Annotated in this window: 52 protein-coding genes (1 of these 52 running past the window's edge); 15 read left to right on the top strand and 37 right to left on the bottom strand. The window is 34.8% G+C overall.

What is annotated here, in order from left to right:
* Positions 1–143, bottom strand: partial view of a YozF family protein gene (locus ACWATA_RS25735; RefSeq protein WP_473050344.1) — the beginning only. 310 nt of this gene lie to the left of the window's left edge; the window shows 143 of its 453 coding nt (coding positions 1–143); the start codon lies at positions 141–143; its stop codon lies off the left edge, out of view.
* 164 nt (positions 144–307) lie between these two features.
* The gene (locus ACWATA_RS25730) at positions 308–625 is read right to left on the bottom strand and encodes a DUF3888 domain-containing protein (protein WP_473050343.1); all 318 of its coding nucleotides are present in this window, start codon (positions 623–625) and stop codon (positions 308–310) included.
* A gap of 205 nt (positions 626–830) precedes the next feature.
* Here ACWATA_RS25730 and ACWATA_RS25725 point away from each other — a divergent pair, with 205 nt between their 5' ends.
* Positions 831–1,349, top strand: coding sequence for a GrpB family protein (locus ACWATA_RS25725; protein WP_473050342.1), 519 nt, complete (start codon positions 831–833; stop codon positions 1,347–1,349).
* Between the two features lie 251 nt (positions 1,350–1,600).
* On the opposite strand, the gene ACWATA_RS25720 is transcribed toward ACWATA_RS25725, so the two are convergent.
* From ACWATA_RS25720 to acnA, 3 genes are all read right to left on the bottom strand, one after another.
* Positions 1,601–2,911 (bottom strand): CitMHS family transporter, encoded by a 1,311-nt coding sequence (locus ACWATA_RS25720; protein ID WP_473050341.1) that lies wholly within the window; start codon positions 2,909–2,911, stop codon positions 1,601–1,603.
* 160 nt (positions 2,912–3,071) lie between these two features.
* Positions 3,072–4,187, bottom strand: coding sequence for a lactonase family protein (locus ACWATA_RS25715; protein ID WP_473050340.1), 1,116 nt, complete (start codon positions 4,185–4,187; stop codon positions 3,072–3,074).
* Positions 4,188–4,302: 115 nt separating this feature from the next.
* Positions 4,303–7,017 carry an aconitate hydratase AcnA gene (acnA, locus tag ACWATA_RS25710; protein WP_473050361.1) on the bottom strand — a complete coding sequence of 905 codons (2,715 nt, stop codon included), beginning with the start codon at positions 7,015–7,017 and terminating at the stop codon, positions 4,303–4,305.
* A 344-nt stretch (positions 7,018–7,361) separates the two neighbouring features.
* Between acnA and ACWATA_RS25705 the strand changes: the two genes are divergently transcribed.
* The gene (locus ACWATA_RS25705; RefSeq protein WP_473050339.1) at positions 7,362–8,231 is read left to right on the top strand and encodes a LysR family transcriptional regulator; all 870 of its coding nucleotides are present in this window, start codon (positions 7,362–7,364) and stop codon (positions 8,229–8,231) included.
* Positions 8,232–8,300: 69 nt separating this feature from the next.
* On the opposite strand, the gene ACWATA_RS25700 is transcribed toward ACWATA_RS25705, so the two are convergent.
* From ACWATA_RS25700 to istA, 4 genes are all read right to left on the bottom strand, one after another.
* Positions 8,301–8,924, bottom strand: coding sequence for an RraA family protein (locus ACWATA_RS25700; protein WP_473050338.1), 624 nt, complete (start codon positions 8,922–8,924; stop codon positions 8,301–8,303).
* 57 nt (positions 8,925–8,981) lie between these two features.
* Complete coding sequence (locus ACWATA_RS25695) at positions 8,982–10,322, bottom strand: MFS transporter (protein WP_473050337.1); 1,341 nt, start codon at positions 10,320–10,322, stop codon at positions 8,982–8,984.
* A 498-nt stretch (positions 10,323–10,820) separates the two neighbouring features.
* Positions 10,821–11,585, bottom strand: coding sequence for an IS21-like element helper ATPase IstB (istB, locus tag ACWATA_RS25690; RefSeq protein WP_047932902.1), 765 nt, complete (start codon positions 11,583–11,585; stop codon positions 10,821–10,823).
* Positions 11,582–12,844, bottom strand: a complete 1,263-nt coding sequence (gene istA, locus ACWATA_RS25685; RefSeq protein WP_080967575.1) for an IS21 family transposase — start codon at positions 12,842–12,844, stop codon at positions 11,582–11,584. Before istA ends, istB begins: the two co-directional genes overlap by 4 nt.
* Before the next feature lie 627 nt (positions 12,845–13,471).
* Here istA and ACWATA_RS25680 point away from each other — a divergent pair.
* Positions 13,472–14,563, top strand: coding sequence for an isocitrate/isopropylmalate dehydrogenase family protein (locus ACWATA_RS25680; RefSeq protein WP_473050336.1), 1,092 nt, complete (start codon positions 13,472–13,474; stop codon positions 14,561–14,563).
* Positions 14,564–14,713: 150 nt separating this feature from the next.
* On the opposite strand, the gene ACWATA_RS25675 is transcribed toward ACWATA_RS25680, so the two are convergent.
* From ACWATA_RS25675 to ACWATA_RS25660, 4 genes are all read right to left on the bottom strand, one after another.
* A complete protein-coding gene (locus ACWATA_RS25675) occupies positions 14,714–16,021 on the bottom strand; it encodes a CitMHS family transporter (protein WP_473050335.1) in 1,308 nt (435 codons plus the stop codon).
* A gap of 240 nt (positions 16,022–16,261) precedes the next feature.
* Positions 16,262–17,083 carry a sugar phosphate isomerase/epimerase family protein gene (locus ACWATA_RS25670; RefSeq protein WP_473050334.1) on the bottom strand — a complete coding sequence of 274 codons (822 nt, stop codon included), beginning with the start codon at positions 17,081–17,083 and terminating at the stop codon, positions 16,262–16,264.
* A gap of 134 nt (positions 17,084–17,217) precedes the next feature.
* The gene (locus tag ACWATA_RS25665; RefSeq protein WP_473050333.1) at positions 17,218–18,297 is read right to left on the bottom strand and encodes an Ldh family oxidoreductase; all 1,080 of its coding nucleotides are present in this window, start codon (positions 18,295–18,297) and stop codon (positions 17,218–17,220) included.
* Positions 18,298–18,662: 365 nt separating this feature from the next.
* Positions 18,663–19,676, bottom strand: a complete 1,014-nt coding sequence (locus ACWATA_RS25660) for a LacI family DNA-binding transcriptional regulator (RefSeq protein ID WP_473050331.1) — start codon at positions 19,674–19,676, stop codon at positions 18,663–18,665.
* Positions 19,677–20,020: 344 nt separating this feature from the next.
* On the opposite strand from ACWATA_RS25660, the gene ACWATA_RS25655 reads away from it, so the two are divergent.
* A complete protein-coding gene (locus ACWATA_RS25655; RefSeq protein WP_473050330.1) occupies positions 20,021–20,269 on the top strand; it encodes an HPr family phosphocarrier protein in 249 nt (82 codons plus the stop codon).
* Between the two features lie 174 nt (positions 20,270–20,443).
* Here ACWATA_RS25655 and ACWATA_RS25650 read toward each other — a convergent pair whose 3' ends face one another.
* The 8 genes from ACWATA_RS25650 to ACWATA_RS25615 form a co-directional block, all read right to left on the bottom strand.
* The gene (locus tag ACWATA_RS25650) at positions 20,444–21,448 is read right to left on the bottom strand and encodes a quinone oxidoreductase family protein (protein ID WP_473050329.1); all 1,005 of its coding nucleotides are present in this window, start codon (positions 21,446–21,448) and stop codon (positions 20,444–20,446) included.
* Between the two features lie 160 nt (positions 21,449–21,608).
* On the bottom strand, positions 21,609–22,373 hold the full coding sequence (locus ACWATA_RS25645; protein ID WP_473050328.1) for an SDR family NAD(P)-dependent oxidoreductase: 765 nt from the start codon (positions 22,371–22,373) through the stop codon (positions 21,609–21,611).
* Positions 22,374–22,423: 50 nt separating this feature from the next.
* Positions 22,424–23,611: an iron-containing alcohol dehydrogenase gene (locus ACWATA_RS25640; protein ID WP_473050327.1), complete on the bottom strand. Its 1,188-nt coding sequence runs from the start codon at positions 23,609–23,611 to the stop codon at positions 22,424–22,426.
* A gap of 18 nt (positions 23,612–23,629) precedes the next feature.
* Positions 23,630–25,114 carry an aldehyde dehydrogenase family protein gene (locus ACWATA_RS25635; RefSeq protein WP_473050326.1) on the bottom strand — a complete coding sequence of 495 codons (1,485 nt, stop codon included), beginning with the start codon at positions 25,112–25,114 and terminating at the stop codon, positions 23,630–23,632.
* 68 nt (positions 25,115–25,182) lie between these two features.
* Positions 25,183–25,863, bottom strand: a complete 681-nt coding sequence (locus ACWATA_RS25630) for an aspartate/glutamate racemase family protein (protein WP_473050325.1) — start codon at positions 25,861–25,863, stop codon at positions 25,183–25,185.
* Positions 25,864–26,114: 251 nt separating this feature from the next.
* Entirely contained in the window at positions 26,115–26,984 is an 870-nt protein-coding gene (locus tag ACWATA_RS25625) for a LysR family transcriptional regulator (protein WP_473050324.1), read from the bottom strand.
* A gap of 459 nt (positions 26,985–27,443) precedes the next feature.
* Entirely contained in the window at positions 27,444–28,583 is a 1,140-nt protein-coding gene (locus ACWATA_RS25620) for a lactonase family protein (protein ID WP_473050323.1), read from the bottom strand.
* Between the two features lie 28 nt (positions 28,584–28,611).
* Positions 28,612–29,937: an MFS transporter gene (locus tag ACWATA_RS25615; RefSeq protein WP_473050322.1), complete on the bottom strand. Its 1,326-nt coding sequence runs from the start codon at positions 29,935–29,937 to the stop codon at positions 28,612–28,614.
* 325 nt (positions 29,938–30,262) lie between these two features.
* Here ACWATA_RS25615 and ACWATA_RS25610 point away from each other — a divergent pair.
* A protein-coding gene (locus tag ACWATA_RS25610; protein ID WP_473050321.1) for an IS3 family transposase occupies positions 30,263–31,419 on the top strand; the annotation gives its coding sequence in 2 pieces (ribosomal slippage) (positions 30,263–30,536 and positions 30,536–31,419; 1,158 coding nt in all).
* A 92-nt stretch (positions 31,420–31,511) separates the two neighbouring features.
* On the opposite strand, the gene ACWATA_RS25605 is transcribed toward ACWATA_RS25610, so the two are convergent.
* Complete coding sequence (locus ACWATA_RS25605; RefSeq protein WP_473050320.1) at positions 31,512–31,709, bottom strand: IDEAL domain-containing protein; 198 nt, start codon at positions 31,707–31,709, stop codon at positions 31,512–31,514.
* An 860-nt stretch (positions 31,710–32,569) separates the two neighbouring features.
* Here ACWATA_RS25605 and ACWATA_RS25600 point away from each other — a divergent pair.
* On the top strand, positions 32,570–32,788 hold the full coding sequence (locus tag ACWATA_RS25600) for a hypothetical protein (RefSeq protein ID WP_205664378.1): 219 nt from the start codon (positions 32,570–32,572) through the stop codon (positions 32,786–32,788).
* A gap of 305 nt (positions 32,789–33,093) precedes the next feature.
* Entirely contained in the window at positions 33,094–33,366 is a 273-nt protein-coding gene (locus ACWATA_RS25595) for an HU family DNA-binding protein (RefSeq protein WP_050690234.1), read from the top strand.
* A 178-nt stretch (positions 33,367–33,544) separates the two neighbouring features.
* Here ACWATA_RS25595 and ACWATA_RS25590 read toward each other — a convergent pair whose 3' ends face one another.
* The 8 genes from ACWATA_RS25590 to ACWATA_RS25555 form a co-directional block, all read right to left on the bottom strand.
* Entirely contained in the window at positions 33,545–34,966 is a 1,422-nt protein-coding gene (locus ACWATA_RS25590; RefSeq protein WP_205664377.1) for a DHA2 family efflux MFS transporter permease subunit, read from the bottom strand.
* Positions 34,967–35,953: 987 nt separating this feature from the next.
* Positions 35,954–37,093 (bottom strand): ABC transporter ATP-binding protein, encoded by a 1,140-nt coding sequence (locus ACWATA_RS25585; protein WP_050690236.1) that lies wholly within the window; start codon positions 37,091–37,093, stop codon positions 35,954–35,956.
* 209 nt (positions 37,094–37,302) lie between these two features.
* On the bottom strand, positions 37,303–38,355 hold the full coding sequence (locus ACWATA_RS25580) for a Gfo/Idh/MocA family protein (protein ID WP_047932916.1): 1,053 nt from the start codon (positions 38,353–38,355) through the stop codon (positions 37,303–37,305).
* A 23-nt stretch (positions 38,356–38,378) separates the two neighbouring features.
* On the bottom strand, positions 38,379–39,104 hold the full coding sequence (locus ACWATA_RS25575; RefSeq protein WP_047932917.1) for a ThuA domain-containing protein: 726 nt from the start codon (positions 39,102–39,104) through the stop codon (positions 38,379–38,381).
* A 54-nt stretch (positions 39,105–39,158) separates the two neighbouring features.
* Positions 39,159–40,454, bottom strand: a complete 1,296-nt coding sequence (locus ACWATA_RS25570) for an ABC transporter substrate-binding protein (protein WP_047932918.1) — start codon at positions 40,452–40,454, stop codon at positions 39,159–39,161.
* A gap of 88 nt (positions 40,455–40,542) precedes the next feature.
* Entirely contained in the window at positions 40,543–41,370 is an 828-nt protein-coding gene (locus ACWATA_RS25565; RefSeq protein ID WP_047932919.1) for a carbohydrate ABC transporter permease, read from the bottom strand.
* Positions 41,370–42,338 (bottom strand): carbohydrate ABC transporter permease, encoded by a 969-nt coding sequence (locus ACWATA_RS25560; RefSeq protein ID WP_310876622.1) that lies wholly within the window; start codon positions 42,336–42,338, stop codon positions 41,370–41,372. The genes ACWATA_RS25565 and ACWATA_RS25560 overlap by 1 nt, the downstream gene beginning before the upstream one ends.
* A 457-nt stretch (positions 42,339–42,795) precedes the next feature.
* Positions 42,796–44,154, bottom strand: coding sequence for an SLC45 family MFS transporter (locus ACWATA_RS25555; RefSeq protein WP_047932920.1), 1,359 nt, complete (start codon positions 44,152–44,154; stop codon positions 42,796–42,798).
* Between the two features lie 1,177 nt (positions 44,155–45,331).
* On the opposite strand from ACWATA_RS25555, the gene ACWATA_RS25550 reads away from it, so the two are divergent.
* From ACWATA_RS25550 to ACWATA_RS25525, 6 genes are all read left to right on the top strand, one after another.
* The gene (locus ACWATA_RS25550; protein WP_047932923.1) at positions 45,332–45,748 is read left to right on the top strand and encodes a hypothetical protein; all 417 of its coding nucleotides are present in this window, start codon (positions 45,332–45,334) and stop codon (positions 45,746–45,748) included.
* 107 nt (positions 45,749–45,855) lie between these two features.
* Complete coding sequence (locus ACWATA_RS25545; protein WP_459989984.1) at positions 45,856–46,122, top strand: hypothetical protein; 267 nt, start codon at positions 45,856–45,858, stop codon at positions 46,120–46,122.
* A gap of 564 nt (positions 46,123–46,686) precedes the next feature.
* The gene (locus ACWATA_RS25540; RefSeq protein ID WP_047932928.1) at positions 46,687–46,938 is read left to right on the top strand and encodes a hypothetical protein; all 252 of its coding nucleotides are present in this window, start codon (positions 46,687–46,689) and stop codon (positions 46,936–46,938) included.
* Between the two features lie 550 nt (positions 46,939–47,488).
* Positions 47,489–48,040, top strand: a complete 552-nt coding sequence (locus ACWATA_RS25535; RefSeq protein ID WP_473050319.1) for a recombinase family protein — start codon at positions 47,489–47,491, stop codon at positions 48,038–48,040.
* 22 nt (positions 48,041–48,062) lie between these two features.
* Positions 48,063–49,511, top strand: a complete 1,449-nt coding sequence (locus ACWATA_RS25530; protein ID WP_473050360.1) for a TnsB C-terminal domain-containing protein — start codon at positions 48,063–48,065, stop codon at positions 49,509–49,511.
* The gene (locus ACWATA_RS25525; RefSeq protein ID WP_473050318.1) at positions 49,504–50,313 is read left to right on the top strand and encodes an AAA family ATPase; all 810 of its coding nucleotides are present in this window, start codon (positions 49,504–49,506) and stop codon (positions 50,311–50,313) included. Before ACWATA_RS25530 ends, ACWATA_RS25525 begins: the two co-directional genes overlap by 8 nt.
* 262 nt (positions 50,314–50,575) lie before the next feature.
* On the opposite strand, the gene ACWATA_RS25520 is transcribed toward ACWATA_RS25525, so the two are convergent.
* The 5 genes from ACWATA_RS25520 to spxA all read right to left on the bottom strand — a co-directional run bounded on the left by ACWATA_RS25520 (position 50,576) and on the right by spxA (position 53,591).
* Entirely contained in the window at positions 50,576–51,187 is a 612-nt protein-coding gene (locus ACWATA_RS25520) for a hypothetical protein (RefSeq protein ID WP_394555992.1), read from the bottom strand.
* A 22-nt stretch (positions 51,188–51,209) separates the two neighbouring features.
* A complete protein-coding gene (locus ACWATA_RS25515) occupies positions 51,210–51,524 on the bottom strand; it encodes a hypothetical protein (protein ID WP_394555991.1) in 315 nt (104 codons plus the stop codon).
* A gap of 55 nt (positions 51,525–51,579) precedes the next feature.
* Positions 51,580–51,798, bottom strand: coding sequence for a hypothetical protein (locus ACWATA_RS25510; RefSeq protein WP_394555989.1), 219 nt, complete (start codon positions 51,796–51,798; stop codon positions 51,580–51,582).
* A 139-nt stretch (positions 51,799–51,937) separates the two neighbouring features.
* The gene (locus ACWATA_RS25505) at positions 51,938–52,897 is read right to left on the bottom strand and encodes a DUF6602 domain-containing protein (protein WP_473050359.1); all 960 of its coding nucleotides are present in this window, start codon (positions 52,895–52,897) and stop codon (positions 51,938–51,940) included.
* A gap of 304 nt (positions 52,898–53,201) precedes the next feature.
* Positions 53,202–53,591 carry a transcriptional regulator SpxA gene (gene spxA / locus ACWATA_RS25500; protein ID WP_016766082.1) on the bottom strand — a complete coding sequence of 130 codons (390 nt, stop codon included), beginning with the start codon at positions 53,589–53,591 and terminating at the stop codon, positions 53,202–53,204.
* Between the two features lie 989 nt (positions 53,592–54,580).
* On the opposite strand from spxA, the gene ACWATA_RS25495 reads away from it, so the two are divergent.
* On the top strand, positions 54,581–54,853 hold the full coding sequence (locus ACWATA_RS25495) for an HU family DNA-binding protein (RefSeq protein WP_016766083.1): 273 nt from the start codon (positions 54,581–54,583) through the stop codon (positions 54,851–54,853).
* A gap of 96 nt (positions 54,854–54,949) precedes the next feature.
* Here ACWATA_RS25495 and ACWATA_RS25490 read toward each other — a convergent pair whose 3' ends face one another.
* The gene (locus ACWATA_RS25490; protein ID WP_016766084.1) at positions 54,950–55,096 is read right to left on the bottom strand and encodes a hypothetical protein; all 147 of its coding nucleotides are present in this window, start codon (positions 55,094–55,096) and stop codon (positions 54,950–54,952) included.
* Positions 55,097–55,777: 681 nt separating this feature from the next.
* Positions 55,778–56,992 (bottom strand): NO-inducible flavohemoprotein, encoded by a 1,215-nt coding sequence (hmpA, locus tag ACWATA_RS25485; RefSeq protein ID WP_473050317.1) that lies wholly within the window; start codon positions 56,990–56,992, stop codon positions 55,778–55,780.
* 175 nt (positions 56,993–57,167) lie between these two features.
* Here hmpA and ACWATA_RS25480 point away from each other — a divergent pair, with 175 nt between their 5' ends.
* The gene (locus ACWATA_RS25480; protein WP_473050316.1) at positions 57,168–57,602 is read left to right on the top strand and encodes an Rrf2 family transcriptional regulator; all 435 of its coding nucleotides are present in this window, start codon (positions 57,168–57,170) and stop codon (positions 57,600–57,602) included.
* Positions 57,603–57,671 lie beyond the last annotated feature (69 nt).

Below are 57,671 nucleotides of genomic sequence, written 5' to 3'. Positions count from 1 at the left end.
TTTACTTTGTCTATTTCGACAGTCCACTGGTCAGATTTTTGAGTATTAGGAAGTTGATTAAAAGTTAAAGCATTAGCTTTTATATTGCTATTGAAAACAAAAAACATAATAGCTAATGAAAATAATAATAAATACTTTTTCATATTTGTACGCCTCCAGTTAAATTTAGTTCACCTTATCGTCCCCTTGATTAACCTAAATATTAGGAGAAATATTCAAATTCCTCTATTTTTTTATCACATACAAAGAGAAACATTTCCAGAGAATAAAAATCCTTAAAATTGATTCTAGAGCTTTCGTTTACTCATTATCCTTTCACATTAAGAACCTTGACATTATTTGTTACGGAAAAGGTAATCACCACAGGGCCTTCAGGTGGATTATGCGGACCTGTAAACGTATTGTATTTCACCTTCACCACGAAATCATAGTTCGAAAACCCACCCGATATACGCTTCACACTCAAAATCTCCGCATTCCACAAACTATAACTACGATCTGGGTATTTCATTCGGATAGCTTTCTCTGCATAAGGATTTAATAACATCAAAAAGGCATCATAGAAATCCGTATGCTTCTCCTTAATAGAGGATTGCAGAGCAGCCTCTGTATAGGCGATATCCATGCCTCCTCCTGTTAAACATATGGCAAAAGACGTGGCGACTGGAATTGTCTCATATGTTATCCTCCTCGCACTTGTTTCAGCTAGTTTCCCCATAAGGACAAGGAAGATACGAATCGCCTAAAAGAAGGGTTTATGTAAACTAGAAATGAATATCCTCTATACAGAGTCGATGTTGAAAATAGGAGTAATGAAGGGAGAGACTGTAATGTTAGGAGTAGAACGTGGCTTAGTAAAATTAGACCCTTTTAATGATAAATGGAGTAAGTTATTTCATAAGGAGAGAGAATTATTATCTTCTCAATTAAAGAATCTCATTGTTGAAATTGAACATGTGGGAAGTACATCTATTGAGGGTCTTTTTGCTAAACCAATTATTGATATTGCAATTGGAGTTAGCTCTTTGGATGTAATTATAAAATTAAAAGAAAAAGTAAAGGAACTTGGGTATATAGAAGTACCTGTAAGTTTAGATGGCAAGCATGTTTTTGCAAAGTATAAAGAAAAGAAAATCACTCATTTTTTACATGTAATGATATATAACCACAATCTATGGGTAGATCAAATTTCCTTTAGAGATTATTTACGATCAGCTCCTGACGCAAAGATAGAGTATATAAAACTAAAAGAAGAACTTGCAAATAAATATCCGAATGATGTTATTTCATATACGAACGAAAAAAAGAAGTTTGTTGATGACATACTAAAAAGGGCAAAGAAATTGTAATAGTGATGAATATAAATAAAACTTTAGGAATCTGTGAATTTCTAAGGCTCTGTTTATTCTGAGCCGAGAATATTGATTATGGTAACTACAAACGTATACTTTTACGGACAGGGAGTTTGATTTTGTTTCAAAATATGAAAGGAATAAAGCAGGTTACATTTAAAAATCCTTTGCTACTTACAGCGAAGGATTTTTTTACTTTAAGAAAACTACGTTGTAAATTTGTTTATTTATATTACGTAGGATGCCCTCTACAGCGAAATTACCCCCACTATTATTGATATAATAAGCATCACTATAGCTGTTGCAATTGCCCACTTTAAAGTAAATCGTTGGTGTTGGCCAAAATCAACTTTAGCCATTCCTACGAGCAAATAAGTTGAAGGTACTAGTGGACTTAGTAAGTGCACAGGCTGGCCAATTAAAGAAGCCCGACCAATTTCCACTGGATCAATTCCATAGTTAGTAGCTGCTTCAGCAATAATAGGAAGCACTCCAAAATAATAAGCATCATTTGACATAAAAAATGTAAATGGCATACTAGTTAGTGCAGTAATAACGGGTAGATGAGGTCCTAATGCATCTGGAACTAAAGAAACTAAACTATTAGCCATCGCATCGACCATTTTAGTACCAGATAAAATTCCTGTAAAAATTCCTGCAGCAAAAACTAAAGAAACAACAGCTAATACATTACTTGCATGGGAGGAAATACGTTCTTTTTGTGCTTCAAGGTTTGGATAATTTATCATAATAGCAATCGAAAATGCTATCATAAATAAAGCTGGCAGAGGCATTACGTCCATAATAAGTAAAACTAAAAGGGTAATAGTTAAAAGAAAGTTAATCCACAACAACCTAGGACGCTTATAGCCTACTGATTCTACAGTGGCTGCCTGTTCGGCAAATGCAACTTCTTGTTCTTTAGAAAGATATTTAAAGTCGATTACACCTAACCTTTTACGTTCCTTTCTTCCAAGGAGGTACGCTACAAAAATAACAAAAGCTATGCCACCTATCATAGCAGGGATAAGAGGAACAAAAATTTGAGATGCATCAAGATTCAAAGCACTCATTGCCCTTGCTGTGGGTCCTCCCCAAGGTGTAATATTCATGACTCCACCGCCTAACATAGTTATCCCAGTTAATATAAGTGGATTCATTTTGAGTTTTGTGTAAAGAGGTAACATTGCTGAAATGGTAATCATATATGTTGTTGTTCCATCCCCATCTAAGGAGACAATTATAACTAGAATAGCAGTTCCTATAACGATCTTTAATGGATCTCCTTTTACCACTTTTAAAATCTTATTTACAACAGGATCGAATAATCCAGCATCAATCATAATTCCAAAATACAAGATGGCAAATAACAACATAATCCCCGTAGGGGCTAATTCCTTCACCCCTTCTAAAATCATATCGCCAATTTCAGAACCAAAGCCAGATAATATAGCAAACAATGAAGGTATTAACATCAGGGCTATTAATGCGGACATGCGCCTGGTCATAATTAAAAACATGAATACGAATACCATAGAAAAACCTAAAATTGCTAGCATTATACTCCTCCTCATATTGAATGCGCTTTCAATAAATTGCAAAAGAAAGTGCCAACCTTAGTATGAGGGTAGCTTTGTATAGAGCATTTACTGAATGTCTCCTTCAAAACTACCCGTTTTAGTTTATAAATACCTCAAGAATCTAAGCTATTTCATTCAATTAACTTAGGTGGGGCGAAAAAACGATACATACTGGGCTCTCTGTATTTATTACCTGTCCCGTTGGAGTAAGCTTTCCAGTTTCTTTATTAACCTTAAAAGTAATAATTGTATCGCTGTCTTCATTTGCTACATACAAAAATTCACCAGCAGAGTCTAATGCAAAAAATCGTGGTGTCTTGCCCTGAGTGGATACCCAATCTACTAATGTCAGTTTCCCTGTACTCTCTTCAATTCGAAAAGTTACTATACTGTCATGACCACGGTTTGATGCATAAACAAAACGCCCTGAAGGTGCCACAGCAATCCCTGCACCGGTATTACTATCAATATTATGAGGTAAAGTAGGTTGTATTTGCATCAACTCTAGCCTACCTTCCTGATCATCAAAATGATATGTACACACAGTCGGATCAAGTTCATTAACTCCATAGGCATACGGCAAAGTCGGATGAAAGTCTATATGACGTGGACCTGAACCTTTAGGAGCTATCCCAAAAGGTGGTTGATTTGCTATTAACCTACCTGTAGTCGTATCAAGAGTAAACATATAAATTTTATTAAGACCTAAATCGGGAACAACTAAGAAACGTCCATTTTTATTAAACGGAATATGATGTGGATGTGAAACACCTTGCTTTGCATACAAATCAACTTCATTTATCTTATGGTCTAACGTGCCAGATGATCGAATTAAGTCACTAAAAGGTTCTAATGATCCGTCTGGGTTGATAGGAAGGACAGACAAGGTACCGGAAATATAATTTGCTACAATAAGAAATTGATCAGTGGGGTCTACAACTAAGTGGACCGGATTTTTTCCTCCCGTAGATTGTTGATTGATAAATTCTAATCTACCTGTATCCTTATTTACTCGAAACGAACTAACTTCACTGGAGTCTCCATGAACACAATACATAAAAGTTCTATTGTGATTGAAAGTTAGAAAAGAGGGATTGATGATGTTTTCTAAGAGCTGTATATGTTCCCAATTTCCTGATTCATTGTCTACACGAAATACATTAATACCTTTACCACGAGCATTTCGTTCTCTAGTTGTACGACATCCAACATAGGCAAATGTAGAAACTTGTTTGGGGTAACTACTTAAGGACATGTACCTTCCTCCTCCTTTCTAAACCAACTCTACATGAAGAATAATAGAAGAATTGGTTTAGAATTCTGATGTTCCTTTTCATTTTATATAAATGAACATATTGTAAATGTTTCTATTAATTTATTAGTTCTCGAACTACGGTTGGCATAATACCACCATTTTGATAATATTCCACATCAACAACGTTATCGAGACGTAGAATAACTTTAAAGTCAAAAGTGCTGCCATCTTTTCGCTTAGCCCGAACTGTTAATTTTTGATGAGGTGTAATATTTTGGTTTAATCCAAACGTTTCAAAAACTTCGTCGCCTTTAATGCCCAGAGAAGCAGCATTTTGACCATTTTCAAATTGTAAAGGAAGAACACCCATGCCTACTAAATTACTTCGATGAATTCGTTCAAAACTCTCGGCGATAACAGCCTTAACCCCAAGCAAAAAAGTTCCCTTAGCTGCCCAATCACGCGAACTTCCCGTGCCATACTCTTTACCTGCGATTAAAATAAGAGGAGTATCGTCCTTTTTGTATTTTAAAGAAGCCTCGTATATCGACATTACTTCACCTGTGGGTAAATATTTTGTCATGCCTCCTTCATATTTGGGAACCATTTGATTACGTACTCGAACATTAGCTAATGCACCGCGAATCATGACCTCATGGTTACCACGTCGTGAGGGATAAGAGTTAAAGTCTTTAATCTTCACTCCTTTCTCCTGTAAATACAAGCCTGCGGGACTATCAGGTTTAATTGCTCCTGAAGGAGAAAGGTGATCAGTTGTAATCGAGTCACCAAGTAATGCGAGAGGTAACGCATTTTTAATATCTTGAACTTCATTCGTTTTTTGGGAAAGATCTTTAAGAAACGGCGGCTCTTGAACATAAGTAGAAGAATCATCCCATTCGTACAGCTCCCCCGTACCTACATCAATTTGATTCCATTGTTCATTGGCATTGTAGACTTCTTTATAGCGATTATTAAATAAGTCAGGACGAACGTTATGATCTAAATAGCTTTGTATTTCTTGGGAGGTTGGCCAAATATCTTTTAAGTAAATAGGCTGTTGGTTGTTATCATAGCCAATTGGCTCCTTTGAAAAGTCAATATCGATAGTACCTGTTAAAGCATAGGCCACTACAAGTGGAGGCGAAGCCAAATAGTTAGCTTTTATTTGCGTATGAACACGTCCCTCAAAATTACGGTTTCCAGATAGAACACTAGCTACGGTCAAGTCATTCTCTATAATAGCTGTACTTACTTCTTCTGGAAGTGGTCCTGAATTTCCAATACATGTGGCACATCCGTACCCTGCAAGGTGAAAACCCAGTTCTTCTAAATAGCCCATTAATCCTGCCTCTCTTAAGTAATCAGTGACTACACGTGATCCAGGTGTAAAAGAGCTCTTTACATAAGCAGGCTTTTTTAATCCTTTTTTTACTGCTTTTTTAGCAACAAGTGCTGCCATAATTAAAATATTTGGGTTAGAGGTGTTTGTACAACTCGTAATAGCTGCAAGAACGACTGATCCATTACGTAGAACTGTTTGTTCACCATTTTTATGTGTAATTACAATCTTTTTCTGTAAATTTTCTTCAGATAGGCCATATCCCCCTTGACCCTCTGGTGTCCGAACGATTTGGTTATAACTCTCCTTCATGGATTTCAAATCAATACGGTCCTGTGGACGCTTTGGGCCAGCTAGAGAGGAAACGACTGTGGAGAGATCCAATTCAATAACCTCTGAGTAAATAGCATCAGGGCTACTGCTATCCATAAACATCCCTTGCTCTTTATAATAAGTTTCTACAAGAGCGATTTGTTCTTCACTACGCCCTATCAATCTCAAATAATTTAATGTCTGCTGATCTACAGGAAACAATCCCATTGTGGCTCCGTATTCAGGTGCCATATTCGCAATTGTTGCACGATCAGCTACAGTCATATTTCCGACTCCAGATCCGAAAAACTCTACAAACTTGCCCACTACTCCTTTTTTTCGCAGGAGATTTGTTACAGTTAGTGCTAAATCAGTAGCTGTTGTCCCTTCTGGAAGAGAGCCTGTTAATTTAAACCCTACTACCTCAGGGATTACAAAATATAGAGGTTTCCCTAACATGGCTGCTTCTGCTTCGATCCCACCCACACCCCATGCAACAACGCCAAGCCCATTAATCATTGTAGTATGAGAATCGGTACCTACAAGGGAATCAGGATAGACAATTGTAGAACCGTCTACATCTTTTTTAGCTGCCACGGATGATAAATATTCCATATTGATTTGATGCATGATACCAGTTGCCGGTGGGACTACACGAAGATTATGAAAGGTATTCTGAGCCCATCTTAAAAACTTAAAACGCTCGATGTTACGCTCAAAGTTTATTCTTTCATTTAACTCTAGAGCATCAGGTCTACCAAAATAATCTACTGTGACAGAATGGTCTACCACTAAATCTACAGGAATAAGTGGGTTTATTTTAGAGACCTCTCCTCCAATACGATGTACGGATTCTCGCATCGCTGCTAAATCAACAATTGCGGGGAGTCCTGTAGTATCGTGAAGAAGAATACGTGCAGGTTTAAATGGAACCTCTTGGTTTGGGTTACGCTCATCAATCCATGATGTAAACTTATTAATGTGTTCTCTGGTAATCGAATCCCCATCGAAATTACGAATGGCAGACTCTAGGAGTACTTTAATAGAATAAGGAAGCCTTGAAATGTTATCATTTCCTTTGTCCTCCAAGTGTTTAATTCGAAAATATTTGTACTCCTTTCCATTTACATAAAAAGATGAAAGCGTATTTAAAGAACCTTTTTCTCTGTTTATCATATAATTCATATTTTCGTCCCCTTAAACTTGTGTCATCGTTTTCACATCATACTGGTTATTCATAAAACATTTCCTAGTAAGAATGGATTTCTAACTTTTTATACCAAGTAGATATTTATGAGTTAATTTGCTGTTCGTTTCAGTTAAATCTATTTTATTAGAAAATCGGGCATACAAAAAATAGCTTTATTTCATGGAGAGACATGCAAGATTTTCATGACTCACCTTGAGCTTATTTTTTAAAAGATTATGTTGTATCATAAAATGTAAGTAAAACAATTCGTTGGTTCAAAGTTAACTGTAATCAATGAAATTTAAATATTGTTATACAAGGGGTTTAAAAAATGGATGAACGTGATTGGCTTATTTTAAGTACTTTGCATAAGGAAAAAAGCATCACAAAAGCAGGTCAAAGCTTATTTATAGCTCAACCTACTTTAACAAAACGTCTGAAACAAATTGAAAACGAATTTGAAGTACAAATTGTTAATCGTACAATAAAAGGAGTCCAATTTACTCCAGAAGGAGAGTATCTAGCAAGACGTGCTGAAGAAGTATTAAAAGTTTTTCAAGAAATAAAAGAAGATATAAAGAATTTTGATTATCAGGTAGCTGGTACTTTAAGGTTAGGAGTTTCAAACTTCATTAGTAAATATAAGCTCCCCGCGTTATTAAAATCTTTTAAAGATCAATATCCTCAGGCCAGCTTTGAAGTTAAAACTGGTTACAGCAAAGATATTTTTAACCTGGCCTATAATCAAGACGTACATATTAGTTTTATTCGAGGCAATTATAACTGGCCTGGTCAAAGGCACTTGCTATTCGAAGAGAAACTATGTATTGCATCTAGAAACAAAATTAATCTTGAAGAACTTCCCAGCTTGCCTAGAATTGATTATCGAACTGATTCTCTTTATAAGCAGCTGATTGAGAATTGGTGGACGGAACATTATTCTGATCCTCCAACTATTGCTATGGTGGTTGACCAAGGAGATACTTGTAAAGAAATGGTGATGAATGGATTAGGTTATGCTATTATGCCATCTCTTTTTTTAGAAAATATAAAAGATATTCACAAAATCTACTTAACAGACAAAAATGAAAAACTAATTACTCAAAAGACATCGATGATTTATCACGAGGAATCATTAAAATTAAATATTGTACAGGCATTCGTTAATTTAGTAGAAGGATTAGACATATACGAGCTATAAATCACTATTGAGAATTTTAATTCATACTAATTATAAAAGGACAGGAGAAATCCCCTGTCCTTATCTTACCTATCTATTATTCAAAAGAAAATTATCCAAGTACTTTATTACTTCTTCGCGTTGACCAGATACCTTCTCCGCACGTTTTATGTCTTTGTTTAATTTGTCTAATGACCGTTCCATTGCTTCTTCTTCGAAGTACTGGGGAATTACTACTACCCCATCTGCATCTCCCACAATAATATCTCCAGGGTGAATAGTTTGCCCTCCACAGGAAATAGGAATATTAATTTCACCCATACCTGCTTTTGAACTTGCAGCTATTGTTGTCCCTTTACAAAAAACGGGGTAGTTCAATTGTTTAGTTCCTTCTATATCTCTAATAACGCCATCAACTACAATTCCTTTAATCCCTAAAGTTTGAGCCATCCCAACAATGAAATCGCCTGCAATGGCACGATAGGTATCTCCTTTTGCATCAATGACTAATACATCTCCTGGCTTTGCTTCACGAATCGCTTTTAAGACCACTAAATTATCTCCAACAGGCATTTTTACTGTAAAAGCTCTACCTGCAACTTTATAAGACTCTTTTAATGGCTTAATAGTTGGATCTAAGTTATTAAGTCCTTCCATTGTATCTGATATACAGGTAGTAGGAATTTCTTCAAATTGATTAGTAATAGTATTCATTGTATTTTCCCCTTCAATTCGTTATTTTAGTTGGTATAAAAGCAATAGTCTAATAGCCTATTTATTAATCGTCTCTAACTCTGATTTAAAGTCATGATCTTGAACTTCATTTATTTGTTTTCCTCTTTTTTCAATCCTCATAAATAACACCATAAAAAAGGTTATTAAAAGCAATACACTTAGAAAAATTAACCCTGCTTTTGTACTCCCCGTCATATTTTTCAGTGCGCCTATAGCGTAAGGACCTACAAATCCCCCCAGATTCCCGATTGAATTGATTGCTGCGATGGCTACAGCAGCTGTTGATTGAGTGAGAAATAAAGAGGGTAAAGCCCAAAATGGAGCTTTAAAACTATACATTCCCGTTAATGAAACAGTTATCGAAATTATAGCTAGATATGGATTATGAGTTATACCTGCACTAATCAATCCTATAGACGCAATAAGGAGAGGGATAGCAGAGTGAAGGCGCCTTTCCCCTTTACGATCGGAACGTCTAGACCATATAACCATTCCAATTGTAGCCCCTATGTACGGAATCATTGCAATTAAGCCAATTTGTGTATTGGTCAATATCCCTGAGAAATTTTTAATAATTTGTGGCATCCAATATCCAACGCCTAGGCTTCCTGTTTGATAAACAAAATAAATAAAAGAAAGGAATAATACCTTAGGATTTGCCATTGCCTTTAATGTACTAAGATGTTGTACATCTTTCTTTGATTCCTTATCCTTTTTCAATTCCCTTATTAGCCATTCTTTCTCTTCAATAGAAAGCCACTTTGCTTTTTCTGGGCTTTCTGTTAAGTAAAAAAAAGTCACAATACCGAGGATAAAAGCAGGTATACCTTCTAGAATGAGCATCCATCTCCATCCCTGTAATCCTATCCAGGTGATATTATCCATAATCCATGTGCTCAATGGAGCGCCAATAATATAAGAAACAGGTATTGCTGAAGTAAATAATGCAATCGTTGTTGCCTGCTCTTTAGAACGGAACCAAAACGTTAGATATAAAATAATCCCCGGAAAAAACCCTGCCTCTGCCACACCAAGTAAAAACCTTAAAATATATAAATGTGTTGCACTTTGTACGAATCCAGTCAGGGTAGAAATGATCCCCCATGTAACGAGAATTCGTGCAATCCAAACTCTCGCCCCATAACGTTTCATCATCACATTGCTGGGTACTTCAAAAAGAAAATACCCTATAAAAAAGATACCCGATACGAATCCAAATGCTTGGCTAGTAAGTGCTAGATCTTTATTCATTTCTAAAGATGCATAACCAATGTTTGCTCTGTCTAAATAAGAAATAATGTACAATAAAAAAGTAAATGGAATAATTCGCATAGTAACTTTTCGGATAGTTCTTTTTTCTAAAGAATTATTATTCAATAAGTTCCCTCCCCACCTTAACCAACAGCAAACGCTTTCAATTAGATGTTAGTGTAGAATTTTTAAATCTTTTATATAGAGATTTCTTCTCCTTCCTTTTTTAAAAAAATTATTCGTTAATTAAAGGGTAATACAAATACAATAGTTAGAAAAATAGCTATATTTCATGGCTATCTATTCCTATTTTGAATATAAGTTTTAATCCTTGCTCTGTATTATACGGGAGAATGAATACTTTTTATAAATTAGTTTACTTTTAATTCTTTTCTAACCTTATTTTAATACTTCTTTATATTTTTGGATTATAATGGAATTACTAATAAGATCATCTTTTTTAACTTACTTTTCACCTAAAGTAAGGCTTTGTGTTTATTGATCCGAAACTCAATAAAGTTATCCAATATATTTTATTAATAATCACATTAAATCCTACACAATTGTCAACAACGTTTTAAATTTACCCAATATCAGCGAAAACAAATTCCCCGTTATAAACGGTTAAGTAGTCAACTTGGCAGGATAAATTCCTGCCTTTTTCTTTTCGCGTAGACGATATGAATCTCCCTTTATATTAAATGTAATCGCATGATGAAGAAGCCGATCTAATACAGCTGTTGCCAACACTTCATCTCCAAAGACGTTTCCCCAATCAAGATAGGATTTATTTGATGTTAAAACCATTGCTCCTTTCTCATACCGTTTAGATACAACTTGAAAGAAAACATTTGCTGTGAGTTCGTCAAATGGAAAATATCCTACTTCATCTATAATTAAAATATCTGGCCGGCTCCATCGATTGACAAGCCGATGGAGGGTACCTTTCTCATTTGCCTTTCGGCATTGTTCTACTAAGTCATCTGAGGTTAAGAAGAGAGCTGTATATCCTTTGGTAATGGCCTCTACCGCGAAAGAAATAGCTAAATGCGTTTTCCCTACACCAGGTGGACCAAGTAAAATTCGATTTTCTCCATTCGAGATAAATCGGCACGTAAGTGTCTCTTTTACTTGTTTCTCACTAAGACTTGGTTGAAATGTAAAATCAAAGTCGTGAATCGTTTTGTTATAAGGGAGTTTTGCCTGTTTCATTCGTTTTTCCAATTGTCCCGACTCTTGCTTCTCTATTTCCTGTAAAACGATGGTGTGAAGAAATTCAGAATATGATACATTATCTTTAGATACGTCTTCTAATACACTATCTAGTTGGTTAGCTGTATGGTGCCAACCAAGCTTCCTTAGCCGGTCAATTAAGAGCTCATTCATCATACATGTTCACCTTCTTCTAATGCTGCGTAAGCAGCGAGAGGACGTTTCTCTACTTTAGGGGATGGGTCTTGTGATTGAGAAACATCGGTCGCCAAACCTTCAATGTGTTTCTCTTTCTGACCCATCTCTGTCTTCTGTAAACCTTGATAATGTTCCATCCGGATATGTGTCGTTGCGTTTCCAGTAAGAATAGGATGTTTTGCTATACATTCATGTTCATCGTATATTTCTATATGATGATTTAATGTTTCCTTTACTTTAACGGTCTGTCCAACATAACGATAAGGAACGGAGTATTGTTTTCCCCCGTATGATATAAAACAATCTCGACTAACCTCTCTATGCTCCCAATGGGAAGTAGGAAATAAAGGTTTTTCCCCCCAGGCCTTCAGGAACTTCTGTTCCTGCTCAAACCTCTTAAAGGGTGCTTCATTTGTTGTCTGATTTTCCTTTTTATTAGCCACCTGATTTAACCATTCTTTTATATCCTCGTTTAACGCATTCAGTGTTGGTTCATGTTTTCTTTGAAAAAAGTTATCTTTTAAATACTTTACCGTTCTTTCTACTTTCCCTTTTGTTTGAGGCCTCCTTGGACGGCAGGCCTTTGGCACAATTCCATAGTAAGCCAAGAAATCTTCGAATTTCCGATTAAAACGAACTTCCACTGGGCTGTGCTTGATCACCACTGTTTTCATGTTATCGTAAAGGATTTGGTCTGGTATCCCATTAAAATAAGAGAAAGCATTCATATGGCATTTCATTAAAGTTTCTAGGTTCATATTCGTTGTGAATTCTACATATTTCATCCGGGAATAACCCAAAATCATGATAAATCCATATACATCTTGCAGCACATCATTTACTAAGTACTTCCCGACATACGCCCAGTCCATTTGAGCTTGCTTTCCAGGTGGCGTTTCAAACCGTAAGGTTGCCTGTTTCTTTGGTTGTTGGCGAAGAGGACGAACAAAATCTCTTAAGATTGTGAGCTGACCTTCATAACCCATTGCTTGTATTTCTTCTAATAAGACTACGCAATTAGTGGTACCCTCTTTAAGCCGTCCAAGTATGTACGGTTTGTAAGGGGTTAATTTGCTTTCTTTTTTCTGTTTACTTCCTTTACGCTTAGGTAACTGGTTATCTTTTAGGTATTTACTGACTGTTTTGCGATCGAAACCCGTTGCTTCTGCAATAGCTGTTTTCGTCCAACCTTTTTGAAACAATTCTCTAATCATAAAAAACTCCCCAATCTTCAGCACCGTTTCTCCACTCCATCCATGATGTTGTCTTGAAACGATTATCTGTTATTATTGGGGAATTTGGAATCGCTGTTATTGAGTATTTTACAGTCGCTGATTACACAATATTAAATAGCTGGAATAAAAGAAAGAACAATCCTGGTTAAGTAATCCTCCTAGAGACATAATTTTCTCCCTAAATGAAAAATCCACTATTTTCAGGGAGAAAAACATCAAATATGTGTATTCAATATGCAGGGAAACGATCTTTGATAAAATTAACTTTTGTTTTATCGGTACTGATCACCCGATGCAAATTTCAACGACTTAACAACGTTACACTTTAAACCAAAGTCTCCTTACATAAATAAAAGACACTGTCTCTTAATCAGTGCCTTTTACTCATACTCTTATTTAAACCTAAATAATTTTCACTTTCTCCTTTTAAATAAGAGTGCTACATTAAATTGCCTTATATAGATGTTAATTTAATTCATTCTAGAAAGTTGCAGATTAGAATTTAATATAAAAAAAATTTATTGAATTACATAGAATTTTAATATTTTATCAATTTCTAAAAACGTTATAACCTTAGGATATAAAGTAAGCAATAAAATTTTTATAGAACAATAGAAAGGATGAGGAGAGATGACTACGTATCAGATTGGCGTCCTAAATGGTGATGGGATTGGTCCTGAAATTGTAGGTGCTACAATAGAAATTTTTAAAACAGCAGTAAGGAAGTTTGAGATGGGTGTCGAGTGGATTGAGTTGCCTATGGGATGGGATGGGATAAAAAAATATAATGATCCTTTACCTGATATCACAAAGAAAGCATTAGCTTCTTGCGATGGATGGATTTTGGGGCCTCATGATTCAGCAGCCTACCCCGAAAAATACAAAAGTAAACGAAACCCTAGTGGGGAGCTTCGTCATACTTTAGATCTTTATGCTAACATTCGTCCTTCTAAAACTATGCCCGGTATTAAAAGCTTAGTAGGCGAAGTTGACCTAGTTATTTATCGAGAAAATACTGAAGGATTCTATGCGGATCGAAATATGTATGTGGGAACTGGTGAATGGAAGGTAACACCTGAAGTTGTCCTTTCTACAGGAGTTTTTACTAAAAAAGCAGCAATGAGAATTGCACATGCGGCATTTAAAATGGCGATGAAAAGGAAGAAAAAAGTAACAATTGTACATAAAGCAAATGTCATTACTTTAGGAATGGGCCTCTTCTTAGACACATGTCGTGAAGTAGCACTGCAATATCCAAATGTTACCGTAGATGATTACCATATTGATGCGATGGCAGCTCATCTCGTTCGACGTGCAAAGGACTTTGATGTAATTGTTACAGAAAATATGTTTGGTGACATTCTTTCAGATTTAGCTGGTGAATTAGTGGGAAGCTTAGGTTTATCTCCTTCTATTAATACAAATGATCGTCAAGCAATGGCTCAGGCTGCACATGGATCAGCTCCTGATATTGCAGGAAAAAATAAGGCAAATCCAATTGGTATGATTTTATCTACAGTTATGTTAATGGAATGGCTCTCCCAGTATCACAAGGATGAGAAACTTTATGAATTAGGAAAGCTTGTGGAAACAGCTGTCTTTTCTGTTTTAGAGGATAAGATATGTACTAGAGATTTAGGGGGTAATGCGACAACTTCCGAATTTACAAGAGCTATTATTAACAATATAGAAAAAGCTAGCGTCAGTATAAAGACAAGATAATAATGTTGGTAGATACAAAATCATTAAAGCAGTTTATTAGCAAACAATTTCTCTCATCAGTTTTTTCGAACAAAGAATTTTTATGATTAATATAATAATAAATAGCCTTGCCCCCTTAAGCAAAGGCTATTTATTTAATTAGCTTTCCTTTTATAAAGAAAAAGCTCCCACTGTAATAGATACAAGAATCATTATAACTGATGTTCCAATAGCCCATGGTAAAGTGAATTTTTGAAATTCCCCGAAATCGACTTTAGCCATCCCTACTAATAGGTAGGTTGAGGCAACAAGTGGACTTAATAGATGAACACCAGGTCCCATAAGAGCAGCTCGAGCAATCTCCCCAGAATCCACTCCATAATTACTAGCTGCTTCTGCAATTATTGGTAGAATTCCAAAATAATATGCATCATTAGACATAAAGAAAGTAAAGGGTAAGCTAATGATAGCTGTAATAATAGGGAAATGTGGCCCTAGGGCATCTGGTATTAAAGATACTAAACTTTTAGCCATTGCATCTACCATCTTCGTTCCTGATAAAATACCCGTAAAAATACCGGCCGCAAAAACTAATGACACTACTGCTAAAACATTTCCTGCATGAGCTGTAATACGTTCTTTTTGTAATTCCATATTTGGATAGTTGATCAAGATAGCAAGTGCAAACCCAATCATAAATAGAACTTGTAAAGGCATTACGCCCATAATTAGCCCTACCATTAGAAGAACTGTTAAACTAAAATTCACCCACAATAGTTTTGGTCGTTTATGTTCCATTTGTTCTACAGTGGCTGCTTGTTCCGCATATGCTGTCCCTTCTGCATGCAAATCCGTTAAATTGATAATCCCCAATCGTTTACGTTCTCTGGCGCCAAAAATATAAGCTGTAAATATAACCCATACAGCACCACCTATCATTGCTGGGATTAGTGGAACAAATACGTCTGACATTTCTAAATGTAAAGCACTTACTACCCTCGCCATTGCACCTGCCCATGGTGTAATATTCATTACAGCATTACCTAATACAGCTATACTTGCTAAAATCAAAGGATTCATTCCAAGCCTTTTGTAGAGAGGCAGCATGGCTGAAATTGCGATCATGTACGTAGTTGTTCCATCCCCATCTAGGGATATAATTAAAACTAATACAGCAGTACCAATGGTAATCTTTAAAGGATCTCCTTTTACAATTTTTAGTATTTTACCAACTACAGGATCAAATAAACCCGCATCAATCATAATACCAAAATACAAAATAGCAAACATTAACATTACTCCGGTAGGGGCAAGTTGCTCAATTCCTGTTAAAGCCATTTCCCCTAAATCCTTTGTGAATCCTCCAATTATAGCAAACACAGCTGGTACAACCATTAGAGCAATTAGGGCCGAAAGGCGCTTTGTCATAATTAAAAACATAAATACAACAATCATTACATAGCCTAGCACTGCTAACATTTTAATCCCCCTTATATTTGTATGCGCTTTCAATTATTTCCAATGTTATATATTTGCATTAGAAAAGAAGCATCAATGTCAAATAAAGTATTGATACTCCCTTTTCAACAGAAGCTCTCCTCATCGATGATTTTTTATTTAAAATTGGGCCATAATTAGCCTGCCCTGCATCTATTCGTATGCTTAATGAGTATGCTCAATTAAAACATTTACATCTAACGTGTTTCAGAGTATTGATTTTTAAATGATATTTTCTTCAAGATTAAGTGTTGATAAGTAATTGAATGCAGATTTTGCCTCTTCATAACTACTTAATTCTTGAAGAATTTCGGGTGTTATAAATCCTTCATAATTCAACTCTTTTAAGGTCTGAAATATCTTATTGAAGCCCAGATTACCTTTTCCAGGAGCTTTTCGGTTATGATCAGCTATGTGAATATAGATAAAGTAATCTTTAGCAGCTATGAGGCTTTCTTCAATAGACTGATCTTCGATATACATATGGTATATATCGAGCATAAGCTTAAGGTTTGACATATTTGTTTTTTGAATAAATGTCAGTGTTTCTTGAGTAGTATTTAAATTATTTATGACCTTTCTGTTCTGGGGTTCGAGTGCCACTTTAATTTTATATTTGTCAGCATGTTCACATACTTGTTCAATACCTTCACGCAGCCAAAGCCAGGATTGTTCTGGTTGGTCCTTATGAATATCACCTCTTAATTTCCCAATATTAATTGGACAGTCAAATAAAGAGGCGAATTCTACAACTTCTTTTGCTCTATCTACTGCTGCTTTTCTTTTATTTACAGAGTTCGAGGTAAAAGTAAGTTGATCATCACTCACAATTGGTCCTGTTCCTATAGCAGCAATCTCTAAATTGTACTTATCAACCAATTTAGTAAATAATGAGGTATTAATTTTTCTAGGATTACGAATTAGTGGTTCTATACCTATGTATCCTAGATCCTTAAGGGTCGGAAAAACTTCTTCCATATTACCTTTAAAGCCAAGTAATTTTTTTTCGGTTTCCTCGGTTAAAAACGGATAAGCCAACTTCATTTTCTCTAGCATCTCCTTAACAAATAACTTTAAATATAGGATAACTAAATATTCAGAAATATTTTATCTAAGTATTAATTTAATATATTGGTTGCCGACCTTGTGATAAGGCCGGCACTAAATAAGGTACTTTGTTATTCAGCATTATCGAAAATGGAAGAGAGGTCGATTCCTTGTCGAGTTCCCTCTTCACAAAGACTTTGAATTACTTCGGAAGTCAATGGGATACCATTCTTCAAGCGTTGGATAGCCGTGCGTTCCTCTGGTTCGCCTGGAATTAAGATTTCATCAAATCCTTGTGCTAATGGTACCTCTTTAGTTTTATTAACGAAATTATCCATTCTATCTTCAAATTCTTCTTGTGGCACAAAAAGATCTGGGCGGATTGCTACGAAAAGATGGCCAACATTTTGTGGTTCAGAATGATCAAAGTAAAGGCTCTTTACCTCTCCTGCATAATTTGCACCTGTAAGAACTCCCGCAAGTAAATCCATTAACATGGCAAGAGCAGAACCCTTAGCTCCACCAAATGGTAGACAAACACCTTCAAATGCTTTCTTTGCATCCGTCGTTGGTGCTCCTTCTGAATCAAGTGCTAATCCAGGTGGGATAGGTTCCCCATGAGTAGCAGCAAGACGAATCTTACCACGTGCAATTACAGTCATAGCCATATCTAGCACGTATGGTACTTCCTTTCCACCTGGAACACCAGCTGCAAATGGACTAGCTCCAAGAAAAGTACTTCTTCCTCCCCAAGGTGGAATGGCAGGTGAAGAGTTGGTATAAGCAAGTGAGATATAACCTGCTTCAATTGCTTGCTTTACGTAAAGAGCTGCCATTCCATAATGTGTACTTCGGCGGACACCAACAAGACCAATTCCACTCTGTTTTGCTAGCCTAACTGCTTCATCCATTGCCTTATGCGCAGCAAGGAATCCCATCCCATCGTCTCCATTAACTAAAGAGACTGCAGATGTAATATTTTTGATAGTAATATTCGGTTGTGGATTTACAACTTTACGTCTAATACGCTCTAGGTACATAGGAATACGTGAAATTCCGTGAGAATCCAACCCACGTAAATTTGCTGCTACAAGATCTTCAGCGATTATCTTTGCATCAGCATTGCTTAATCCTTCCCCTTCAAATAGTTTTGTTGCAACATCAATTAAGTCCTTATAATTAATAGTCGCTTTAGCCAAGTTTGCATTCATAATACATTTCCTCCAGTCATGTTCGTTAGCAACTTATTTTCTCTAGACATAAAACCTTTAAAATGATAGGGCTTTCATTGGAGTGTATTTGCCTCCTTATGTTATCTATCAATTTAACTACTTGCTTAAGCTATCTAAATAAATCGTAAACCAGTTCTAGATATAAATAAAATACAAATAAAACATAGCTGTCCATACAAAAAACAAATAACTAAACTTTAGTCCCCTATTTAAGATCCTCATTTTAAAAATAATGAAAGGCCATGCTTCTTCATAAAAAGCATGGCCTTTCATTATTTCAATACCTGTTTAATATAAATTAATGTACGTTCCTTTAAGCCCCTCAAGAAACATGACTCTTTTGCTCATGTCTCTAATGGAATTCTTACTGAGCTTCTTTTTACTAATGTTCCACAGAGAAGAGTAGAAACAAAACTTTTAACTTTCCCCTCAATGTTATTTAATAATGTGTTAATTGTTAAATCAATCATCTCATCTAATGGTTGTTGCCACGTTGTTAAAGAATACCGTCCCCATGAGGCCATAATAGAATCGTGCATTCCTATAATTGATACATCTTTAGGTATTGATAATCCTAAAGTTTTAATGGCATCAATTGCTCCGAATGCCATAATGTTATTAGCACAAAATATAGCGTCTGAAGGGAAATCACAATTCAATACTCGTAAGGCAGCTCTATATCCTCCTTCATATGTATGATCTTCTAAAGTAATAACGGCTTCTTTACCATGTTGTTGAAGTGAGTCGCAGAAACCGTTTTTACAATAATCCTCTATTCCGTCAATCAAATGACCTGAAATATAAGCGTACCGATTATGATTTTGTCTAATTAAGTACTCTCCAATATATTTACCAGCTGAATAGTTATCACAACCTATAAAATGATAAGAACCAGAAAAATCTTTATTGTAACGATTAAAAAGTATAATCGGTATGTTAGATTTTGAAAGGTTTGAGACAGTAGCTGAAGATAATGAAACATCCACTGCAATTACACCATCTACGTTATATTCGAGAAATTGAAAGACATCATCTTGTTGCACCTCATCATTTTCAACATAAGAAAAAAGAACATAATATCCTTTTTCACGCAACCTCTTCGAAAACTTATCTAAGATTTCTGGGTATAGCAAGTTTTGTTTATCTCTAACCACGACACCTATCATTTTTGTTTCATTCATAATTAATCCCCTGGCGAGAGCATTCGGACGATAACCTAACTCTTCAGCTGCTTCCCATACACGATTGCGTGTTTTCTCAGATACAGTTCCCCTAGAACTAAAAACACGTGAGACTGTTGATTGGGAAACTCCGGCTAGCTTAGCAACCTTCATTGAATTCACTTTTGTTTTCTTCAAATCAGTACCTCCTAAAAATAATTTCTTTAAGAAAATTTAAGTTGCAGGTACCTTTTTATTTTAATTTTTCAGAGCAATATACAGAAATACATTTTAATTATGCTTACCGATACACTTTTTGTATTTTTATTTTCTTATCCTTTGTAATATATTTATTCAAAAGAACAGTTCAATAATTTATTCGTGTAAGTAATTCCTAATTGTCAAGGTAAGTATTGCTGGTCTTTACTTAAAAGAAAACAGTCTTTTATGTAGAAAAAAAAAGAGAATACATAAAGGACTGTTTATTAGTATCATTTCTTTATTTATTTGTAGATCTACAATATCTATATAGGAGTGAAAATATGACTTTAAATAAAGCTTTAGCTAAAGTATTAGTAGAAATTAATGATACAGCGAATAAGTTCGATTCAAGTATTGTAATAAGGACAGATAACAAAAATATAGACGCAAAAAGTATGCTTGGTCTAACCTATGCTGTACTTGACTCCCAAACGTTTAAAATAGAAGTTCACGGTCCAGATGAAGACGAGGCAAAGATTGCAATGTCACGAGTATTTTGGAAAAATAATCTCCCCGTTACCGTTATATAATTACTATATACTTGTCTTTTTTATAATAAAAGATAAAAGATGCTTACTCTTACTAAGATATATTGAGTCCAATATAAAGAGGTTATAACGTCACTGCACACCTTTTTCTTAACAGGAGAGTCCCCACCTTGTATTATCTATAAATTCTGAACTGGACTTATTCAAATAGAAAATTTATTCTTTAGTTTGATTTAGACTGGATGAGGGTGGAATTAAAAGAATTTTACCTATACTGTTTCTAGACTCCATTAATTCTTGGGCAATTTTAGCCTCTTTAAGGGGAAATTGATTTCCAATAGTGATTTTTAATTTCCCACTTTCTATATAACCCAGTACTTTTTCAGCAGTATCACGTAAAAGATAAGGTCGATATTTTCTGGTTGTGCCTAAACTAAACCCTAATATCGATCGACAACTAGCATGAAGATCTTTTGTTTGGATATTAGCAGTTTCACCACTAGCATTTCCAAAGTGAACTATTCTGCCGTATCTCGCTAGGCATAATAAACTGTATTCAGTTACTCTTCCCCCAATAGAATCTAATGTTAAATCTACTCCTTCTCCTTCTGTAATCTCTAGAACATCCTGAACAAAATTCCTTTTAGATGTGTTAATTACATAATCTGCTCCAGCTTGACGGGCGGCAGATACTTTTTCTTCCTTACTCACAGTTCCAATAACTTTACCTGCTCCTAAAATTTTAGCCAGTTGGATAGCCGTGGTACCAATTCCCCCAGCTGCTGCATGAACTAAAACTGTTTCACCAAGCATGATTCGTCCTACATCACATAGCAACTTATGAGCTGTAAAAGAAACAATTGGACAAGCGCCTGCGGTTACAAAATCCAATTTTTCTGGAATTAAAAAAGTTAAATCAGTATTAGCAATAACATACTCTGCATAAGATCCCCCTTGAGGAAATGCAATAACACGTTGGTTAACTTTAAAATCCTTTACATCTTCTCCAACTTCAACAATTGTTCCAGTAACATCGAGACCGGGAATAAAAGGAAGGGATTCTTTCTCCTTTTTTCCATATCGCGCCTTAATATCTGCAAAGTTAACGCTAGTTGCCTCAACTTTTATCAGTACCTGATTTAGTCCTGGTTTTGGTTGCTCAACCTGTTGGTATCTAAGTACTTCAGTATCTCCATAATCAGTAACAACAACTGCATACATTTAGTAAAACCTCCTATTTTCCTAATAATTAATCCCCCCTCAAATAAACAGTAAGGGGGACTGTTTACTCAAGGGGGGATTATTTTCATTTTAAATATAAGTTTTACATATATTTAAATCGTCTAGTTAGGTAGGATACGATAAAGGTAACATTGGAAACTTAGATTGCAGTCCATCCGCCGTCGACACGGATTGTTTCTCCAGTTATAAAGCTAGCCATATCAGATGCTAGAAATAATACGGCGCCTGTCACATCATTAGGTTTGGCAAGTGCTCCTAATGGAATTCGGCTTAACACATCATTATAAAAATCTTTGTTATCAAACATCTTCTTAGTAAAGTCCGTTTCTATAAAGGTTGGTGCCACCGCGTTCACCTTGATTCGCTTATCAGCCCATTCAATAGCTAGTGCTTTTGTTAATTGTACGGCGCCGCCTTTACTTGAACAATAAGCTGCGCGTTTAATATAACCTACAAAAGCCATTTGCGAAACGATATTGATAATTCTTCCTTCTCTTCCTTGTTCAATCATATACTTTCCGGCCCGTTGAGAACAAAAGAAGGTGCCTTTTAAATTTGTATCTAATACTTGATCCCAATCTTCTTCGGTGACTTCCAGCGCAGGTTTTGGGATGTTAACTCCTGCATTATTGATAAGTACATCAATTCCACCTAATCGTTCATACGCCTGATCAATCATGGTATAAATTTGGTTCACATTTTGAATATCAGCCGTAAGGTAGGAACAATTAGAATTGAATTCACCAAGTTCGTCATTTGCTTTGTTTAAATCGGCTTCATTTCTGCCGGTGATAATAACATCGGCTTTAAGTTTGGCAAAAGCAAGGGCAATATCTTTCCCAATGCCCTTACTTCCACCCACAACGAGAATTTTTTTTCCTTCTAGCTCAGAGAAATAGCTCATTTCCTTGCCTCCTAGTATGATGGAACAAAAATTTTACCTATACTTTTCAATTATGTTGTGGCTAAGGCTGGAACTTCTACTGAACCATATGCTTCTTCATAAATCTTCTTAATCTCTTTTACTGTTAACCATCGCGGATTATTATTAAGCAGACGATCAATTTTACTTGCCTCTTCTGCAAGATCTGAAATATCTGATGCTGTGACCCCCACCTCCTTCAGGCTTGATGGAATACCTACATCTTTAGATAACTGTGCCAATGCTTGAACGGCACGATCTGCAGCCTCACGTAATGAAAGGCCCTCTACATTTTCTCCCATTGCTTTAGCTACTTCTGCAAATTTCTCCAAATCTGCAACGGCGTTGTATTTCATTACAAATGGAAGTAAAAGAGAGTTTGCTACGCCGTGAGGAACTTTAAACTTCCCACCAAGTGGATAAGCTAAAGCATGCACTGCACCGACGCCTGCATTGCCAAGAGAAATACCAGCCAGTAGACTTCCCATTGCCATATCCTCGCGTGCTTTCAGATCTTTGCCATTGTATACAGCCTTTCGTAACGAACGGGAAATTAACTTAATAGCTTGTAAAGCAATTCCATCTGTTAGTTCACCAGCACGGATAGCTGTATACGACTCAACAGCATGAACAAGAGCATCCATTCCAGTTGCTGCTGTAACTGAAGGTGGAACGGTTAACGTCAATTCTGGATCTACAATTGCTACTTTAGGAAGTAAATATGGACTTACAATCCCTTTTTTAACTTTGTCGCGAATGTCAGTGAAAATAGCATTGTAGGTAACCTCGGAACCTGTTCCAGAGGTAGTAGGTACTAAGATAGTAGGTACTCCTGGATTTTTCACTTTCTCAATTCCGACTAAATCTCTTACATCTTCATGGTTTGTTAGCATGATAGAAAGGACCTTAGCGATGTCAAGTGCACTTCCTCCACCTACGCCAACTAGGAGATCATAGCCTTTACCTTCAATTTGAGTAATCATTTGTTCTAAATTCTCAAAAGGAGGCTCAGGTACTACATCATCAATAACATCTGTTGCCAAACCAGCTTCTTCTAAAGGATTTATTACTTTTGATAACAGACCCGTCTGACGAATGACTTTATCTGTAATAATAATTACTTTTGTTGCATTTAACTTTTTAGCTTCTTCTCCTATTTTTGAAATAGATCCAGACCCAGTAACTAATGTTTCAGCTGTACGAAAATAAGAAATTGTCATGTTCCTTCCTCCTTATGTTTATGTTAATTTAATTCCAACAAACTTAATTTCAGTCATATCTTCAATTGCATACTTCACGCCTTCTTTTCCCACTCCACTTAATTTCACGCCACCATAAGGGTAATTATCTTGTCGGTACGTGGAAGTCTCATTAATCCAAACTCCACCTGTTTCTAGACTGTCAGCTACACGCATAGCACGGTTAATATCAGTAGTAAATACACCTGCTTGTAAACCAAAATCAGAATCATTAGCAAAAGCAACAACTTCTTCTTCTGTATCAAAAGGAATGACTGAAACAATTGGAGCAAATGTTTCCTGACACACTACCTTCATTTCAGGGGTTACATCTACAAGAATCGTAGGCTCTAGTAAAGTTCCCTCTCGATTTCCTCCAGTGACTACCTTTGCACCAGCTTTTTCAGCTTCGCGTATCCATTCTTCTGCTCGAATTGCTTCTTTTTCACTTATCATTGGACCAATATCCGTTCTTTCTTCGACTGGATCTCCAATAATTAAGTCTTGTACTAAAGATACGTACTGGTCTAAGAATGTTTGATAGACATCACGCTGAACATAAATTCGTTGAGCCGAGATACAAACTTGACCTGAGAATGCAAAAGCCCCACGAACCAACCCTTTAGCAGCCTCGTTTACATCACCATCATTAAAGATAATATTTGGAGAGTTTGATCCCAGCTCTAATGTTACTTTTTTCAATCCAGCTTTTTGACGAAGGTTAATCCCTACAGATGGACTTCCCGTAAAAGTGACCTTACTGATACGAGGATCTGTCACTAAAACGTCCCCTATTTCTGAACCATTTCCAATTACTAAGTTTAAAGCTCCTTTAGGTAACCCAGCTTCCTCAAATAATTTAACAAGCATGTAAGAAGAAAGTGGTGTTTTACCTGCTGGTTTTAATACGACTGTATTGCCTGCCGCAAAGGCTGGAGCTAATTTATGTAAAGCTAGGTTTAATGGGAAGTTAAAAGGTGTGATAGCCGAAATAACCCCGATAGGATTACGACGAACCATACCAATCCGATTTTCTCCACCAATAGCAGCATCCATTGGAACAACTTCACCTTCGATTTTCTTAGCTTCATCAGCTGCGAAGAGCAATACTTGTACGGCTCTTCCAACTTCCCCTCGGCCATCACGAATTGGCTTTCCAGCCTCTAATGCTAAGACTTGAGCAAATTCTTCTGTTCTTTCTTCTAGCAACTTTCCTACTTTACGAAGAATATCAGAACGTCGATAAGATGGTAGGGCTTTCATTGTTTCGTGAAATACTCTATATGCTGTTTCAATAGCTCTTTCTGCATCTTCACGAGTAGCTAAACTAACTGTTCCTACTACTTTTCCGTCAAACGGACTAGTAACATCCATTGTTTTCATACCTGAACGAACGATTTCTTCTCCATTAATTAGGGAGCTTATATGTTTTAAATCGGTACTGATCACTTTAAAATCCTCCTTTTTTTGAAACACATACCTCATAAGACTGAATTTTCAGACTTAAAAATGTTGATAGTAATTGTTATTGATTGAAATTGAATTTATTTGCCCTACTTTGCCAATTCTACTTTTGATACTTTATCAACGATTGCCTTCACACTGATTTCTGGACTAGTTAATACAGGTTTTGAAGCAGTTCCTAAAGTCTCTAATGCTCGAGCCATTGAAAATTGTGCTAAGATAATTACATCGCAATCATCTGACAACATAAGTATTTCTTTTTGAATAAGTTCATCATGTTTATGACGATCTCCATTTTGAAGAGCTTGAAAAGCTTCAGCGATGACCTTAGTTTCGATTCTAACGTTCTTGCCTCTTTCCTTAGCAACTCCTTCTAACAATCTAGTTGTAGTTGGTCCTGCAGCTTCTACTGTAGCAATTACACCAATCTGACTACCCATATCAACTGCTTTTTCTAACATACTTAAATCTGCGCTTAAGATAGGTACATCGAATAAGTGGCTGATTTCTGCCACAACAGGAGTAAAAGATGAGCAGGTTAACAGAATCCCATCTACCTCACTTTTTACAGCTTTTTCTATTAGATTTAATAAACGTCTTTTCATGTCTTTTGTAACAATTCCTGTCTCATTCAACTCGAAAATAAGACTCTCATCCATGAAATTCTTTAATGTAATATGAGGTGCATAATCACTAAATGCTTTAAGTATTGGTTGGACGGAGTTCATTGTAGCGTGAATAAGTCCAACTCGATATTTGGTTTTTTCCATATTATTGCCCTCCCTTTTAAAGTATTTAATACTGTTAATCTTGCTTGTATAAGGAGTTTATTAAAAATAAACATTTGCTTATGTAAAAATCCTATCATAAGATAAAACATAAAAAAAATATCTATACTTTATGGCTAACTATCAATTATTTAAATAACTATAATTCATTTAAAAATAACTAAGTAAAAAAAAAACGATTTTTAGCTATTCATACGAATAGCCTAAAATCGTTTTGATCTTCTCAATAATTATTAACCATCGTTTAAGTCTAAGTCCCTGATGAAATTAACAAATGCTTTTACTAAATTTAACTCTAATGTTTGTTCATGATAATACATCCATGTTCGACGTAAGATAGGATTTCCTTTGGAGTCTGTTAAATTAATTTTATGTAATCCTTCAATCCCATTAAGTATCAAGTTAGGCAAAATACCGTAGCCTAAGCCATTGACCACCATTTCTTTACATGTATCAACCTGATCAACCTCTATACTGATCAGAGGGGCCTGCGAATAGTTTTCTGTCCACCAATTATCCACTAGAGATTTTAGTACATAGTCAGTTTTGTAATCAATTCTTGGTAAGTTAGGGAGGTCATTTATATCGAGCTTTTTTTTAGAAGCTATGCACACGTTTTCTTCAAACAGTAGGTGCTTTTGTTCCTTCCAATTGTAATCACCCCTAACAAATCCTATATGGACATCCTGATTATAGATAGCCTTAAACACTTGACTACTCCAACCAGTCATTACCTTGAATTCTACACGGGGATACTGCTCTTGAAATAATTTTAAAATATATGGAAGTTTATACTTAGTAAAAAAATTAGACACGCCTAGCCTTAATGTACCTGTATAGTCATTACTCATGTTACTTAAGTTTTCTTTCACCTGTCGATAATATTTAAGAGCTTCTTCAGCGCAACTCGCAAGGTAATCACCTTGAGGAGTAAATTGGACTCCCCATCTACCTCGATTAAATAATTTAACTCCAAGCTCTTCTTCTATTTGCTTTAACCTATTTGTTAGAGCAGGTTGAGAAATAAACAAAACCTGAGATGCCTTTGTAATATTCTTTTGTTGGTAGAGGATTCTTATTATTTCCCAATCTCTATAATCCATATCTTATCCTTCCCTTAATATAGAAGTATTTTATAATTAAGTAATAATAATTTTATTATCTCATTCCTTTTTATATTGTAATATAAGTATTGTTAAGTAACCAAATTTATTTAAATATTTTATTAATCAATGTTATTTATTATAATTAAGTATTTAAGTTAGTTAATGTTACTGACAGACTTATTTTGCGTACAAAACCCATAGAAATTTATTCTATGGGTTATAAACTTATTATTTAGATTGTCTACTACTTATAATTTTTTACAATTATTACTTGGTAATGAATTCTTAATTTTTTTCTTATTAAAAAAATACCCAATCACAATAAGAGCTTCACAAGTAATAATTATTAGAGTAGCTATAACGAAATTCTCAATAAAGATGTTAAGAATTATTGTCATCACGGCTATTAAAGCCCCCATACGCTGCAGTATATCTCCAATACCTAATTCCTCACCTCTAAATTTTTTCATTTTGATTGCCAGAAAAAACAATACATACCGGGCTTTCACTTTCTATAATTTTCCCAGTGTTAGTAAGTTTTCCTGTTTCTTTATCCACTTTAAATGTGATGATGGTATCGCTATCTTCATTAGCGACATAAAGAAAATTACCGTTTGGATCTATTGTAAAGAAACGTGGAGTCTTTCCTAATGTTGATTCAGAATTCTCATACGAAATTAATCCAGTCTTTTGATTAATAGAAAACGTAGTTATACTATCTTGTCCACGATTTGATACATATAAAAAATCACCAGAGGGCGCTACAACAATTTCAGCTAAAGTATTTTCAGAATTCCCATCTTTTAGGGCTTCAACTATTTGAACTTGTTTAAATTCCCCATTTTCTGAATTATAATGATAGACGCCTACCGTGGAATCAAGCTCGTTTGCCACGTATGCATATGAGGAAATTGGGTGAAAATCTATATGCCGAGGCCCTGATCCTATAGGCGTTTCTACAAAAGCTGGATTATGAGGAATAAGTTTTCCTAAAGAAGTATCTAGTGTAAAAATAAAAATTTTATTTAATCCTAAGTCAGGTACTATAACAAACCGCCCGTCGCGATCGAATGGTGTGTGATGAGGATGCGATACACCTTGTTTGGAAAATAAATCGACGGTAGGATGTTTAAGAGCAGTAGGCATCTTGACTAAGTCACAAACTGGATTTAAAGATCCATTAGAATTAATCGGAAGAACACCTAATGTGCCTGTCATATAATTTGCTACAATTAAATATTGGTTGGTAGGATCCACAACTAGATGTACAGGATTTTTCCCTTCAGTTGATTGTTGATTTATAAATGTAAGTCTTCCTGTTAACTTATCAACATGGAATGAACTTACTTCACTATAATCCCCGTGAACCACATACAGAAATTGTTCATTACGATCAAATGCGAGAAATGTAGGATTAATAATATTTTCTACCAGTTGTAAATGAGTCCAGGTCCCTGTGACTTGGTTCATTCGATACACATTAATTCCTTTTCCTCTGGCGTTACGCTCCTTAGTTGTACGGCAGCCTACATAAGCATACATAGGATGTGTATTTTTAATTGAACTCTTATCTTGTTGTTTATAATGAAAATCCATGATATTCTCGCCCCTATACTATACAATATTATTTTACGTGTTCCTTTAAAGTTATTTTTTCCTTCAAATTTAGCTTTTCAACTACAGATCTATTAGGGTTAAGGAAAAAAGCCCAAATAAATGATCCAACTAATAGTATTCCTGTTGAAATATAAAATGGTAGATTCCAAGAACCCCCTTGCACCAGAATTCCAAAAATAATTGGAGATAGTGCACCTGCAATATTACCGGCCATATTCATTACTCCAGATACGGTTCCAGAGTATTCTCCCCCAACATCCATAGCTGTTGCCCATGTAGTTGAATTTACACACTCCAAGAAAAAAGCAGATGCTGAAAGGCAATAGACAGACATAAGTGGATTTTCAATTGTAGCCGCAGGAATCAGACAAATGGCTGCACCAATTAACCCTGGTATAGCAACTACTTTACGAGCCAACTTTATACTATTGGACCTTTTCAAAACCTTGTCACTAACAAACCCACCAACAAGATCCCCCACCATACCAGCTAATAAAGGTAATGACGCTAAAAAACCCATCTTAACAACTGAAAAATGTCGGTATTCAAGCAGATAAGTTGGTAGCCATGTAATGAAAAAGTAATTTGCGTAATTCCAGCAGAACCATACAATCATAAGAAACCACATATTAGAAGATGAAAAAATAGCTTTCCAAGGTACTTTGGCATTGTTTTTTAAGTTGATTGGTTTATTTACATTACCTTTTTCATCTAGCCCTCGGATATGTACCAATTCTTCTTTTTTGACCCATTTATGTTCTTCAGGAATATTTCTATAAACAATAAAGAAAAGAATAGCCCAGATAATACCTGCAACACCAAATATATAAAATAAAGATCTCCACCCCCACAATGCAATAATACTAACTGCAAGAGGAGGAACAATGGCAGCACCTAAACGACTAAATGCATGTGTAAGCCCTTGAACAAATCCTCGTTCTTCCTTAGCAAACCATAGTTGCATGGCTCTTGTAGCAGTAGGAAAAGCTCCGGCCTCTCCTAAGCCAAATAAAAAACGAATAATTAAAAAGGAATAGTAACCTACAGCATGAGCAGTTACCATGGTCATTAAGGACCAAAAAGAGACTATTATGGTGAGGATATTTCTAGGACCAAATTTATCTCCAAGCCAGCCTCCGGGTACTTGTCCAATAGCATATGCCCATGTAAATGCACTAAATATAAAACCCATGGTGACTTGATTAAATTCAAACTCCTTTGAAATGTATGGAGCAGCTATTGAAATATTTGTTCTATCCATAAAAGTAATCAAATACATAAAACAAATTACCAGGAGAATCAACCAACGTGCTTTACCTTGTTTTTTTTTCACTAAATAGTCCTCCTAAAAAATAAATAATAAAGAATCCATAAAAAGATAGCGCTAACATTTACGAATAAAGTTCACAAAAAATTCTCAATTAAGAATATTTAAATTTTACCGTTTAAATTTTAAATAGAAAAATAGTTAAAAACTATTGTCAGCTATCCAATATTTGAATAACTAACTAATTATCTGGGACACAATAAACTCTTTATCATTAAAAAAAGCCTTTGCTCCTCAGGGACTGACCCCATGGAGCGAGACAAATAAAAAACACCTTTAAGTTAAAAAACGGGTATGTAGTACCTAACAATAACTTGGAGGTGTTTTTTCTATGGGGACAAGAGTAAGCTATCCAGTAGAAGTGAAATTAAAAGCAATTGAAATGAGATTGGCAGGAATCCCCGTCAAAGAAGTGATGGAAACGTTACAGATTCGCAATCGTACGCAGCTTAAAACATGGATGAGATGGCATAAAAATGGAGAAGCCTATCGTTTAGCACAGCCCGTTGGGCAAAGCTACACCCATCAAAAGGGGTCCCATTCTCAAGATGCTTTATCAACGTTAAAAGCTGAAAATCAATATTTAAAGCAACAGAATGACGTGTTAAAAAAGTACAAAGAATTGGAAAGGGAGTGGTACGAGAAGTTGTATTGAATGTAGTGGAAGAATTAAAAAAGCAGTTGCCGATCTCTCAAATCTGTCAGTGCCTAGGGGTTCCTCGATCTACTTATTATCGTTGGCAGAAAAATGAGCAACGAGAAGAAATGAAGAGAAAAAAACGAATCGAACGAAAAATTGGTGAACAGTGCCGCAACCATAAATTTCGATATGGATATCGAAAAATTACAGCGTTACTCAATCAAAACATGCATATCAACCATAAAACCGTGCAGCGTGTTATGCAGAAATACAGTTGGCAATGCCGAGTAAAAAGAAAAAAACGGAAACAAACAGGACAACCTTATCAGGTTGTAGAAAACGTGTTAAACCGTAATTTCCGAGCAGAGCGCCCTCTTCAAAAGCTGGTTACGGATATTACCTACTTGCCTTTTGGACCCAAACAGTTGTATCTTTCAAGTGTTCAAGATTTATTTAATGGGGAAATTATTGCGTACTCCATTGGTGATTGCCAAAACGTAGAATTTGTTTTAGATACATTAAGTCAACTCCCTCCTTTGCCTGAAGGATGTACGTTGCATAGCGACCAAGGTTCGGTTTACACGTCCTATGCGTATCAACAAAAAGTCAAAGAAAGAGGCATCATCATGAGTATGTCCCGTAAAGGGACACCAGCTGATAATGCCTCCATTGAATCGTTTCATTCCATCCTAAAGTCTGAAACGTTTTACCTCGACGAGTTAACATGTACTACGACTGCCATCGTAGAACAAACCGTCGAAAATTATATTACTTATTATAACCATATCCGTATTCAAACAAAACTAAACAACCAGTCGCCGGTACAATACCGAAAACTGGCTGTTTAAAAGGTGTTTTGATCCCTGTCTCGAAATTAGGGGTCAGTCCCTCATGAGCAAAGGCTTTTTTTGACGAGTTTCTTCTATATATAATATTTTTATCAAGATAAAGATTTAAGTTCCTCTGTTAAAAGCAAAAAAGATTTTTTATCTTTCTTTTTTAAGGAATAATCAATTTTCTCAAGGATCTTACTTTTTTTAAAATCCTTCACAATCTGTTCCAAAAATAATTCAGCCAACATTTCATCACGTAAACTTGGATCGACTCGATCCATTTCATTAAGAACATTATTCTCCATAAAACTTCAACCCCTTTATCTTTTCTCTTTTGCAAACAGTATTCCTTTTTGCACTCTTTTTATGCAAGGTTGATAGATGAAGTGAGACATAGAATAATATGTAATATGCATGATTACACTCCTATATTCCTTTTAGATATTTTTCATATGTCTTCAATTAGATAAAGAAATATAAGTACCTAATTAATACTTAATTCATTAGAAGAAAAGATAAAAATAAACTTTTGAAGATTAACGTTTTATTATTTACTCTTAGTGACGACAAATAGAGATTTTCACCTTTTACCATATACCACTCTATCTTCTATTTAACTTTTAAGAAATTTTTATATTTATAATAATTCAGTAGAAAATTTATAAATATTTATTATAAATGTATCTTTAATAATATAATCTTTATTAAAGATACAAAATTGACGTATTTTATATTAAGAAGTAAATGAATAAACTATGTTATAAAAATTATAGTTTTATTATTTACTCTACTTGACGACAAATACGCAGTTTTTCTACATAAGGAGTAATAGTTAAACTATTTTTTAACAAAATAAGTTAACTATTACTCTCATATATATAATAGAATTAATTATTATTAAACATATATAATTAATTCTATAATGTTTTTTAAAAAATAGATATTTCCTATTTATTTAATATCAACTATTTTTATTTCAACGTTTGTTTATATAAAAAGGCGTATCTTAAGATACCCAAATAAAAATTTATCTTTTACTCTTTAACTCCAGATTGGAATAACTTTCTGAATCTTATATTTAATTGGTTTAAAAGGTTAAATTATCCACTCATTTCTTATATACTAAAAATAGAAAGCTACTCAACGTATATAGGGGAGTGATCCGATGTCAGGTGTAAAAGAAGCTGTATATGTTCATTGTGGAACGAAAATGGGTGTTTTTAAACCCGAGGAAATCACAACATTCAGCTATATGCATTCCAGAGGATTTTTTGCTTGTCCGGGTTGTGGTGTAAAAGTCTTTCATAAAAATCAAAGAGGACAACCAACATTTGTTGTCTCATCCACTAGTACTCATGCCTATGATTGCCTTTATAAAGAATAGTAAAAAGTAGCCTTCGCTCCAAAAGAGCAAAGGCTTTTTTAAAACTCAGTGATTGGAAGTACTTTACTAGTTTAGGACAATTTTAAAATTTTTAAAACAATATAGGGATGGATTTTGCAGTGGATGAATAATTGTCTAACTTAAACAGGTTTCGTTTCGCCACAGAGCTAATCTCAAGCATACTTTTTATCATATATTTTTCAAATCACTTTAGAGAAGGAACGTATGTTTGACCAGTATATAGAAAATATGATATATTTTTTACCTATACATACTTTACCCAGTAAGAAACGAGGTATTTAACTATGAAAAAAGCTGAATTAATCGATGCAGTTGCAACAAAAGCAGAACTAACAAAACAAGATTCGAAAAAAGCTGTAGACGCTTTGTTTGAAACGATTTCTAATACTCTTGCAAAAGAAGAAAAGATTCAACTAATTGGATTTGGCACATTTGAAGTGCGTGAACGTGCAGAGCGTACAGGCCGTAATCCTCAAACAGGTGAAGAAATGACGATTCCAGCTTCAAAAGTTCCAGCCTTCAAGCCAGGAAAAGAATTGAAAGAAGCTGTTAAGTAAACTTCTCATAATAATGGTTCAGTTAAAAAGCTCTACGAATTCTACATGATTTTTAGATAATGTAGTAGACAATAAAAAACCTTTGCTTATTAAAGCAAAGGTTTTTTAACATTTTTGGAATAAGAGATATACATTATTAAAGATATCCCTACATGTTAAATCACTCTTTCATTTAGACTTATATTGCCTGCTTGTTTTTCTCCAGTTCTTTTTCTGGCAACTTACTTCCTTTAATAAAGAAAGATATAATAACGCCTACTAAGGAGAGAATAGCAATGACGATAAACGCTACATTAGCCCCATACATATCCGGATGGGCGATTTCTGGTCGTTGTTGAGCAGTCTCAGCAGTTCTAGTCATTACGGTCACAAGAATTGCCGTACCAACCGACGCTGCAATCATTTTCATGGTATTATCCATGGCTGCTCCATGAGGAATCAACCGTTTGGGTAACTGATTTAAACCAGCAGTTGCGACTGGCATCATGACCATCGATAAGCCGAACATCCGCACTCCATACAAAACCGTGATATAAGTAAAAGATGTAGAGGGATTTAAATTTGCGAAGGCAAATGAAGACCCTGTAATAATGATTAAACCAGTAAGCGCTAGCCATCTTGCACCTATTTTATCAAATATCCTTCCTGTAATAGGTGACATAAAGCCAGTAATTAGTGCTCCGGGTAAAAGAGCTAAGCCTGCTTCAAAAGCTGTAAAGTCCCTCATGTTTTGCATGAACAGTGGGATAATTGTCTCTGCGCCAATCAACCCCATAAAAACAATCATTCCAACGAGCACAGTTAACGGGAAAATAGAATTCTTAAATACTCGGAACTCAAGCATAGGATGTTCTAGACGTAATTGTCTTGTAATAAATAATACAAGTGCCAGTACTCCTACCCCTAGCGAGGTAAGTGTGCTGAAGGCTAGCCAACCATCATTTCCGGCGCACGTAAATCCATAGAGCAGGCCTCCGAACCCCAATGAAGATAAGATAATCGACAGAATATCCACTTTTGGTTTCGTTACCTCTGTTACATTTTTCATTACAAAAAATGCAACGATAATATCGATAAGAGCAATCGGTAGAATAATGAAAAACAGGACCCTCCAAGAATAATGAGAGGTTACCCATCCTGATAATGCTGGACCAATCGCTGGTGCAAAGGAAATGACAAGACCAACTAACCCCATTGCTGCACCGCGCTTATTAACAGGAAAGATCATTAAGAATACCGTTTGCATGAGTGGAAGCATAACGCCTGCTCCACTTGACTGTATAACCCTTCCCAGTAATAGAATTTCAAAATTAGGAGCGATTCCTGCAACTATTGTTCCAAAGGCAAAAATACTCATCGCTGATATAAAGAGCTGTCTTGTTGAAAAACGCTCTAATAAAAAGGCACTCACAGGGATCATAATCCCATTCACAAGCATAAATACAGTCGTAAGCCATTGCGCGCTATTTGCCGTAATATTCATTTCTTTCATAATAGGTGGGATAGCCGTAATCATAAGTGTCTGATTTAATATAGAGATAAAAGCTCCTGCAAGTAGGAGGATTACAATTGTAGATTGTTTATAACTTGTTGGTTTCATTTTTTACTATCCGTTCCTTTCTCCACTTATTATTAAAAATATAGTATCTACAGGAAGTTACACCTTAATTTAAAAAGGCTTATAATTTTATAAATGAATATGTATGAATTGAATAAATAAAGCCTCTTTTTACAGAATACATGATTTCATATTACCAATCATTGATATGCTTTTAAAAATTCTCATGGTCAAAAATCCACCTGCGAAGATTCTGTTGTAAATACTTGAGGAAGATATAAAAAGGCAAAAATTCCCCTTCTTCGTACTGCTCACGTTCTTTTTTGGAGTACTAGTATCAGTATGTCGTTTTGAGAGTTTACTTGCAGGCATTTTAAAGTTTTTTACCAGAACCAATTATTCTTTTATCCTTTTAGTAGCCTAAGAATTCTTTTCTCCATATGATTTTTGGTGAATATAGTATCACTAAATTTTCTTTTAAGGACTTCTAAACTTGAACTATATAACCTCTTCTTTCAAGTAATGATTGATTTCTCGGTTTCTTGTTATATATATATCGTCATCAAAAGACAATGTCATTTTATAAGGTAAGTCACCTTATTTTTCTATAGTGGCTCGATATGTTCCTCAACAATGGTCTGACTGATTATACCCTTTTTTCTTTCCTTCACATTTCGCCATTTAAATTGTATCCCCTTATAGAAAATAAATTTCTTACTGAAATTAAAAAAGAGCACTTTGAAAATATCAATGCTCTTTTTGATTTACTTGATAATAATTTCTTGTATGTTTTTATATTCTTTTCAAACAGAATGCCTGACAAATTTTTTTTGTTATTGTGATAATCATCCACTGAGTAGTTTTTTTACGATTGGAACATCCTTTAGTATATATGGCATTACCTCTAACTACCACCTGAATATATACAATCTTCTTTTCTTTTTGCATTCCGTATCTCTCTTATATGTTACTTTTACCGTCTATCTACTATATAAATTCACTTATTTATATTTTGTATTCATACATATGTTACAGGACGACAGTCTCTCTTCTTTTATTTGCTTTCATAGGAAGAGGAATCCGGGTCTCCGTTTTACTATCAAAGAAGTGAACCTTGTTCATATCTATAGCTAACTTCATTTGTTGACCTGCTTTTACTTCTGTACGAGCATCTACGCGCGAAACAAAACTTTGACCATTAATTTGTGAGTACACCATTATTTCAGCACCCATTAACTCAGCCACTTCCACTTTAATATTTACCGTTGTATTTGGTGAGGCATCAATAAAAACTGGCTCATCATGAAAATCTTCTGGACGAACACCTAAAATCATTTCTTCACTTCTATACCCTTGCTCACGTAATACTTTCATTTTCCCTTCCGGCACTTCAAGGCGGACTGGGCCCATTTGGAACATACCCTCTTTTAAGGTGCCAGTAAAGAAGTTCATCGCAGGAGAACCAATAAAGCCTCCAACAAATACATTCGCAGGTTCGTCATATACTTCTTTAGGTGCGCCCACTTGTTGAACAACCCCGTCTTTCATGACAACAAGGCGCGTTGCCATAGTCATCGCTTCTGTTTGATCATGTGTAACGTAAATCGTAGTGGTTTGTAAACGCTGATGTAGTTTAGCAATTTCAGAGCGCATTTGGACGCGCAGTTTTGCATCTAAGTTAGATAAAGGCTCATCCATTAAAAATACTTTTGCATCACGGACAATTGCACGACCCAAGGCAACACGTTGACGTTGACCACCTGAAAGGGCCTTTGGTTTACGCTCCAAGTATTGTTCTAGACCAAGGATACGGGCTGCTTCTTGTACACGACGATCAATCTCCTCTTTTGCGAATTTACGTAATTTCAGACCGAATGCCATGTTTTCATAGACACTCATATGTGGATATAAAGCATAGTTTTGGAAGACCATCGCAATGTCACGATCCTTTGGTGCTACGTCGTTTACACGTTTACCATCGATAAAAAAGTCACCTTTTGAAATTTCCTCGAGTCCCGCAATCATGCGAAGAGTAGTTGACTTCCCACAACCAGATGGACCAACAAAGACAATAAATTCTTTATCTTCAATCTGAAGATTAAAGTCTTTCACTGCTGTTACATCTTTATCGTAAATTTTATAGATATGATTTAAACTTAACCCTGCCATTACTTTCTCCCCCTTGAACCAGAGATTTTTAGTCTGTTTTGTGTTAGAATTTTATGATAATTTAAATTTGAAGAATGTTGTGATATAGAACAAATAGATCCATACCACAGCATTCTTCCAAGAAAATTAAGCTTTTACTTGTTATGCCCACCACACCTGTGGAGATGATTCCTCAATTAAAACCATTTGTAAGTTTGTTCTGCCAGCTTTTAAACAACTGGCTCTTTTATCCCTAAAACGGTACTTACAATTTGTTTGGTTTCATGAGATTCTAAAGCTGCTAGAATAACAGAGAGAGATTTTGCTCCTTCTTCTCCTGAAACAGCAGGCTCTTTATCTTCTAAAATAGCCGATACAAACTCCTCAATCACATGTGTATTACTTTGACCGCCTTCATCATTCGATTGAATTTTGCCAAGTTCATAATTGACTACTTCCCCTGTAGCATATTGGACAATCAAAGAATATGTTGGATGATCTTCTAAGCGAATAATTCCTTTTTCACCATAAATAATAGTGGAGTTATCTTCTTTACCTACGTAAGCCCAACTTGCTGCAAGGGTACCAATAATGCCACTTTCTGTTTTCAACATACATACTGCATTGTCATCGACGTTCGCAAAATCTTTGGCACTCGTTTGTACAAATGCACCGACTTCCACGATTTCTTCACCAAGAAGATAACGAAGTAAATCTGTCTTGTGAACACCTAAATCTCCCATCGCTCCAATAAATGCTTCATCCTTTTTGAAGAACCAGCTCTCTTTTCCATCTACACTCCATTGTTCAGGTCCGCCGTGACCAAATGTGGTGCGGAAACTGTATATTCTTCCAATTTCTCCACTCTCAATGAGCTTACGTGCTTTTTGATGAGAGGAAACAAAGCGCTGATTGTGACCAATCATAAGCTTCTTACCACTTTCTTTTGATGCTTGGATCATAGCCTGGGATTCTTCTTTTGAGGTAGCCATTGGTTTTTCACACAATACATGAACACCATTGTTTAACGCTGCAATTGAAATAGGTGCGTGTAAATAGTTCGGTGTACAAACACTTACGGCATCCACCGTACCACTTGTGAGTAATTCCTCATAATTGATATATGCTTTTGCACCATACTGATCAGCAACTTCAAGGGCACGCTGTTCGTTTATATCGCAAACTGCCACAATCTCTACTTCTTTATTCATTTTATATTCTGGTAAATGACGATGTTGAGCGATGCTTCCACAACCGATAATGCCTACTTTTACTGTTTTCATATTCATTCTCCCCCTTGTTTTTCTTAATTTTTCACTGCAATTCGTTCAAGTGGTGTTGCATTTCCGTATATAGGTCGTTTTCTGTCAACCGGTTGTGCCCATTTAACACCATTCATAATGACACGTTGAATATCTTTATTGTGGTACGTTGGATATGTTTCATGTCCTGGTCTAAAGTAGAAAATTTTACCATTTCCTCTTTTATAGGTACAACCACTGCGGAAAACTTCGCCACCTTCAAACCAACTGGTAAAGACTAATTCATCTGGAGCCGGAATATCAAAATGTTCTCCATACATTTCTTCACGTTCTAGTTCAATATATTCTGAAATGCCTTCTGTAATCGGATGACTAGGATCTGTTACCCAAAGACGCTCTTTTTCATCTGCTTCGCGCCACTTTAAATCACAACTTGTGCCCATTAATGTTTTGAAAATTTTAGAGAAATGACCCGAATGCAGCACAATTAAACCCATTCCATCTAATACACGTTGCTGGACTTTTTTAACGACTACGTCGTCTACTTCATCATGAGCTAAATGCCCCCACCAAATTAGTACATCTGTTTCTTTTAATACAGCCTCTGTTAAACCATGCTCGACTTCATCTAATGTAGCTGTTTTCGCATTAAATCCTGACTCTTGGAGAAATCCTGCAATCGCACCGTGTATACCTTCAGGATAGACTTCCCTTACCACTGGATTTTTTTGTTCATGTCGATTTTCATTCCATACGGTTACGTTTATCATTATCAAAAACTCCTTTTCTATTTGAATTCATTAAAATCCCAATTTTTATCACCATTATTTTTTTAATTCATTCCAACTGCTATCTAAAGCTTTTAACACTTCTTTTTTAGATTTTTGACCACCAACATACTCTTGTAAGTTCGAACCGAATTTTTGTATAACGCCATCTGGGAACTTAGTCCATTCCCAAGAAAGAGTATTTCCCTCATCTAAATATTTAACTAGTTCATTACCTAATGGTCCGATATCTTTTGCTTCAATTGTTTTAAAGGCAGGCACATATTTAAAATCTTCAACTAAAGCTCGCTTGCCTTCATCAGATGTAACCATCCAGTTTAAGAAATCCTTTGCTGCTTTTTTATCGGCTTCAGGTGCTTTATTATAAATTACCCAGTTGCTTGCAACTCCGATTGCTAATTTATCTGTTTCTGCTTTATTATTACTAAGAGGCATTGGTAGAATTCCTACATTCATGTTTGGATTAAGTTTATCAATCATGGGTTGAATCCAATTCCCTTGTTGAATCATTGCGGTTTCTCCGCTTGCAAACTTTGTAACTTGTGTATTATAGTCTGTTGTTAATGGATTTTTATTTCCATATTTAACAGTTAAGTCTAATAGTTTAAGATATTGTGCGAATCTTTCATTTCCTTCGATGTTAGCCGTTCCGTTATTTAATCCTTTAATAAAGGCATCAGGATCCTTTTGATAGGCAAACGGAATATTTAGACCATGAGTTCCTAGTACCCACCATTCCCCATAACCAATAGAGAAAGGAGTAATTCCAGCAGCCTTCAGCTTTTTAGCTGCTGCCTCTAGCTCTGAAAATGTTTTTGGTAGTTCTTTAATACCTGCTTTTTTAAATAGGTCTTTATTGTATGTAAAACCATATCCCTCAAGGTTAATTGGCTGCCCATACACTTTTCCATCTATTGTCATAGGATCCAATGAACCGTCATAAGCATCTTTTACCCAAGGTTGATCCGATAGATCTTCTAGTTTGTTTTTCCATGTTTGAGCTTCTTGATAACCTCCATTACCAAAGATATCCGGCGCCTTTCCAGATGCAAATTTAGCTTTTAACGCTGCAGCACCATCTGCTCCTCCGCCTACTGTTTCAATATTAAATGTTACATTGGGATGTTCTTTTGTATATTGGTCTGTTAAGGTTTTCAACTGATCAGCAATTTCAACTTTACCTTGAAATAAGTCAATCACTACTTTATCGCTTTTACTGTCACTGCTAGCTTTATTTCCAGATGCACTTTCATTTGAACATGCTGTTGAGAGAAGAAGAGATGCAGATAATATACTTGCTGCTAATGTGAACTTTTTGATTTTAAAAGCCATTCTTATTACCTCCTGGGTTTCATTTAGAATATCTCTATCGCGTATTCTTATTTATAAGATAAACAATAGAGGGCATAACCTAGACAGATTACTTAATGGAACCACTTGTAATCCCTTTTACAATATGTTTTTGCATCGCAAAGAAAAAGATTAATAACGGAATAATACTAAGCATTAAAGCTGCTAATGCTAAATCCCACTGCTTTGTATATTGACCAAAGAAAAAAAACGTTGCTAATGGAATCGTTCTTAGTTCTGGATCTTGAAGAACAAGGGACGGTAATAAAAAGTCATTCCAAATCCATAAACTGTTTAAGATAACCACAGTGACTGTAATTGGTTTCAGTAATGGGAATACAATTCTCCAGAATACGCCTAGTCTTGAACAGCCGTCAATGATAGCTGCTTCTTCAAGTTCCACTGGAATTCCCTTGATAAAACCGTGGTATAAGAAGATTGTCATGCCTGACCCAAATCCTAAATACATGATGACCAAGCCCCAGACACTATTTAACATCCCTAGACTCCCTGTCACTTTAACCAAAGGGATCATAATAGATTGAAAGGGAATAACCATCGCTGCGACAAACATCATAAAAATGATATTGCTAATTTTCTTTTTAGTTCGAACAAGCATGTATGCAGCCATAGAACAAAAGAAAACAAGAACGATATTACTAACTACAGTAATAAGTAATGAATTTGAGAATACTTTTAAGAAATTCATCTGATGATAGGCATTGACATAGTTTTGAAATTGTAATACTGATGGTAAAGCTGATGTATTCGATAGTATCTCTGCGAATGGCTTCAATGAGTTTGAGACTAAATAATAAAACGGAACTAAAAAGACAAGACCAAGCACAATGGCCATTATTTCAACAATAAACGTTCTTCCTGTATATCGATTTCCCATTATGATTCGACCTCCTTCTTCTTTGTGTAAGTTACTTGGATGATGGTAATAGCTGCTACTACGAGGAAGAAGATTAATGCTTTTGCCTCTCCAAGACCGTATCGGTTATTCACGAATGCTTCTGTATAAATATTAAGCGCTAACATTTCTGTTGATTTAAATGGACCACCATTTGTGAGTGAAAGGTTGACATCAAAGACTTTAAATGACCAAGAAATCGTTAAGAATAAACAAACGGTTACCGCCGGGGCAACCATCGGCATCGTAATGTGACGAAGGATCTGCCATCTGTTGGCTCCATCAATTTTAGCTGCCTCAATCAATTCCTGAGGTACATTTTGTAGAGCAGCTGTATAAATAAGCATAATATAACCTGCACCTTGCCATACACTCACGATGACAATTCCCCAAAAAGCTGTTTTTGCATCTCCAAGCCAAGGAAGTTCAAAAAGAGAAATTCCTGTTATCTGTCCAATAGATGCAAAACCTTTCACAAAAATAAATTGCCAGACAAAGCCTAGTAAAAGTCCACCAATTAAGTTCGGCATAAAAAAGACCGTACGTAACATATTCCGTGTTTTTAGCATCTTTGTTACAAGCAAGGCCAAGATGAAACCTACAATATTCGTTAAAATAATAGCTACTGCTGTATATTTAGTTGTAATCCAAAAAGACTGTTGAAACTGCTTATCCTCTGTAAACAAGTATGTAAAGTTATCTAACCCAACCCAATTGATCGTTCCGTTTACTCCATTCCAATCCGTAAAGGCATAATATACTCCCGTAAAAAATGGAATTAAGACAATGATAGTAAAAGCTAGCAAAGCTGGTCCTACAAATAAAGTGAATAAACCTAAAGTTTTCAAATTTTTCTGATTTTTAATATTAAATAATGATTTCTCTTTCAGCATCTTCTGTTTACCTACAGAACCTACCTCTATGTCTTGCAATTTACTATGACTATTCATGTAACTGCACCTCCTATGTATTATTTTAATGAATTAAATCATTAATGAAACTGCTTACATTGACTAGTAAGGTGGAAAATATTGATTTTATGTGAAGAAAGATAACATAATACAAAATCATTGTTTTATATTAAATATGCTTAATATAATATAAGAGCCTCTCAGGAAAGAGCTTTAGAATAATACTTCCATAATATCCAATAGGTTTAAAAATCTTGAGTTATGTGGATAGAAAGAGCTTTTTATAAAACAACTATGTCAAAAATAAAAAGCTACCTAATCAGTAGCTTTTCCTTTTTCAACATATCACTTGTAATTGATGCCTTATTTGCACCTTGAATAGTATGCCCAAGATATTTAATCTATTTAGCTAATTTGGCTTTTTGTTTAGAAATTGCCCATTTTTTGAAAAGGTAAACAGCTGTGTTAACCCTTTTTCAATAAGCATAACTAATTCTTATTTTACATATGTTTCCTTAATAATTGAAACAGATACTGCACCCATAACAAGTAAAATACCTGAAATTAAGATCATTCCTGACATAGACGATCCAATTGCTGGGAACAAAGCAAAACTTAAGCAAGAAGCTATAATTTGCGGTAAGCAAATACTCCCGTTAAATAACCCCAGGTACGTTCCCATATTCTTGCCTGATAAAGCGTTGGTAAGCATAGTAAATGGAAACGTCATCATTGCAGCCCAGGCAATACCAATCAAGATAAACGAAACAATTAATGCCCATTGGTTATGAATAAAGAACACAGACCCAAATCCAATGCCACCTAGCAATAAACTAAGGGCATAAGCTGGTTTACGTTTGTTATTGCGTACACGTGACAAAATTAGTGACCAAAGCACTGCGGCAATTGATTGTACAGCTGATAAGATGCCGAACCAGTTGCCAGCTGCTTGATAACCTGAGCTAGATGGTTCAATGGCATGCCAAACGTTTAAAGCGACTGCTCCTGTACCGTACGTCCATAAATATTGAAAGCCCATCCAACAGAAAAATTGAACGAGTGTAACAGTCCAAAAAACCTTTGGAGCGTTACGAAGTAACTTAAAAACGTTTACATTTTCTTTATTAGTTTCATTAGTAATACCATGATAAGCAGCAAACTCAGCAGGTGAATATTCTTTCACTTTAAATATTGTAAATAAACTACAAATGATTAATACAATGGCTCCCACGTAAAATGAAATAACAACTGATGGTGGGACAACTCCCGTTGGTGCACTATTTGAGACACCCAATACCGTTAAAATAAAAGGAAAGATACATGCTAACACAGCACCACTGTTTGATAAAAAACTTTGAATTGAATAGGCGAAACCTTTTTGGTCTTCGTTGACCATGTCCCCAACCATCATCTTGAATGGTTGCATTGCTACATTTGATGATAGATCCATAAATAAAATGGTGATTGCTCCAAAAGTCATAGCAGCCATTGCACTAAAACCGAAACTACCAGCGTTAGGCAATAGACACATGACGATTACTGCCACAATGGCTCCAATTAATAGATAAGGAATACGTCGGCCAAGTTTTGGAATCCAAGTTCGATCCGAAAAATAACCAACTAAAGGTTGAACAACTAAACCTGCCAGTGGCGGTAGTATAAAGAAGAAACCTAATGTAGTTGGATCAGCACCGATTGTTTGGAATATACGTCCCATATTTGAACTCTGTAATGAGAATGCCATTTGTACACCTAAAAAACCGAAACTAATTAACCATATCGTACTGATTGGTAGATAAGGTAAGTCTTGCCGAAAGCTTTTTTCACTGGTTTTAACGATCTTTTGCTCTAACATAATTTCCTCCTATGATTTAACTAACAGCTGCGAAAGATAAATGGTCTTACTTAAAGTCCTATATTGTATAATTCTTTGCAATCGTTTTAAATAAACCTAATAAACGCTGTGACTGCTATTACCTTCGACGGACTGTTTTTCTATTTATCCAAATCATCTTGCCATTATGCCGTTCACTTATGGCCTTTGAAACAGGATTACTATCTGCCTATTAGAAAGCCTCTACTAATCATTCAGCATATACTGTTTCATAGGCTATTGATTACTGTTTGAAAATTTTAGACCAGTTTTAATAGACTCTGCTAAAAATTTAATATGGTCAGTCATTTAATAAAACCTAATTTTTAAAAAAGTTAGAATACTCTTCACTTGAACATTGTATACTAAAGCTCCACATTTGCGCAAGCGTTTGCATAAATATTTGTATGCATCAAAATTTTCCAATATGTTTATAAATAATATTAAGTTTGAATGAGGAAAATACAACGTTTTTCTACAAAGTGTGTAAATGATAACACTATTTTTTATAAAGTATGTTTAATTTCACTTAACGATATAGTGGAAAGTCAAGCTAAACATAATTGTGATTACGTAAATCTAAAATCATATTATACGCCATTATTTGTAACATTTTTTGGTAAAATAGAGAGAGTGTTATTTTAAGGAGGAAGCCAAGTGACAGAGTTCATTCGTTTTTTAATACGTAATGTAGGTCGCTTTATTAGTTTTTTTCTAATAACTGCTTTTCTTTTATACGGAGCTATTACTTATTTTCCAAACAGACTAATGATCATTTATTGGATAGCTTTATTTTTATTGGTATTGCTACTGATTTACAGTCTGTATCTTTTTAAAAAAAGTACACGATGAAATAAGCTTTATGTAAACTAAAACAAGCAGTCTTCAATTATAAAGAATCTGCTTGTTTTACTATGGATTTTAGATTAGTACCGAGAACATGAACTATGTCTACTAGAACTCTCTAATAATTCATAATATGTTAATTGAAATCCTTTAATTAAAGTAAAATTAAACATTACTATATACCTACTATTTTTCGTATATTTTCTTTTTTTATAGTGCTATATTATTATTTGTAAACACTTTTTTCCAAGACGAAGTTTTAATAATATTGCTATTTAGAGTATAGTCTATTAATTAGAGGAGAATCGTACGTATGACCTACTTGATACGCAAATTACACCCATACCGTTGGGGTTTTACCAGTGTTTTAATTATCTTTGCTGGAATGTATCTTTACTATTTTTTTAGTAGTCAACCACATCTTACTGGTCAATCACCAAGTAAAGTGTGGAAAGCTGAATACACACGGTATGATACATATTGGGAAGGGACCCTAAAGCACTTATCTGAAGGTAATGTTACATTACATAAGTTTATTATTATAGAGAATGGTCAAAAAGTGGACTATTCTCCTGATAAGGATACAATTTTTCAAAAATCCTTTGATTTTATGTCTTTAGGTGACCGTCCACAAAAAAATGAGACTTATAGAGTTCAAATAGAATGGAAGGATTCTAAAGGAAGTCATAAGGAAACATTTCCATTAGAGCGATCATATAATCCTTTTTAAAAATATGGACTTACCGAAGAGGGGAGTCGAGGATAACATGATTCAATTTAAGTTAACATGTGGATGATGATCAATTAGTTAAAGAAGATAGTTTTTAAGGAGATTATATGAAAAAGAGTTTACAGTTATTTGGTACAATTTTATTTATTTCAGGAATTATATTGTTTGGTCTTATGCATTTAGCTATCGCCTTATATATCCCACATCTAGGAGAGTGGAGTGACCCACCTGGTAAGCTAACAGTGGTACTTGATGAAATTATAGGATGGTTTCCCTATATGCTGAGTATTTTATTTATGTTACTTGGAGGGGCTATGTTAATTTTTGACTTATGGAAGAGTATACAAAAAGAACAGGTGGGTAAAAAAAGTTGAATTGAATATAAAATCAAAGGAGAGCTATTTTGAGAGGTTTTATAAAATTAGTTGTTACGGCCTTTTTATCTACTACTTTTTTTAGTACTGCCTACGGGATAATTAACTTAACACCTAAAAGTGAGCAAGAACCTAATATTTATTACTTTGGTTTTACAGATACATTCGTGTTTACATTCATTTATACTTTCCCCGTTTATATAGTTGTTGGAATTATTTTCTCTTATCTAATCGATATGGTGGCAAATAAAATGCGGACAAGGAAAATGTATGTTTCCAAACTAGCAATGTACTCGTTAGCAGGGTTGATTCCTGCGTTAGCATTTTACTTTCTGTTCACAGGAATCAAATTAGATTACCGATTATTATTTTCTTTTTTTGCCCTAGGCATTTTTGCATCAAATACCTTTTATCATGTCCTGCTACTTATAAATAGGCTTCTTAACAAGCAAAAAACTTAATTAAAGAACCAGCTGTTTGCTCACAACAGCTGGCTCTTGTATATAAATAAAATTTGTAAGTTATAATTCAACTAAGGTTTATCAAGAGTTGAAAGGAATTCATATGAAAAACAGTAAAATAAATAAATTCAGAACTAGGTATTTCTATATCGTAAGTGTACATGATGAAAGGTTTATTAGATGGAATACAGTTAAAGGTGAACTTAATGAAGACATAGTAGATGAATCTATAATAGATAATTATGAGATTTTATCCGATTTAATGGCTATGGACATAAGAGATAAATTTGGCGAAGAATATGATGTTTGGGAAGTTAATCAAAAGGACTTTAAAGAAAAAGTAAAGCCTGTTTGATTTTTTACATCAAGTAGGCTCTTTTTTATTCTTAGAACTTTGTATCAGCTATTTATATGTGTACCAAACGCTCCATTAATTATTTCGAAACAAGTATTAAAAATTAAAAAGATTTTATAAATAAAAACTCCTTTTCAAAACAATGTTCTTTGAAAAGGGGTTTTACTTGTTTTGGTTCCTGTAATGGTGATTAGGTTAACTAAAATTGAATATGACATACCGCCTGTAAAGGTAAATTACTTTTTATACGTTCATAAAGGTTTATTTTATTCACTAAATTGTCACTTTAGGAGTTATTTTGCATCTATTTCAAGCGTTATTTTGCACTATAAGTAAATATAAAAAAGAAACCTGTACATATTTCTCAAACTCAATATTTGTTCCAAAACTCGTCCCTTTTCTGAACACGCTTCTTCTTGATTTGAAAGAGGCGTGTTTTATTGTCAAAAATGTTACAAAACCCTGTTCACTTTTCTATGTTCAATAACCTAATTATTTTTATCTTATGTTACAATGAAATTGGAATTAAAATTAGAAAGAGTGATAATTGGTGTTAATTGGATATGCACGTGTGTCAACAGGATTACAAAATTTGGATTTGCAAACAGATTCGTTAACGGAACATGGTTGTACGAAAATTTTTTACGATAAGATGAGTGGAACAAAAAAACAACGTCCCGGTTTAGAGCAAGCACTTCAGTATGCACGTGAAGGCGATACAATTGTCGTTTGGCGATTGGACCGACTAGGACGTAACATGCAAAATTTGATTCAAATTGTGAATAGCTTAAATGAACGAGGGGTTGGCTTTCATAGTCTGCAAGAAAACCTAACAATGGACAAGAGCAATGCAACTGGGCAATTGATGTTTCACTTATTCGCAGCGTTTGCAGAATTTGAACTAAACCTTATTGAGGAACGTTCAGTTGCAGGACGAGCAGCTGCAAAAGCACGTGGGCGTTTAGGTGGGCGTCCAGAAAAGTATGGACCAAAAGATATTGAAATGATGAAGGCTTTAATTGAAAATGGTACACCAATTAAAGATGTTGCAGAAAAGTGGGGCGTGTCTCGAACAACGATTTATCGCTATTTAGAAAGATAGTAAATCGGAAGGGTTGATGTCTATGCAGAATGAACATCCTTCATTAACAGCTTATTCAGAAAAACAACGACAAGCAGCGATGATAAAGTATCAAGTCATTGTACCATATCTTTTCAATGAGAAAACATTAACTGTCATTACAGAAGAAACCGGCATTGCAAAAAGAACTCTACAATACTGGATTCGGGACTATGAACAATTTGGATTAAAAGGTTTAATTCGAAAAACAAGAAGTGATGCTGGCAAAATACATTTAGAACCGGAAATTATCGTGTGGATTGAACAACTAATTTTGAAGTACAAAAGGAATTCGCTGACGTCTATTCATCGAATAATTTGCGAGCATTGTCAGAAACAAGGCTGGCAACAACCAAGTTATTATCAAGTGTATAAGGTTTCTCAATCCCTTTCGCAAAGCTTGAAGAAGTTAGCATATGATGGCCAAAAAGCATACGGAAATCAATATGATTTAATTCATCGAAGAGAAGCAAGATATCCTAATGAGATTTGGCAAGCTGACCATACGCTACTCGATATTCTTGTAATCAATGAAAAAGGACAAGCCGAACGACCTTGGTTGACGATTATCTTAGACGACTACAGCCGGGCAGTCGCTGGCTATTTTTTAACCTTCCAAGCTCCTTCAGCTATTCAAACAGCAATCACTTTACATCAAGCCATTTGGCATAAAAGAAATCTAGATTGGCCAATTTGCGGAATACCTGAACAGTTTTATACTGATCATGGCAGTGATTTTACATCGAATCATTTAGAGCAAGTGGCCATTGATTTGAAAATGAACCTCATTTTTTCAGCAGTAGGTGTTCCTAGAGGTCGAGGGAAAATTGAACGCTTCTTTTCAAGCATCAACCAATTGTTTTTACAAGACTTACCTGGGTATATAGGAAACGGTACAAAGGATGCCCCTATGACTTTGAAAGATCTCGATGAAAAATTAGCCGATTTTATTGTGTGCAATTATCATCATCGTACTCATGGAACAACGAAAAAAACTCCGATCAATGCTTGGAATGATGGAGGATTTTTACCCAATATGCCGGAGAGTTTAGAAAGTCTGGACTTATTACTGCTACATGTTGCCAAACCAAGAAAAGTACATTCAGACGGGATTCATTTCCAAGGGCTAAGATTTATTGATATTACACTTGCTGCGTATGTCGGTGAAACCGTCGTTATTCGTTACGATCCACGGGATCTTGCTGAAATAAGAGTTTTTTACGAAGATTACTATTTATGTACGGCTATTTGTCCCGAAATTGCAGGTTATACAGTTGATTTAAAAGACATTGTTTCTGCAAGAAATAAACGGAAACGGAAGTTGAATAATCAAATTATCCCAGAGAAATCAGTAATTGAAGACATTGTCCAGTCTAAACAAAGCCAATTAGAACAAGATTCGACGCTACCTAAGCCACTCAAGTCAAATTTGAAGAGGTACTTCAATGAATAACAAACAAATATTTATTGAAACGAAGGAATATAAGCGATTTGCTGAATTTTGTGATGCCTGTATTAAGTATCAATATATAGGCATTTGCTATGGTCTACCGGGTGTTGGTAAAACACTTTCAGCTAGACAATATGCCCAGTGGGATTATGTCGAGAAGCAAATCGACTATGAAACATCTGCATGTATGGGTGCTTATGCTGACGAGAAGATTTTAGATTGTCACACTCTTTTTTATACCGCCCCACCTGTTAGTGCAGCGAAATTAACCAGTACGATTCATATTATGGGAGTCCGATTCCACACGGTGAAAGATGCCTATCGGGTACGTATTGGTGAAAAAGAATTGAACACTTCTAGTGCTCTCGAAGGAATTCGCTTAATTATTGTAGATGAAATCGATCGTTTAAAGCTGCAGCACTTGGAGCAACTTCGTGATATCTATGATCAACATGACTTAGCTATGATCTTAATCGGGATGCCAGGAATTGAAAAACGGTTAGCGCGTTATCCTCAGCTATATTCCCGTATTGGTTTTGCTCACGAATTTCAGAAACTCAGTAATGACGAGATGCATCATATTCTAGAATATAAATGGGAAGAACTAGGTATCTCTATTAAACGAGAGGACTTTTCCGATTATGAGGCGCTCACAAGCATCATTAAAGTTACAAATGGGAATTTTAGACTTATTCATCGGCTATTTACTCAAATTGAACGTATCCTCGAAATCAATCACCTCACATTAATTACAACCGAAGTAGTAGAAGCTGCAAGAAATAGCTTAGTGATTGGACGTATATAATAAAGAAACCCAGCTAATTTTCTCATGTGCAGGTAGCTGGGTTTTTAAAGTTGTATATGCAAAATAGCACTTAAAATAAGTGCAAATTACCTCTTAAAGTGACAACTAAATAGACACTTTGTCATTTGATTATAGATAGACTAAAAAGGTGTACCTTTTTGAATCATCTATAATAAAAAAGCCTTTGTAATTTACAAAGGCTTTTTTATTCCAAGAACCTGAACCAAGTTAACTAGTAGTGAATGCGATATACAGTCTGAAATTACTCTTCATACTCAAACTCAATTCCTTTCACACCTGTTGGAAAGGAGCTAATAATTGAATTAGATGTAGAAAATAGATTGTTATTGGAAATGGAAATAACAGAGCTTCCATCATAACAAACCCAAAACATTGTAGAGTCTTTTTGAAGTGTAATAATGGGCATATGAACTTTTTTTCTCCCAAATATGGTTTTCATATCTCGTTTGTCAAAGCTAAATAAATCTTCAGAAAGAGACCAACCAGCAAAATCATTCATACTTCCTTGGCTATATAAGTAAGACATCACAATTTCAAATTGCTTATTGTCTTGTACTTTAGATTTAATAAAGCGTTCCTTTTTCATTTTAAGTTTTGCATACTCTATATCAGCAGATGAAAATGTATGATCTATTTCTTCTTCATCAATCTTTGCATATGCAAAAAGTGTATATATAGGGAATTTGTTTAACTGTGCCATCCAATTATTAAAAAAGACTTCTATATCTAGCTCTTGGCCATCGTATTCTATGATATATGGTACTTTCCCATCTATTCCAAAAGGAAAAAAACCACCGAATGCTGGAATTTCACTTATATAACTTTTTGGAAGAAATCCTATTTCAACGTTCATTATATACTCCCCTTAAAAATGATTACTCCGTTTCTTCATCTTCCTGCTTTTCCATCATTTTTCGATGACTGCTTATAAATGAAGGGATTTTTCTAAAGTAATGTTTTTTCACTTCATGAAAAGGTATCCATGTGTCCTTTGCTACAATAAGATCGTAAACCTCGTCTAAAATTTGATCTCGTTTTCTCGGGTGTAATTTGGTATGAGGATAGTTGATCGCACTAATATAACGTTGTCTTAATTCGTTAGTTATCCATTCTCTCTGCTTTTGCTTTAATGCTGAAAACTTTTTATTCGTTTGAATTAAGCGTCCATTTTGATAAACATGATTTTTCATATCGTTTCCCCCTTTTCTCTATAATTCCATATAAAATCATCGGATTTTCATTTATCTAGTAGGCTTTTTTCTTAAATTGTTCTTTCACATAGATACAATTTCGTTTATGTTCACGGGAAAAGAAATGATCCTGTTTATAATGTACTTTGACTTCACATGAAGGACAGACAAAAAAACCTAATCTTATTTTATCTTGATTGACCTCATGCGCATAAAACTCTCCTGTAGCCCTAAACATGACCACATGTTTAGCCTTTTCGATTTTTGCTCGCATAATCTTATCCTCCTTCACCATATTTTTCATTTATTTCTATGATAAGGGCTATATGGTAAGAAGACAAAGAAAAAACAGCATCCCTTGATACAACACAAAATGCTGCTTCACTATTAAAGTACTTGAATAAAGTACATTTTTATTGTTTAGAAAGTAATACCTGAGATAGATAGTGTGTATACATATCGTTGCTTAGTTTAGTATAGAAATCTAAATCCTGTTTATTAACTTCTTCTCCATCATTTAATTTATTATATACAACTATTGCTCTCTCAAGATCAGATACCTTGTAATTCTTTCCGTAAATTTCTATATCAGTGGATTTCGCCCCATAAGCCTGCTCAGTATAGGTAAGTATCTCCATTAAATGTCTGCTTAAATATAACATTATATCCCTTAAGCTAGCAGTACCATCTTCCATCTTTTTTAATAATTTTGAACCCTTCATTATTGAATATGCAGTATCTAGTTCAATCCTCCCTCCATCTAATTCATAATAACCATCTAATGGAACATGCTTTTTAGGTATAGAGTATTCTATATTTAATAACTCCCCAGCATTAGCATATTTCAATAAATTTGGTACAGATACTCTTGACTGATTAAGATATTGCATCAGCAAGAGATAGAATAACATTAAATTATTTTCAGCTGTATTTTTAATTATTGCAGGAGTAGTATCTTCATTTGGTAGAAGAGTAATGTCCTTCAATCCTTTCTTTGATACATTTACAATTAATCCTTTATCCAACACACACAATGCACTAATCTGTTTATGTTTTTCCACTTCATTATTTGCTTCAACTAGGTTATCTAATAATGTTTCTAGAGTCGTAGATGACGTAAAAGCAAACACAAATCCAGCTGTGGGTGAATTTATTCCGTCCAAACTATCTTTAATTAATGTTTTAACACTTGAGATATTATTTACACACTTATTTATTTCAACTTTATTTAATGATGATTTAACCTCAATTACTGAAAAAACGCTCTCTATAGGTATCATTTTTGTAGATTGCATATTTAATAAAACAGGGCTATTGAATGAATCATAAATAATAATATCTTGTTGTCTACTTTGCTCTCCTGTTGCATCAATTATTACACTAATGCTTGCTCAAGATTTGATTTAATTATTATGTTTTCAAATGAAAGCCCAAGTTGAAACATCATTTTATACCCTTTGCTTCTAAAATTTGTTTTTCTATAAGATATAAATGCAAGACTTCATTTAGTCTATTTTAGACGTACGCCCTTTCTTAAGTCACTATTAGTCCCTAAACATGCTGTTGTAAATACATGTTACATAAGAGAGATGAGATAACTATAAAAAAGAAGCTACCTAACAATAATTGTGTAGAGGTAACTTTGTAAAAAAATTAATATGATCTTCTCAAGTATATTTATTCCCCTACTGCTGCCTTTCTGCTAGTAAATGCGCGAAGCCTGCGAGGGATAAAAGCGCGTATTTCTTCTTCTTGATATCCAACTTGTAATTTTTTCTCATCTTGAATAATAGGTCGTTTAATCATAGTAGGATGGTTCCTTAGCAACTTATATAATTCCTGTAATGACAGTGCATCAAGATCTATATTTAACTCTTTAAATATTTTTGATCTTGCAGAAATAATTTCATCGGTACCTTCTGTCATACGAAGAATCGATTTAATTTCATCTACTGTAAGAGGATCCTTTGATATGTTTCTCTCAATGTAATCAATTCCGTTTTTCTCAAACCAAGACTTTGCCTTACGGCAAGAAGCACAGCTTGTTGTCGTATATAGATTAATCATGTTTACACCTCATTCATACTAATTTTCTTTCTATTATCTTTAGTTATTGAATTCTTTTTTTGAAATGCTTCCATGGCAGGAGTATTATTAACTAAATTTCCCTACAACCTATGATTTACCTTCATAGAAATAGCTTTCGGTATAAATAATTTCTTATAAGGATGTTTTCCCACCGAATTTTATAGAAAGGATATTTCCTTTATGAACCTGGACAAAAACCATCTCAATCCCAGGTTCATAGAACAGTTCTTAAAAAAATCCGTTTAGCACAGCTATTATCCCTTTTTCTTGATATAGTTTTCTAAAACCAAATAAGTAATAAAAAGATGCTTTGAGAGTTACTTCCCTAAAACAACTTTATCGTTTATATTTTTGAATAATTAAAAGGAATAGTCATACCATCTTTCTCCTTTATATCAATGGTCATTTGTCATACAAGAATGCAGTTACATTGCATTTATTAAGTAAGCAATCATACATAAATGATCTATTCACCTCGACTATATGTCATTCGTATTGAGGGAAAGTCTAAGAGTATCTTATCAATACTTCCATCGTATGGAAAATATATTTATAGTTATAATAATATATATATTACATATGATGGGGTGATTGGCTTGGATATTAAACAATTAAAATGCTTTAAAACAATCGTAGATGATAAAACTCATCAAAAAAGTAGCCTTTGCTCAACGGGAGCAAAGGCCATGTAAAACTCGGAGAATTGGAAGATACTTTATTAGTTTGGACCAAATTTAGAATATACATACTTGAAAAATAATATAGAGCTCGCTTTTACAGTGAATGACTCATCATCTAGCCCTAACAGAGGTTATCTCGTCATAGAGCAAATCTCAGTATAAAGATCTAGGAAAAAATCGAAATTCATCTTCCTTTACCTACCCTCATTAAGTGACAAGTGTGTAGAAGCTATGATATGTTAGCATCTCTACATATTATCTTAAAATAAGAGGATGAGGTGTTCGAATATGAATAAAACTGAACTAGTAGATGCAGTTGCAACAAAATCTGAACTAACGAAACAGGATTCCAAAAAGGCTGTAGATGCGTTGTTTGAAACGATTTCTAATACGCTTGCCCAAGAAGAAAAAATTCAATTAGTTGGATTTGGTACATTTGAAATACGTGAGCGCGCAGAGCGTACAGGTCGTAACCCTCAAACAGGTGAACAAATGACAATTCCGGCTTCAAAGTCTCCTGCTTTTAAGCCAGGAAAAGAATTAAAAGAAGCTGTTAAATAAATATGCCTTATAATTAAGCCCTCTCTAGAGATAGACTTCTAGAGGGGGCTATTTTTTATGGTGAAAAACTTCTAAATACCTACACACAAATAGTATTTAATCAAGACTTCTATTTTCTTGCGTCGTTTTAGAGTTGGAGGTAGACTCTTTGCCAAGTCCAGGTTTCCAATTTCCTAACTTGTCTTTTAAGTAATCCTTTAAAAAATCACGTTTCTTTTTTCGTCTTTTATCCCTGTTTTTCATAAGTCCTCACCACCTTTAGGTTACTTAATAGATGCAATTTCTCCTTATTATTATAATTATGTTGAAAAATCCACTCTTTATACTAAATCTATATGTAATAAGTAGTTCATCTTACTACTAAAAGGTGTATGTTTACGGACGAAATATTTAAATTTATTACGAGATGTTAAAGTAATTATTGTTGTTCATAAAATAAAAAGCTGCCTTCTCTGTAAAGACAAGGCAGCTTTTTAAGGTAACTCTATAACTGGAGATAAAAAATAACGTATTTTTCCATATAGACTACATTTTTCCGTACTAGCATATATATAAAAGGTTCGTTTTTTATGTATCCTTTTACCATTTGATCTGTAAGGAGATTGTTGGCACATCAAGGATGTACAAAAAACTGCATAAACGATAAATAGTGGCAATAGAAGATGGATGAGCCCTACTGCCGCAAGGGCTCCTTTTTTGTATGTGTTCCGGAAAGAGGCATTGTATTTAAAAGGGACTAACCTATATTAGTCCCTTTTGCTTATTTATCTACTAATTTTAAGGCTTTGGGATAAAGGGCTTAATTGAAACCATCTAGAAAATATTAAATATAGTGACACTATTAAGCTAAAAAAAGTTCCAATAAGATAAAGTTATTGGAACTTTTCATTCTCTTCAAAATTCTATAATTTAGGATCTGTTTATTTATACTGTGGTAACCGGTTCTTCTAATTGGCTTGCTGGGCCGAAAAATTCGAAATGAATATTCTCGGCAGGAACTTCCCATTCCTTAAGAGCACCGTACATCATTTGCATAAATGGAACTGGTCCACAAAAATAAAAATCTGCTTGCTTATTTTGTGAAATCGATTTTAGCCATTCTAAATCAATAAATCCTTTTTTATCATAATTCTTAAACATTCTGTCTTTCACAGTAGGTTGAGAATAAACAACAAAGCTTTTAACCTTTGCATATTCATTAGCTAGTTTAGTAACATGGTCTTTCATCGCATGAACCTTGCTATTTAATGCACCATGGATAAACGTTACCTCACGTTCGGGTTGTTGCTCTATAATGGTGTTTAACATACTAATCATTGGCGTCAATCCTACGCCACCACTAATTAAAACAGCAGGCGTTTTCTTTGGTTCAAGAACGAAGTCACCTGCAGGCGCGCTTACTGCTAAAAGGTCGCCTTCTTGAATGTCTTGATGTAAATAATTGGAAACAACCCCCTTTTCTTCTCGTTTCACACTAATTCGATAATAATCTTTTCCAGGCGCATCAGATAAGCTGTAGTGACGAATATGTGTATGATTTTCCCCTTTTGGTTGGACTTTTATTGTAAGATATTGTCCAGCTTGATAAGAAGCGATGGCTTCTCCATTTTCTGGTTTCAAATAAAAGGACGTGATGACATCACTTTCTTTGACTTTTTTCTCGACAATGAAATTCCTGAAACCTTCCCAACCACCATATTGTTCCTTTGCTTCTCTATACATTTCTTGCTCAATTCCTATAAAGGCATCTGCAATAACGCCATAAGCCTCAGCCCACGCATTAATAATTTCATCGGTAGCAGCATCGCCTAATACATCTTTAATTGCTGCTAATAAATTTTCACCAACAATAGGATAATGTTCTGGAAGAACCCCTAATGCTCTATGTTTCTGTCCTATTTGTTTCACCACTGGAATAATGGCAGCTAGATTGTCAATATTAGCAGCCGCCGCATAAACAGCATTGGCTAGTGCTGTTTGCTGTTTTCCTTGTCTTTGATTCATATGGTTAAAAATATTTAATAATTCGGGATGACTATCAAACAATAATTGATAAAAACGAGCAGTTATATCTTTTCCATATTTTTCAAGAACGGGTACCGTACTTTTAATAATTTCTATATTTTTTTTGCTTAGCATTTTGTGCATCCTCCAAAAAACATATATTTTAAATACATGTTTATAATATACTAACAGTGTTTATAAAAGATATATTTTAGATACATCTTTCGGAAAGTTGTCACAATCTAGAGGTTTAATAAAAATTAAATGCTATAATAAAAAGAATTTCGGATAGAATAAGGGGATTTTTAGAATGAGGTTAACAAACTATACGGACTATTCCTTACGGATTTTAATCTTTTTAGCTCTTAAAAAAGGTGGGGAATTAAGTACAACAAAGGAAATTGCAGAGAATTACAATATATCAAACAACCACCTAGTGAAAATCATTCATCAGCTGGGTCAACTCGGCTATATTGAAACAATTCGTGGCCGAAATGGAGGAATTAAGCTTGCCAAGGATCCAAAAAAAATTAATATCGGCGAAGTTGTATCCAAAACGGAAGAGGACTTCCATATTGTTGATTGCTTTCAACAATGCGCCACTTCTTCCTCTTGTAAATTAAAATATGCACTCCATGAAGCCCTCCAAGCATTCCTAAAGATATTAAATGGCTATACATTGGAAGATCTCGTTCAAAACAAAGAGGAACTAAACCAGTTATTTTCCTCCTCTCTTGAACATTGACGGGTTTTCTTTTAACAAAGTAACTTCCTTCTTGATATAAATAAAATAAAAAACAACCTCACTCTAGAG

Source organism: Priestia sp. USM5 (assembly GCF_058323215.1).
Note: the sequence above shows the minus strand (reverse complement) of the source record. Positions and strands in the feature narration are given on the sequence as shown.

Coding starts and splice junctions, on each gene's coding strand:
- ACWATA_RS25730 (WP_473050343.1), bottom strand. CDS start 625: ATGGATATCGCCTATACAGAGGCTGCTCTGCAATCCTCTATTAAGGAG.
- ACWATA_RS25725 (WP_473050342.1), top strand. CDS start 831: ATGTTAGGAGTAGAACGTGGCTTAGTAAAATTAGACCCTTTTAATGAT.
- ACWATA_RS25720 (WP_473050341.1), bottom strand. CDS start 2,911: ATGCTAGCAATTTTAGGTTTTTCTATGGTATTCGTATTCATGTTTTTA.
- ACWATA_RS25715 (WP_473050340.1), bottom strand. CDS start 4,187: ATGTCCTTAAGTAGTTACCCCAAACAAGTTTCTACATTTGCCTATGTT.
- acnA (WP_473050361.1), bottom strand. CDS start 7,017: ATGATAAACAGAGAAAAAGGTTCTTTAAATACGCTTTCATCTTTTTAT.
- ACWATA_RS25705 (WP_473050339.1), top strand. CDS start 7,362: ATGGATGAACGTGATTGGCTTATTTTAAGTACTTTGCATAAGGAAAAA.
- ACWATA_RS25700 (WP_473050338.1), bottom strand. CDS start 8,924: ATGAATACTATTACTAATCAATTTGAAGAAATTCCTACTACCTGTATA.
- istB (WP_047932902.1), bottom strand. CDS start 11,585: ATGATGAATGAGCTCTTAATTGACCGGCTAAGGAAGCTTGGTTGGCAC.
- ACWATA_RS25680 (WP_473050336.1), top strand. CDS start 13,472: ATGACTACGTATCAGATTGGCGTCCTAAATGGTGATGGGATTGGTCCT.
- ACWATA_RS25675 (WP_473050335.1), bottom strand. CDS start 16,021: ATGTTAGCAGTGCTAGGCTATGTAATGATTGTTGTATTTATGTTTTTA.
- ACWATA_RS25670 (WP_473050334.1), bottom strand. CDS start 17,083: ATGAAGTTGGCTTATCCGTTTTTAACCGAGGAAACCGAAAAAAAATTA.
- ACWATA_RS25665 (WP_473050333.1), bottom strand. CDS start 18,297: ATGAATGCAAACTTGGCTAAAGCGACTATTAATTATAAGGACTTAATT.
- ACWATA_RS25655 (WP_473050330.1), top strand. CDS start 20,021: ATGACTTTAAATAAAGCTTTAGCTAAAGTATTAGTAGAAATTAATGAT.
- ACWATA_RS25650 (WP_473050329.1), bottom strand. CDS start 21,448: ATGTATGCAGTTGTTGTTACTGATTATGGAGATACTGAAGTACTTAGA.
- ACWATA_RS25645 (WP_473050328.1), bottom strand. CDS start 22,373: ATGAGCTATTTCTCTGAGCTAGAAGGAAAAAAAATTCTCGTTGTGGGT.
- ACWATA_RS25640 (WP_473050327.1), bottom strand. CDS start 23,611: ATGACAATTTCTTATTTTCGTACAGCTGAAACATTAGTTACTGGGTCT.
- ACWATA_RS25635 (WP_473050326.1), bottom strand. CDS start 25,114: ATGAGGTATGTGTTTCAAAAAAAGGAGGATTTTAAAGTGATCAGTACC.
- ACWATA_RS25630 (WP_473050325.1), bottom strand. CDS start 25,863: ATGGAAAAAACCAAATATCGAGTTGGACTTATTCACGCTACAATGAAC.
- ACWATA_RS25625 (WP_473050324.1), bottom strand. CDS start 26,984: ATGGATTATAGAGATTGGGAAATAATAAGAATCCTCTACCAACAAAAG.
- ACWATA_RS25620 (WP_473050323.1), bottom strand. CDS start 28,583: ATGGATTTTCATTATAAACAACAAGATAAGAGTTCAATTAAAAATACA.
- ACWATA_RS25605 (WP_473050320.1), bottom strand. CDS start 31,709: ATGGAGAATAATGTTCTTAATGAAATGGATCGAGTCGATCCAAGTTTA.
- ACWATA_RS25600 (WP_205664378.1), top strand. CDS start 32,570: ATGTCAGGTGTAAAAGAAGCTGTATATGTTCATTGTGGAACGAAAATG.
- ACWATA_RS25595 (WP_050690234.1), top strand. CDS start 33,094: ATGAAAAAAGCTGAATTAATCGATGCAGTTGCAACAAAAGCAGAACTA.
- ACWATA_RS25590 (WP_205664377.1), bottom strand. CDS start 34,966: ATGAAACCAACAAGTTATAAACAATCTACAATTGTAATCCTCCTACTT.
- ACWATA_RS25585 (WP_050690236.1), bottom strand. CDS start 37,093: ATGGCAGGGTTAAGTTTAAATCATATCTATAAAATTTACGATAAAGAT.
- ACWATA_RS25580 (WP_047932916.1), bottom strand. CDS start 38,355: ATGAAAACAGTAAAAGTAGGCATTATCGGTTGTGGAAGCATCGCTCAA.
- ACWATA_RS25575 (WP_047932917.1), bottom strand. CDS start 39,104: ATGATAAACGTAACCGTATGGAATGAAAATCGACATGAACAAAAAAAT.
- ACWATA_RS25570 (WP_047932918.1), bottom strand. CDS start 40,454: ATGGCTTTTAAAATCAAAAAGTTCACATTAGCAGCAAGTATATTATCT.
- ACWATA_RS25565 (WP_047932919.1), bottom strand. CDS start 41,370: ATGGGAAATCGATATACAGGAAGAACGTTTATTGTTGAAATAATGGCC.
- ACWATA_RS25560 (WP_310876622.1), bottom strand. CDS start 42,338: ATGAATAGTCATAGTAAATTGCAAGACATAGAGGTAGGTTCTGTAGGT.
- ACWATA_RS25555 (WP_047932920.1), bottom strand. CDS start 44,154: ATGTTAGAGCAAAAGATCGTTAAAACCAGTGAAAAAAGCTTTCGGCAA.
- ACWATA_RS25550 (WP_047932923.1), top strand. CDS start 45,332: ATGACCTACTTGATACGCAAATTACACCCATACCGTTGGGGTTTTACC.
- ACWATA_RS25545 (WP_459989984.1), top strand. CDS start 45,856: ATGAAAAAGAGTTTACAGTTATTTGGTACAATTTTATTTATTTCAGGA.
- ACWATA_RS25540 (WP_047932928.1), top strand. CDS start 46,687: ATGAAAAACAGTAAAATAAATAAATTCAGAACTAGGTATTTCTATATC.
- ACWATA_RS25530 (WP_473050360.1), top strand. CDS start 48,063: ATGCAGAATGAACATCCTTCATTAACAGCTTATTCAGAAAAACAACGA.
- ACWATA_RS25525 (WP_473050318.1), top strand. CDS start 49,504: ATGAATAACAAACAAATATTTATTGAAACGAAGGAATATAAGCGATTT.
- ACWATA_RS25520 (WP_394555992.1), bottom strand. CDS start 51,187: ATGAACGTTGAAATAGGATTTCTTCCAAAAAGTTATATAAGTGAAATT.
- ACWATA_RS25515 (WP_394555991.1), bottom strand. CDS start 51,524: ATGAAAAATCATGTTTATCAAAATGGACGCTTAATTCAAACGAATAAA.
- ACWATA_RS25510 (WP_394555989.1), bottom strand. CDS start 51,798: ATGCGAGCAAAAATCGAAAAGGCTAAACATGTGGTCATGTTTAGGGCT.
- spxA (WP_016766082.1), bottom strand. CDS start 53,591: ATGATTAATCTATATACGACAACAAGCTGTGCTTCTTGCCGTAAGGCA.
- ACWATA_RS25495 (WP_016766083.1), top strand. CDS start 54,581: ATGAATAAAACTGAACTAGTAGATGCAGTTGCAACAAAATCTGAACTA.
- ACWATA_RS25490 (WP_016766084.1), bottom strand. CDS start 55,096: ATGAAAAACAGGGATAAAAGACGAAAAAAGAAACGTGATTTTTTAAAG.
- hmpA (WP_473050317.1), bottom strand. CDS start 56,992: ATGCTAAGCAAAAAAAATATAGAAATTATTAAAAGTACGGTACCCGTT.
- ACWATA_RS25480 (WP_473050316.1), top strand. CDS start 57,168: ATGAGGTTAACAAACTATACGGACTATTCCTTACGGATTTTAATCTTT.